The 50071-nt window shown below is 62.3% G+C and carries 46 protein-coding genes and 3 tRNA genes; 20 read left to right on the top strand and 29 right to left on the bottom strand.

The genetic code is table 11. From position 1 onward, the window contains the following. Positions 1-162: 162 nt before the first annotated feature. The 5 genes from prpF to HU720_RS11220 all read right to left on the bottom strand — a co-directional run bounded on the left by prpF (position 163) and on the right by HU720_RS11220 (position 6975). Positions 163-1353: a 2-methylaconitate cis-trans isomerase PrpF gene (gene prpF, locus HU720_RS11200; protein ID WP_186519993.1), complete on the bottom strand. Its 1191-nt coding sequence runs from the start codon at positions 1351-1353 to the stop codon at positions 163-165. A 52-nt stretch (positions 1354-1405) separates the two neighbouring features. Then, complete coding sequence (gene acnD / locus HU720_RS11205) at positions 1406-3994, bottom strand: Fe/S-dependent 2-methylisocitrate dehydratase AcnD (RefSeq protein ID WP_186520036.1); 2589 nt, start codon at positions 3992-3994, stop codon at positions 1406-1408. Positions 3995-4159: 165 nt separating this feature from the next. Continuing rightward, positions 4160-5287 (bottom strand): 2-methylcitrate synthase, encoded by a 1128-nt coding sequence (gene prpC / locus HU720_RS11210; RefSeq protein ID WP_186519994.1) that lies wholly within the window; start codon positions 5285-5287, stop codon positions 4160-4162. An 84-nt stretch (positions 5288-5371) separates the two neighbouring features. Then, positions 5372-6262, bottom strand: a complete 891-nt coding sequence (prpB, locus tag HU720_RS11215; protein WP_186519995.1) for a methylisocitrate lyase — start codon at positions 6260-6262, stop codon at positions 5372-5374. Continuing rightward, the gene (locus tag HU720_RS11220; protein ID WP_186519996.1) at positions 6259-6975 is read right to left on the bottom strand and encodes a GntR family transcriptional regulator; all 717 of its coding nucleotides are present in this window, start codon (positions 6973-6975) and stop codon (positions 6259-6261) included. Before HU720_RS11220 ends, prpB begins: the two co-directional genes overlap by 4 nt. 286 nt (positions 6976-7261) lie before the next feature. On the opposite strand from HU720_RS11220, the gene HU720_RS11225 reads away from it, so the two are divergent. The 5 genes from HU720_RS11225 (at position 7262) to HU720_RS11245 (ending at position 12730) form a co-directional block, all read left to right on the top strand. Then, on the top strand, positions 7262-7798 hold the full coding sequence (locus tag HU720_RS11225) for an ATP-dependent zinc protease (RefSeq protein ID WP_186519997.1): 537 nt from the start codon (positions 7262-7264) through the stop codon (positions 7796-7798). Between the two features lie 5 nt (positions 7799-7803). Then, complete coding sequence (locus tag HU720_RS11230; protein ID WP_186519998.1) at positions 7804-9339, top strand: inactive transglutaminase family protein; 1536 nt, start codon at positions 7804-7806, stop codon at positions 9337-9339. Continuing rightward, complete coding sequence (locus HU720_RS11235; RefSeq protein WP_186519999.1) at positions 9339-10319, top strand: alpha-L-glutamate ligase-like protein; 981 nt, start codon at positions 9339-9341, stop codon at positions 10317-10319. Before HU720_RS11230 ends, HU720_RS11235 begins: the two co-directional genes overlap by 1 nt. 240 nt (positions 10320-10559) lie before the next feature. Continuing rightward, a complete protein-coding gene (gene pabB, locus HU720_RS11240; protein WP_186520000.1) occupies positions 10560-11903 on the top strand; it encodes an aminodeoxychorismate synthase component I in 1344 nt (447 codons plus the stop codon). A gap of 92 nt (positions 11904-11995) precedes the next feature. Further along, positions 11996-12730 (top strand): phosphoadenylyl-sulfate reductase, encoded by a 735-nt coding sequence (locus HU720_RS11245; RefSeq protein WP_186520001.1) that lies wholly within the window; start codon positions 11996-11998, stop codon positions 12728-12730. 64 nt (positions 12731-12794) lie between these two features. Here the strand turns inward: HU720_RS11245 and cysB are convergent, their stop codons facing one another. The 3 genes from cysB to HU720_RS11260 form a co-directional block, all read right to left on the bottom strand. Next, positions 12795-13769, bottom strand: coding sequence for an HTH-type transcriptional regulator CysB (gene cysB, locus HU720_RS11250; RefSeq protein WP_186520002.1), 975 nt, complete (start codon positions 13767-13769; stop codon positions 12795-12797). A 125-nt stretch (positions 13770-13894) separates the two neighbouring features. After that, a complete protein-coding gene (locus HU720_RS11255) occupies positions 13895-14392 on the bottom strand; it encodes a universal stress protein (RefSeq protein WP_186520003.1) in 498 nt (165 codons plus the stop codon). Between the two features lie 87 nt (positions 14393-14479). Next, on the bottom strand, positions 14480-15427 hold the full coding sequence (locus HU720_RS11260; RefSeq protein ID WP_186520004.1) for a putative 2-dehydropantoate 2-reductase: 948 nt from the start codon (positions 15425-15427) through the stop codon (positions 14480-14482). Positions 15428-15537: 110 nt separating this feature from the next. On the opposite strand from HU720_RS11260, the gene HU720_RS11265 reads away from it, so the two are divergent. Both HU720_RS11265 and HU720_RS11270 read left to right on the top strand, forming a co-directional pair. Further along, the gene (locus HU720_RS11265; RefSeq protein ID WP_186520005.1) at positions 15538-15969 is read left to right on the top strand and encodes a PilZ domain-containing protein; all 432 of its coding nucleotides are present in this window, start codon (positions 15538-15540) and stop codon (positions 15967-15969) included. A 159-nt stretch (positions 15970-16128) separates the two neighbouring features. Continuing rightward, positions 16129-17205 (top strand): 3-deoxy-7-phosphoheptulonate synthase, encoded by a 1077-nt coding sequence (locus HU720_RS11270; RefSeq protein WP_186520006.1) that lies wholly within the window; start codon positions 16129-16131, stop codon positions 17203-17205. Between the two features lie 61 nt (positions 17206-17266). Here the strand turns inward: HU720_RS11270 and HU720_RS11275 are convergent, their stop codons facing one another. Beyond that, entirely contained in the window at positions 17267-17548 is a 282-nt protein-coding gene (locus HU720_RS11275) for a GNAT family N-acetyltransferase (protein WP_110994199.1), read from the bottom strand. Positions 17549-18051: 503 nt separating this feature from the next. Here HU720_RS11275 and oprI point away from each other — a divergent pair. Further along, positions 18052-18303, top strand: coding sequence for an outer membrane lipoprotei OprI (gene oprI / locus HU720_RS11280; protein WP_003259780.1), 252 nt, complete (start codon positions 18052-18054; stop codon positions 18301-18303). Positions 18304-18422: 119 nt separating this feature from the next. Here oprI and HU720_RS11285 read toward each other — a convergent pair whose 3' ends face one another. The 3 genes from HU720_RS11285 to HU720_RS11295 form a co-directional block, all read right to left on the bottom strand. Beyond that, positions 18423-19400: a L,D-transpeptidase family protein gene (locus tag HU720_RS11285; protein WP_186520007.1), complete on the bottom strand. Its 978-nt coding sequence runs from the start codon at positions 19398-19400 to the stop codon at positions 18423-18425. An 87-nt stretch (positions 19401-19487) separates the two neighbouring features. Further along, positions 19488-19787: a hypothetical protein gene (locus HU720_RS11290; protein ID WP_186520008.1), complete on the bottom strand. Its 300-nt coding sequence runs from the start codon at positions 19785-19787 to the stop codon at positions 19488-19490. A gap of 58 nt (positions 19788-19845) precedes the next feature. After that, positions 19846-20451 carry an arylesterase gene (locus HU720_RS11295; protein ID WP_186520009.1) on the bottom strand — a complete coding sequence of 202 codons (606 nt, stop codon included), beginning with the start codon at positions 20449-20451 and terminating at the stop codon, positions 19846-19848. A 10-nt stretch (positions 20452-20461) separates the two neighbouring features. On the opposite strand from HU720_RS11295, the gene HU720_RS11300 reads away from it, so the two are divergent. From HU720_RS11300 to greB, 3 genes are all read left to right on the top strand, one after another. Further along, positions 20462-21145 carry an ABC transporter ATP-binding protein gene (locus HU720_RS11300; protein WP_186520010.1) on the top strand — a complete coding sequence of 228 codons (684 nt, stop codon included), beginning with the start codon at positions 20462-20464 and terminating at the stop codon, positions 21143-21145. Then, a complete protein-coding gene (locus tag HU720_RS11305) occupies positions 21145-23652 on the top strand; it encodes an FtsX-like permease family protein (RefSeq protein ID WP_186520011.1) in 2508 nt (835 codons plus the stop codon). Before HU720_RS11300 ends, HU720_RS11305 begins: the two co-directional genes overlap by 1 nt. An 81-nt stretch (positions 23653-23733) precedes the next feature. Then, the gene (gene greB, locus HU720_RS11310) at positions 23734-24231 is read left to right on the top strand and encodes a transcription elongation factor GreB (RefSeq protein ID WP_186520012.1); all 498 of its coding nucleotides are present in this window, start codon (positions 23734-23736) and stop codon (positions 24229-24231) included. Positions 24232-24242: 11 nt separating this feature from the next. On the opposite strand, the gene glcC is transcribed toward greB, so the two are convergent. Continuing rightward, on the bottom strand, positions 24243-25022 hold the full coding sequence (gene glcC / locus HU720_RS11315; RefSeq protein ID WP_186520013.1) for a transcriptional regulator GlcC: 780 nt from the start codon (positions 25020-25022) through the stop codon (positions 24243-24245). Positions 25023-25285: 263 nt separating this feature from the next. On the opposite strand from glcC, the gene glcD reads away from it, so the two are divergent. From glcD to HU720_RS11340, 5 genes are read left to right on the top strand one after another with little or no spacing between them, the layout of a single operon-like run. Continuing rightward, entirely contained in the window at positions 25286-26785 is a 1500-nt protein-coding gene (gene glcD, locus HU720_RS11320; RefSeq protein WP_186520014.1) for a glycolate oxidase subunit GlcD, read from the top strand. Beyond that, a complete protein-coding gene (gene glcE, locus HU720_RS11325) occupies positions 26785-27837 on the top strand; it encodes a glycolate oxidase subunit GlcE (protein ID WP_186520015.1) in 1053 nt (350 codons plus the stop codon). The genes glcD and glcE overlap by 1 nt, the downstream gene beginning before the upstream one ends. A gap of 6 nt (positions 27838-27843) precedes the next feature. Beyond that, a complete protein-coding gene (glcF, locus tag HU720_RS11330; protein ID WP_186520016.1) occupies positions 27844-29061 on the top strand; it encodes a glycolate oxidase subunit GlcF in 1218 nt (405 codons plus the stop codon). 9 nt (positions 29062-29070) lie between these two features. Continuing rightward, a complete protein-coding gene (locus HU720_RS11335) occupies positions 29071-29475 on the top strand; it encodes a heme-binding protein (protein ID WP_186520017.1) in 405 nt (134 codons plus the stop codon). A 34-nt stretch (positions 29476-29509) separates the two neighbouring features. Continuing rightward, on the top strand, positions 29510-31687 hold the full coding sequence (locus HU720_RS11340) for a malate synthase G (RefSeq protein ID WP_186520018.1): 2178 nt from the start codon (positions 29510-29512) through the stop codon (positions 31685-31687). A gap of 73 nt (positions 31688-31760) precedes the next feature. On the opposite strand, the gene HU720_RS11345 is transcribed toward HU720_RS11340, so the two are convergent. The 3 genes from HU720_RS11345 to HU720_RS11355 form a co-directional block, all read right to left on the bottom strand. Continuing rightward, positions 31761-32069: a hypothetical protein gene (locus HU720_RS11345; protein ID WP_186520019.1), complete on the bottom strand. Its 309-nt coding sequence runs from the start codon at positions 32067-32069 to the stop codon at positions 31761-31763. Between the two features lie 233 nt (positions 32070-32302). Further along, positions 32303-32737, bottom strand: coding sequence for a DoxX family protein (locus HU720_RS11350; RefSeq protein WP_186520020.1), 435 nt, complete (start codon positions 32735-32737; stop codon positions 32303-32305). 114 nt (positions 32738-32851) lie between these two features. Then, positions 32852-34291, bottom strand: a complete 1440-nt coding sequence (locus tag HU720_RS11355) for a transglycosylase SLT domain-containing protein (protein WP_186520021.1) — start codon at positions 34289-34291, stop codon at positions 32852-32854. 122 nt (positions 34292-34413) lie between these two features. On the opposite strand from HU720_RS11355, the gene HU720_RS11360 reads away from it, so the two are divergent. The 3 genes from HU720_RS11360 to HU720_RS11370 all read left to right on the top strand — a co-directional run bounded on the left by HU720_RS11360 (position 34414) and on the right by HU720_RS11370 (position 37237). Then, positions 34414-35220, top strand: coding sequence for a TatD family hydrolase (locus HU720_RS11360; RefSeq protein WP_186520022.1), 807 nt, complete (start codon positions 34414-34416; stop codon positions 35218-35220). Between the two features lie 86 nt (positions 35221-35306). After that, positions 35307-36773 carry a methyl-accepting chemotaxis protein gene (locus HU720_RS11365; RefSeq protein ID WP_186520023.1) on the top strand — a complete coding sequence of 489 codons (1467 nt, stop codon included), beginning with the start codon at positions 35307-35309 and terminating at the stop codon, positions 36771-36773. Positions 36774-36868: 95 nt separating this feature from the next. Next, positions 36869-37237, top strand: coding sequence for an Mpo1-like protein (locus tag HU720_RS11370; RefSeq protein WP_186520024.1), 369 nt, complete (start codon positions 36869-36871; stop codon positions 37235-37237). An 11-nt stretch (positions 37238-37248) separates the two neighbouring features. Here HU720_RS11370 and HU720_RS11375 read toward each other — a convergent pair whose 3' ends face one another. The 3 genes from HU720_RS11375 to HU720_RS11385 form a co-directional block, all read right to left on the bottom strand. Beyond that, positions 37249-38046: a thioesterase family protein gene (locus HU720_RS11375; RefSeq protein ID WP_186520025.1), complete on the bottom strand. Its 798-nt coding sequence runs from the start codon at positions 38044-38046 to the stop codon at positions 37249-37251. Positions 38047-38127: 81 nt separating this feature from the next. Continuing rightward, complete coding sequence (locus HU720_RS11380) at positions 38128-38895, bottom strand: CHAD domain-containing protein (RefSeq protein WP_186520026.1); 768 nt, start codon at positions 38893-38895, stop codon at positions 38128-38130. Positions 38896-38909: 14 nt separating this feature from the next. Next, positions 38910-39188: a hypothetical protein gene (locus HU720_RS11385; protein WP_186520027.1), complete on the bottom strand. Its 279-nt coding sequence runs from the start codon at positions 39186-39188 to the stop codon at positions 38910-38912. A gap of 154 nt (positions 39189-39342) precedes the next feature. Between HU720_RS11385 and HU720_RS11390 the strand changes: the two genes are divergently transcribed. Next, positions 39343-40383: a patatin-like phospholipase family protein gene (locus HU720_RS11390; protein WP_186520028.1), complete on the top strand. Its 1041-nt coding sequence runs from the start codon at positions 39343-39345 to the stop codon at positions 40381-40383. 60 nt (positions 40384-40443) lie between these two features. On the opposite strand, the gene HU720_RS11395 is transcribed toward HU720_RS11390, so the two are convergent. From HU720_RS11395 to HU720_RS11440, 10 genes are all read right to left on the bottom strand, one after another. After that, a complete protein-coding gene (locus HU720_RS11395) occupies positions 40444-42303 on the bottom strand; it encodes a SurA N-terminal domain-containing protein (protein ID WP_186520029.1) in 1860 nt (619 codons plus the stop codon). 180 nt (positions 42304-42483) lie between these two features. After that, positions 42484-42756 carry an HU family DNA-binding protein gene (locus HU720_RS11400; protein ID WP_186520030.1) on the bottom strand — a complete coding sequence of 91 codons (273 nt, stop codon included), beginning with the start codon at positions 42754-42756 and terminating at the stop codon, positions 42484-42486. A 153-nt stretch (positions 42757-42909) separates the two neighbouring features. Beyond that, on the bottom strand, positions 42910-45306 hold the full coding sequence (gene lon, locus HU720_RS11405) for an endopeptidase La (RefSeq protein ID WP_186520031.1): 2397 nt from the start codon (positions 45304-45306) through the stop codon (positions 42910-42912). 154 nt (positions 45307-45460) lie between these two features. Continuing rightward, on the bottom strand, positions 45461-46744 hold the full coding sequence (gene clpX / locus HU720_RS11410) for an ATP-dependent Clp protease ATP-binding subunit ClpX (protein WP_186520032.1): 1284 nt from the start codon (positions 46742-46744) through the stop codon (positions 45461-45463). Between the two features lie 109 nt (positions 46745-46853). Further along, a complete protein-coding gene (gene clpP / locus HU720_RS11415) occupies positions 46854-47495 on the bottom strand; it encodes an ATP-dependent Clp endopeptidase proteolytic subunit ClpP (RefSeq protein ID WP_186520033.1) in 642 nt (213 codons plus the stop codon). A gap of 91 nt (positions 47496-47586) precedes the next feature. After that, positions 47587-48897 carry a trigger factor gene (tig, locus tag HU720_RS11420; protein ID WP_186520034.1) on the bottom strand — a complete coding sequence of 437 codons (1311 nt, stop codon included), beginning with the start codon at positions 48895-48897 and terminating at the stop codon, positions 47587-47589. A gap of 332 nt (positions 48898-49229) precedes the next feature. Continuing rightward, positions 49230-49529, bottom strand: coding sequence for a DUF6388 family protein (locus tag HU720_RS11425; RefSeq protein WP_186520035.1), 300 nt, complete (start codon positions 49527-49529; stop codon positions 49230-49232). 212 nt (positions 49530-49741) lie between these two features. Continuing rightward, positions 49742-49817 (bottom strand) — tRNA-His (locus HU720_RS11430). A gap of 37 nt (positions 49818-49854) precedes the next feature. Next, positions 49855-49939: transfer RNA gene (locus HU720_RS11435), tRNA-Leu, on the bottom strand. A 55-nt stretch (positions 49940-49994) separates the two neighbouring features. After that, positions 49995-50070: transfer RNA gene (locus HU720_RS11440), tRNA-His, on the bottom strand. Position 50071 lies beyond the last annotated feature (1 nt).

The following is a 50071-nucleotide window of genomic DNA, read 5'->3' on the forward strand; positions in this document are numbered from 1 at the left end:
GCTGCGCAGCCCAACGCGGGACAAGCCCGCTCGCCACAACTGTCTATCATTTCCCACAGGATTGGGTCCAACCAGCAAGGTTGCGGTTGAACATGGCCTCTGTGGGAGCTGGCGGCAGCCTGCGATGGGCTGCAAAGCAGCCCCGGCGATTTCCTGACCGTGTCAGAAACTATCGCCCGGCACGCGCACCCAGCCTTCCATCAGCACCCGCGCGCTGCGGCTCATGATGGCTTTGGTGACCGTCCACTGTCCGCCCTCCCCACTGGCCTCGGCGCCCACCCGCAAGGTCCCGGAGGGGTGGCCGAAGCGCACTGCACTACGCGCGCCGCCGCCGGCTGCAAGGTTCACCAGCGTGCCCGGAATCGCCGCGGCCGTGCCGATGGCCACTGCCGCAGTGCCCATCATGGCGTGGTGCAACTTACCCATCGACAACGCCCGCACCAGCAGGTCGACATCCTCGGCCTTCACGGGTTTGCCGCTGGAGGCCGTGTACGAGGCTGGCGCTGCGACAAACGCCACTTTTGGCGTGTGCTGCCGCCCAGCAGCCTGGTCGATGTGCTCGATCAGGCCCATGCGCACCGCGCCATAGGCGCGAATCGTCTCAAACCGCGCCAGCGCCGCTGGGTCACTGTTGATGGCGTCCTGCAGTTCGGTGCCGGTGTAGCCGATATCGGCAGCATTGACGAAGATGGTCGGGATGCCGGCATTGATCAGCGTCGCCTTGAAGGTGCCAATACCCGGCACTTCCAGCTCATCCACCAAGTTGCCCGTGGGGAACATCGCGCCTCCGCCGTCACCTTCATCGGCGGCCGGGTCGAGGAACTCCAATTGCACTTCGGCGGCCGGAAACGTCACGCCATCCAGTTCGAAATCACCCGTTTCCTGTACCTCACCATTCGTGATGGGCACATGGGCAATGATGGTCTTGCCGATATTGGCCTGCCAGATGCGTACCGTGGCAATGCCATCACGCGGAATGCGCCCGGCATCGACAAGGCCGTTGCTGATGGCGAACGAACCCACGGCAGCGGACAGGTTGCCGCAGTTGCCACTCCAGTCGACGAAGGCGCTGTCGATGGACACTTGGCCGAACAGGTAATCAATGTCGTGGCCGGGCTTGCTGGCGGGGGCTACGATGACCGTCTTGCTGGTGCTGGAGGTCGCGCCGCCCATGCCGTCGATCTGCTTGGCGTAGGGGTCGGGGCTGCCGATGACACGCAGCAGCAGCGCATCGCGGGCCGGGCCCTTGGTTTGCGCCGCTGGCGGAAGGTCTTGCAGGCGGAAGAATACGCCTTTGCTGGTGCCGCCACGCATATAGGTGGCGGGGATGCGGATTTGCGGCACATGGCTCATGTTGAGTGTTCCTTTGCGCAGGAGCGGGCCTGCCCGCCCCCACAAATGGCTATTAGGCTGTGCCTTCCAGGAAGTCCTGGGCAAAGCGCTGCAGCACCCCGCCCGCCTCGTAGATCGACACCTCTTCGGCGGTATCCAGACGGCAGGTCACCGGCACCTCGACGCGCTCACCGTTGCGCCGGGTGACCAGCAACGTCAGGGTCGCACGCGGTGTGCGCTCACCGACTACGTCGTAGGTTTCGCTGCCATCGAGCTGCAAGGTATTGCGGTCGGTGCCCGGCTTGAACTCCAGCGGCAGCACGCCCATACCCACCAGGTTGGTGCGGTGAATGCGCTCGAAACCTTCGGCGGCAATCGCCTCGACACCCGCCAGGCGCACACCCTTGGCGGCCCAGTCGCGTGAAGACCCCTGCCCGTAGTCGGCGCCGGCAATGATGATCAGCGGCTGCTTGCGCGCCATGTAGGTCTCGATGGCCTCCCACATGCGCGTCACCTGCCCTTCAGGCTCGATACGCGCCAGCGAGCCTTGCTGCACCTTGCCTTGGGCGTCACGCACCATCTCGTTGAACAGCTTGGGGTTGGCGAACGTGGCGCGCTGGGCGGTCAGGTGGTCACCACGGTGGGTGGCGTAGGAGTTGAAGTCCTCTTCCGGCAGGCCCATTTTCGCCAGGTATTCCCCGGCAGCGCTGTCCAGCATGATGGCGTTGGAGGGCGACAGGTGGTCGGTGGTGATGTTGTCCGGCAGCACCGCCAGCGGGCGCATGCCACGCAGCGTGCGCTCGCCGGCAAGGGCGCCTTCCCAGTACGGCGGGCGGCGAATGTAGGTACTCATCGGGCGCCAGTCATACAACGGCGCCACTTTCGGCCCAGTGTCCTCCTCGATGGTGAACATCGGGATGTACACCTGGCGGAACTGCTCGGGCTTGACCGAAGCGCGCACCACGGCGTCGATCTCGGCGTCGCTGGGCCAAATGTCCTTGAGGCGAATTTCCTTGCCATCGACCACACCCAGCACGTCCTTTTCGATATCGAAACGGATGGTGCCGGCAATCGCATAGGCCACTACCAGCGGCGGCGAGGCCAAAAACGCCTGCTTGGCGTAAGGGTGGATGCGCCCGTCGAAGTTGCGGTTGCCCGACAGCACGGCGGTGGCGTACAGGTCGCGGTCGATGATTTCCTGCTGGATCGCCGGGTCCAGCGCCCCGGACATGCCGTTGCAGGTGGTGCAGGCGAAGGCGACGATGCCAAAGCCCAACTGTTCCAGCTCCTGCTCCAGGCCCGCTTCCTTGAGGTACAGCTGCACGGTCTTGGAGCCCGGCGCCAGCGACGACTTGACCCATGGCTTGCGGGTCAGCCCAAGCTGGTTGGCATTGCGCGCAATCAGGCCGGCGGCGATGACGTTGCGCGGGTTGCTGGTGTTGGTGCAACTGGTAATTGCCGCGATGATCACCGCGCCGTCGGGCATCTGCCCCGGCACCTCCTGCCACTGGCCGGCAATGCCCTTGGCAGCAAGGTCGGTCGTGGCAACCCGCGCATGGGGGTTGGAGGGGCCGGCCATGTTGCGCACCACGCTACCCAGGTCGAAGCTCAGAGTACGCTCGTATTCGGCGTTGGCCAGGCTGTCGGCCCACAGGCCAGCCGCCTTGGCATAGGCCTCGACCAGTTGCACCTGGGCATCGTCACGCCCGGTCAGGGTGAGGTAGTCCAGTGTTTGCTGGTCAATGGCGAACATTGCCGCCGTGGCGCCGTATTCCGGGGCCATGTTGGAAATAGTGGCGCGGTCGCCCAGGGTCAGCGCGCTGGCGCCGGCGCCATGGAACTCAAGCCAGGCCCCGACCACCTTCTGCTTGCGCAGGAATTCGGTCAGCGCCAGCACCAGGTCGGTGGCGGTGATGTTCGGCGCCAGGCGGCCGGTCAGCTCGACGCCAATGATTTCTGGCAGGCGCATCCACGAGGCGCGGCCAAGCATGACGTTTTCCGCTTCCAGGCCACCGACACCAATGGCGATCACGCCCAGCGCATCGACATGCGGGGTGTGGCTGTCGGTGCCGACGCAGGTGTCCGGGTAGGCCACGCCCTGGTCGCTGTGGATGACCGGCGACATTTTTTCCAGGTTGATCTGGTGCATGATGCCGTTGCCCGGCTGGATCACATCGACGTTCTTGAACGCCTGCTTGGTCCAGTTGATGAAATGGAAACGGTCTTCGTTGCGCCGGTCTTCGATGGCGCGGTTCTTGGCGAAGGCCTGCGGGTCGTAGCCGCCGCATTCGACGGCCAGGGAGTGATCGACAATCAGTTGCACCGGCACGACCGGGTTGACCTGGGCCGGGTCGCCGCCTTTGTCGGCGATGGCGTCACGCAGGCCGGCAAGGTCTACAAGCGCGGTCTGGCCAAGAATGTCATGGCACACCACACGCGCCGGGAACCATGGGAAATCGAGATCGCGCTTGCGCTCGATCAACTGGCCCAGGGAGGCGTCGAGGGTGGCGGGGTTGCAGCGGCGCACCAGGTTTTCGGCGAGCACGCGCGCGGTATAGGGCAGCCGGTCGTAGGCGCCTGGCTGGATGGCCTCAATGGCGGCGCGGGCATCGAAATAGTCCAGGGCGGTGCCTGGCAGGAGCTTGCGGTAGGCGCTGTTCATATAGTTATCAGACTCGGTCACGGTATTCAGTATGCAGGCCTGGCCACTGGGGGCGCTGCGCGCCCCTTTCGCGACACAAGGCCGCTCCTACAGAAAAGCGCGCCCCCTGTAGGAGCGGCCTTGTGTCGCGAAAGGGCTGCAAAGCAGCCCCCAGCGCCCGGTGACTCAACGCTGCTCGATCGGCACGAACTTGCGCTGCTCGACGCCTGTATATTCGGCACTCGGGCGGATGATGCGGTTGTTGGCGCGCTGCTCGAACACGTGGGCGGCCCAGCCGGTCAGGCGCGAGCAGACGAAGATCGGCGTGAACAGCTCGGTCGGGATGCCCATGAAGTGGTACGCCGAGGCGTGGTAGAAGTCAGCATTGGGGAACAGGCGTTTCTGCTCCCACATGGTCTTGTCGATGGCCTCGGAGACCGGGTACAGCACCGTGTCACCCGCCTCATCGGCAAGCTGCCTGGCCCAGCCCTTGATAACCTCGTTGCGTGGGTCGGACTCTTTGTAGATGGCATGGCCGAAGCCCATGATCTTGTCCTTGCGCTCCAGCATGCGCAGCAGCTCGGCGGTGGCCTCCTGCGGGCTGCTGAAGCGCTCGATCAGCGCCATTGCCGCCTCGTTGGCGCCGCCATGCAACGGGCCGCGCAGCGAGCCGATGGCAGCGGTGATGCACGAATACAGGTCCGACAAGGTCGAGGCACAAACCCGGGCGGTGAAGGTCGAGGCGTTGAATTCGTGCTCGGCATACAGAATCAGCGAGACGTTCATCACCTTGACGTGCAGGCCGCTGGGCTTCTTGCCGTGCAGCAGGTGCAGGAAGTGGCCACCCAAGGTGTCCTCGTCGCTGCTGCAATCGATGCGCACGCCATGGTGGCTGAAGCGGTACCAGTAGCACATCACTGCCGGGAACAGCGCCAGCAGGCGATCGGTCTTGTCGCGCTGGGTGTCGAAGGTGAGCTCGGGCTCCAGGGTGCCCAGCATCGAGCAGCCAGTGCGCATCACATCCATCGGGTGGGCATCGCGCGGGATGCGCTCCAGCACTTCTTTCAGCGCCTGGGGCAATTGGCGCAGGCCTTTGAGCTTGTGCTTGTAGTCGGCCAGTTCCGCAGCGCTTGGCAGCTCGCCATACAGCAATAGATAGGCGACTTCCTCAAACTCGGCAGCGGCGGCCAGATCGCGTACGTCATAGCCACGGTAGGTCAGGCCGGCACCAGCCTGGCCGACGGTCGACAGCGCCGTCTGCCCGGCCACCTGGCCACGCAGGCCTGCGCCACTGAGTACTTTTGCTTCGGCCATGGGGTTTCTCCTTTCTTGAATTTGTTATGAAGTCTTTCTGGCTGATTCGGTGCGGCCCCGCGAAGGGCCCGCACCGGCATTCACTCAACCTTTCTTCTGCGCAAACAACGCATCGAGGCTCTGCTCGAACGCGTGATAACCAATGGCGTCGTACAGCTCCATGCGGGTCTGCATGGTGTCGATCACGTTCTGCTGCGTGCCGTCACGGCGCAGCGCGGTGTAGACGTTCTCGGCTGCCTTGTTCATGGCGCGGAAGGCCGACAGCGGGTACAGCACCAGCGACACGTCAACCGAAGCCAACTGCTCGGTGGTGTACAGCGGCGTTGCACCAAATTCGGTGATATTGGCCAGGATCGGCGCCTTCACCCGCTCGGCGAAGGTCTTGTACATGGCAAGTTCGGTGATCGCTTCGGGGAAGATCATGTCGGCGCCGGCTTCGACGCAGGCCGCCGCACGGTCCAGCGCGGCATTCAGGCCCTCTACCGCCAGGGCGTCGGTGCGCGCCATGATGACGAAGCTGTCGTCGCTACGGGCATCCACCGCCGCCTTGATGCGGTCGACCATCTCCTGCTGCGAGACGATTTCTTTGTTGGGGCGGTGGCCGCAGCGCTTGGCGCCCACCTGGTCCTCGATATGAATGGCTGCCGCGCCGAACTTGCACATCGAACGGACAGTGCGCGCCACGTTGAACGCCGAAGCGCCAAAGCCGGTATCGACATCCACCAGCAATGGCAAGTCGCAGACATCGGTGATGCGCCGCACATCGGTGAGCACGTCGTCGAGGTTGCTGATGCCCAGGTCAGGCAGGCCCAGCGAGCCTGCGGCTACGCCACCACCAGACAGGTAGATGGCCTTGAACCCGGCGCGCTTGGCCAGCAATGCATGGTTGGCGTTGATCGTACCGACCACCTGCAACGGATGTTCGGCGGCGACCGCCTCGCGAAAGCGTTGGCCGGGCGTGCTCTTGACTGTCATGAATCACCTCGTGGGCTATTGTTGTCGGTGCCTTGAAAGTGGCGTTCGATATTGCACCTGGACGCGCCGATATGGCGGCGCATCAGCAGTTCTGCCAGTTCGCCGTCACGCCCCTCGATGGCATCGAGAATGCGGTGGTGCTCGGCGAACGCCTGGCGGGGCCGGTTGGGGGTGCTGGAAAACTGGATGCGGTACATGCGCACCAGTTGGTACAGCTCGCCGCACAGCATTTTGTAGAGGGTCTGGTTGCCGCTGCCCTGGATGATCCGGTAATGGAAGTCGTAGTCGCCTTCCTGCTGGTAATAGCCCTGCCCGGCCTGGAACGCGGCGTCGCGCTCATGGGTATCGAGCACATGGCGCAGCTCGTCGATAGCGGCCTGGCTCATGCGCTCGGCGGCCAGCCGGCAGGCCATGCCTTCAAGCGATTCGCGGATTTCGTACAGTTCGATCAGCTCGGCATGGCTCAGTGAAACCACCCGCGCGCCGACGTGGGGCACGCGCACCAACAGGCGCTGGCCTTCGAGGCGGTGAATGGCCTCGCGCAGCGGGCCGCGGCTGATGCCGTAGGTGCGGGCAAGCTCAGGTTCGGAGATTTTGCTGCCCGGGGCGATCTCGCCTTTGACGATGGCAGCCTGGATGCGCCGGAAGACGTTCTCAGAGAGGGTCTCGGTTTCGTCCTGCATCAGTGCGGTAACGGGGGCTGCTTCGAGCATGATTGTCGACACCTTTTGAATCCTTGCTGGCAAAACTAGCTAACTAGAGGCCGTCAGTCAAAGACAAAAAGCATATTGTCGACAATCGTCTAATAACGAACTTACCCCGCCTACCTGCGGTCAGATCGCGGACGCGCTGGCGCCGGCACATCGGCGTGATAGAATGCCGCGCTCCTTTGCGAGCACGGATAGCGTGACTGTCGTCGTTTCATACTGTCGACAGCCCTAAAAAGGATGCTTGGCCAGTCGCCTTGCCCAGAAACCCGCACAGCAACGCGCCAGGATTATGAGACTGATACCCGCTCCACTGCTGCTCTGCCTTGCTCTGCTGCCGGCCTTTGCCCCGGCTGCGGAAAAAACCGTCTATGGCCTGAACGAGTACGCCCGCCTGGGCGACCTGGACCTTGAAGTGGCGGCCAAGCTCGACACCGGCGCCAAGACCGCCTCGCTCAGTGCCCGCGACATCAAGCGCTTCAAGCGCAACGGCGAAAGCTGGGTGCGCTTCTATCTGGCCATCGACGCCGCACACAAGCACCCCATCGAACGCCCCTTGGCCCGTGTCAGCAAGATCAAACGCCGCGCCGGGGACTACGACGCCGAATCGGGCAAGGCCTACACTGCCCGCCCGGTCATCGAACTCGACATCTGCATGGGCCAGACCCGCCGCACCATCGAGGTCAACCTCACCGACCGCAGCGCGTTCCAGTTCCCGCTGCTGATCGGCTCCGAGGCCCTCAAGCACATGGATGCGCTGGTCGACCCAAGCCTAAAATACGCGGCCGGCAAACCTGCCTGCGCCACCGAAGCTCCCAAAGCAGAGTAATCCCGATGCGCTCTCTTACCCTCCACCTGAAAGTCCTGATCACCGTACTGGTGCTGCTGGGCGTTGCCATTACGGCCTATCAGATCTTTGCTCTGGGCATCCCGGTGACCGAAGACGAAACCGACGACCTGTGGAACATCGACGCCAAGGTCGAGTTCGTCGCCAGTTCCAAGGACCCGGTCAAGGTGCAGATGTTCGTGCCGCCGTTGAACCGCGACTACGTCAGCCTCAACGAGAGCTTCATCTCCAACAACTATGGTGTCAGCATCAACCGCGCCGATGGCAACCGCAAGGTCACCTGGTCGGCACGTCGCGCCAGCGGCAACCAGACGCTGTACTACCGCCTGGTGCTGACCAAACGCTACAGCACCGAAAAAACCAAGATCAAAGGCCCGACCTTCCGCGACAGCCAGGCCGTCGAGGGCCCCGAGAAGATCGCCGCCGAAGCACTGATGGCGCCTATCCGCCAGCATTCGGCCGACGTCGAGACTTTTGTCGGCGAGACCATCAAGCGCGTCAACAACCTCAACGACGACAACGTCAAGCTGCTGCTGGCCGGTGACACTTCGTCGATGAAAAAAGCCCAGGTCATCGACCTGCTGCTGTCGATTGCCCACGTGCCGCTGGAAAAGGTCCACACCATTCGCCTGGTCGCCGACACCCCGCAAACCCCTGAGCTGTGGCTGCGCAGCTTCAATGGCAACGACTGGCTGTACTTCAACCCGGACACCGGCGAGCAGGGCCTGCCAAACGACCGCCTGCTGTGGTGGACCGGCGATGACAACCTGATCAGCGTCGATGGCGGCAAGAAAGCCAGCGTGACCTTCAGCATGAACAACAGCGAGATGAACGCCATCCGCCTGGCCAAACTGACCGACGAGAACACTGACGCCGACTTCCTGGAATACTCGCTGTACGGCCTGCCGCTGCAGACTCAGCAGACCTTCATGATCATGGTGATGATCCCGATCGGCGTGCTAGTGATCCTGGTGCTGCGCAACCTGATCGGCATCCAGACCCTGGGTACCTTCACGCCGGTGCTGATCGCCCTGGCCTTCCGTGAAACCCAGCTGGGCTTCGGCATCGTGCTGTTCACGGTGATTACCGCGCTGGGGCTGTCGCTACGCTCCTACCTTGAACACCTGAAGTTGCAGATGCTGCCGCGCCTGTCGGTGGTGCTGACCTTCGTGGTGGTGCTGATTGCCGCCATCAGCCTGTTCAGCCACAAGCTGGGCCTGGAGCGTGGGCTGTCGGTTGCACTGTTCCCGATGGTGATTCTGACCATGACCATCGAACGCCTGTCGATCACCTGGGAAGAACGTGGTGGCGGCCATGCCATGAAAGTGGCTATCGGCACCCTGTTCGCCGCATCCCTGGCGCACCTGCTGATGACCGTGCCAGAGGCTGTGTACTTCGTGTTCACCTTCCCGGCTGTGCTGCTGATCCTGGTGGGCTTCATGCTGGCGATGGGCCGCTACCGTGGCTACCGCCTGACCGAGCTCGTGCGCTTCAAGGCATTCCTGAAGAAGGCTGACGCCTGATGTTCGGACTGATCAAGACGTGGAAGGCCCTGGAAGCCCGGGGCATCATGGGCATCAACCGGCGCAACGCGGACTACGTCCTCAAGTACAACAAGCGCAACCTGTACCCGATCGTCGACGACAAGATCATCACCAAGGAGCGCGCGCTGGCGGCCGGCATTCATGTGCCGGAAATGTACGGCGTGATCGAGACCGAAAAGCAGATCGACAAGCTCGACGAGATCATTGGTGGGCGCAGCGACTTCGTCATCAAGCCGGCCCAGGGCGCCGGCGGTGACGGCATCCTGGTGATCGCCGACCGTTTCGAGGACCGCTACCGCACGGTGTCGGGCAAGATCATCAGCCACGAGGAAATCGAGCACCAGATTTCCAGCATCCTCACCGGCCTGTATTCACTTGGTGGGCACCGCGACCGCGCGCTGATCGAGTACCGCGTCACGCCCGACCAGATCTTCAAGAGCATCAGCTATGAAGGCGTGCCGGACATCCGCATCATCGTGCTGATGGGTTACCCGGTGATGGCCATGTTGCGCCTGCCGACCCGCCAATCCGGCGGCAAGGCCAACCTGCACCAGGGCGCCATCGGCGTGGGTGTGGACCTTGCCACTGGCGTGACCTTGCGCGGCACCTGGCTGAACAAGATCATCAGCAAGCACCCAGACACCACTAACGCGGTGGACGGCGTGCAGTTGCCGAACTGGGACGGCTTCATGAAGCTTGCCGCCAACTGCTACGAGCTGTGCGGCCTGGGCTACATCGGTGTGGATATGGTGCTGGACCAGGACAAAGGGCCGCTGATCCTTGAACTGAACGCCCGCCCCGGCCTGAACATCCAGATCGCCAACGACTGCGGCCTGACCCAACGCACCCACGCTATCGAGGCGCATATCGAAATGCTGGCCAAGGAAGGGCGCAGCGAAGATGCCGAGCAGCGGGTCAAGGTGGCTCAGGGCCTGTTCGGCCACGTCGTGCCGCACTGATAGCCGGTTACGCTCTCTCTGTAGGAGCGGCCTCGTGTCGCGAAAGGGCCGCTATGCGGCCCCGGCGATACCCGCTAGAGGCAAAAATCCAAGGGGGCGCTTCGCACCCCATTCGCGGCACAAGGCCGCTCCTACACGCTCAGCGTGATCGCTGGCATGCAAATGTCGCCCCAGCGCTAGGCGCATTTCCTACACAGGTCTACAATCGCGCTCCTTGCTTTTTCATCGCCGTCCATTCTGATGCCGACCTGTACGCTCCATCCCCTGCCCTACCAAGCCGACCCCGCCCACTACTTCGCACGCCTGCGCAGTGAACCGGGGGCGATCCTGCTCGACAGCGCCCGCCCCGGCGCCGAGCGCGGTCGTTTCGACCTGCTCAGCGCCTGGCCCCTGCAACAGTTGCAGGCACAAACGGGCGAAGCTGGCCGCGACTACCTGCAGCGCCTGCGCCAGGCGCTGACTGCATTGGGCGAGGCGCAGTTGCCGGATGCAATCGAGCTGCCATTCGCAGGTGGCCTGATCGGGTACTTGAGCTACGACTTCGGCCGCCGCCTGGAGCAATTACCAGCGCTGGCCACGGACGACCTAGGCTTGCCCGATGCGCAGCTTGGCCTGTACGCCTGGGCGCTGGTGTCGGACCACCAGCTACAGACCAGCCAGCTGGTATTCCACCCAGCGCTCAGCGAAGCCGAACGCCTGCGCCTGATCACGCTTTTCAGCGCCGAACACCTGCCCGAACGCACGGCATTCAGCCTGCTGGCGCCGATGGCGGGCGACCTGACTGCCGAGCAGTACCGTACGGCATTCGACCAGGTGCAGCACTACATCCAGGCCGGCGATTGCTACCAGATCAACCTCACACAACGCTTTCGCGCGCCCTGCCAGGGTGACCCCTGGCATGCCTATCAGGCCCTGCGTGCTGCCTGCCCCACACCCTTCTCGGGTTATCAGCAGCTGGGTAATGGCGCTGCGATACTGAGTTTTTCACCCGAGCGTTTCGTGCGCGTCAGCCAGGGCGAGGTAGAAACCCGGCCAATCAAGGGCACCCGCCCACGCGCCCAAGACCCGGACGAGGACGCCCGCAACGCGGCTCAGTTGCTGGCCAGCCCCAAGGACCGCTCGGAAAACCTGATGATCGTCGACTTGTTGCGCAACGACATCGGCCGCACCTGCCAGATCGGTTCGGTCAAGGTGCCGGAGCTGTTCAGCCTGGAAAGCTACCCCAACGTCCACCACCTGGTCAGCAGCATCACCGGCCGCCTGGCGCCAGGCAAGGACGCACTGACACTGATCGGCGACAGCTTCCCCGGTGGCTCGATCACCGGCGCGCCGAAGATCCGCGCCATGCAGATCATCGACGAACTCGAGCCAACCCGCCGCGCCCTGTACTGCGGCTCGTTGCTGTATGTGGATGTGCGCGGCGAAATGGACAGCTCCATTGCCATCCGCAGCCTGCTGATCAAAGAGGGGCACGTCAGTTGCTGGGGCGGCGGCGCTGTGGTGGCTGATTCCAGCTGGCAGGCCGAGTACGAAGAGTCTATTGCCAAGGTGCGGGTACTGATGGAGACGCTGCAGGGCTTGTAAGCGCCTGCGCAGCTGCCCGTGGGCCCGCCATTTTTTGTTACCATCTGCGCACTACGAGCGCACAGCGCCACTCACCCGATGGAAACCGCCTGATGAGCCAACCCTTCGACGTCGCCGCCCTGGCCGCGACCTATGCCAGCAAATCCCCGCAGGAGATCCTCAAGCTCGCCTTCGAGCATTTCGGCGACGACCTGTGGATTTCCTTCAGCGGCGCCGAGGATGTGGTGCTGGTGGACATGGCCTGGAAACTCAACAAACAGGTCAAGGTGTTCAGCCTCGACACCGGGCGCCTGCACCCGAAAACCTACCGTTTCATTGACCAGGTGCGCGAGCAGTACAACCTGCCTATCGAGCTGCTCAGCCCAGACCGCGACAAACTCGACCCGTTCGTCAAGGAAAAGGGCCTGTTCAGCTTCTACAAGGACGGCCACGGCGAGTGCTGCGGCATTCGCAAGATCGAACCGTTGCGCCGCAAGCTTGCGACCGTCAGCGCCTGGGCCACTGGCCAGCGCCGCGACCAGAGCCCCGGCACCCGCAGCCAGGTAGCGGCACTGGAAATCGACACTGCGTTTTCCTCCCCAGAGCACACCCTGTACAAGTTCAACCCGCTGGCGCAGATGAGCAGCGAGGAAGTCTGGGGTTACATCCGCATGCTTGAGCTGCCATTCAATGCACTGCACGAGCGGGGCTTCATCAGCATCGGCTGCGAGCCCTGCACGCGCCCGGTATTACCGCGCCAGCATGAGCGTGAAGGGCGGTGGTGGTGGGAAGAAGCGACGCAGAAAGAATGCGGGCTGCATGCCGGCAATTTGATCAGCAAAGCGTAAAGAAAGCGGGGCCGCTTTGCGGCCCTTGGCGGCACAAGGCCGCTCCTGTACAGCGCGCGCTGGATCAGTGCACGGGCAGTTCGACGCCTTCGAACAGCTCTTCAAGCTCTTGTTTGTTGTGGCACTGGATGGCCTTGGCCATCACTTCACGGGTCAGGTGCGGGGCGAATTTCTCGATGAAATCGCACATGAAACCACGCAGGAAAGTGCCGCGACGGAAGCCGATCTTGGTGATGCTGGCCTCGAACAGCTCGCTGGCATCCAGGCACACCAGGTCGCTGTCCAGCTTGGGATCGACCGCCATCTTGGCCACGATACCAACACCCAGCCCCAGACGCACATAAGTCTTGATCACGTCGGCATCGGCTGCGGTGAACACCACCTTGGGGGTCAGGCCGCGGTGGTTGAAAGCCTCGTCGAGCTTGGAGCGTCCGGTGAAGCCGAATACATAGGTAACAATCGGGTATTCGGCGACCGCTTCCAGGGTGAGCTTGGGCAGCTTGGTCAGCGGGTGGCCTTGCGGCACCACCACGCAACGGTTCCACTTGTAGCACGGCATCATGATCAGGTCGCCGAACAGCTCCAGCGCCTCGGTGGCGATGGCAAAATCGACAGTGCCGTCAGCCGCCATTTCGGCAATCTGCATGGGCGAACCCTGGTGCATGTGCAGGGACACATCCGGGTACTGCTTGATGAAATTGCTGATCACCGGCGGCAGCGCATAGCGCGCCTGAGTGTGAGTGGTGGCAATGGACAGCGTGCCCTTTTTCTCGTTGGAGAATTCCTGGGCGATCTGCTTGATGCTCTCGACCTTGCGCAGGATTTCGCCAGCGGTCGTGATAATGCGCTCACCCGCCGGGGTGACACGGGTCAGGTGCTTGCCGCTACGGGCAAAAACCTCGACGCCCAGCTCGTCTTCGAGCAGGCGGATCTGCTTGCTGATGCCAGGCTGGGAGGTATAAAGGCTTTGCGCCGTCGCCGAAACGTTGAGGTCATGGTGCGCCACTTCCCAGATGTAGCGCAGTTGTTGAAGCTTCATAGATATCCCTCAAAGACGGTGAGTCACCGGCAGCTGGCCGCGACGAGTTATAACTATATTAGTGGCTCCGGCAATAAATCTAGAACTATTTTGTTACGACTGCGCTCGGCGGCCTACCGGCTTTGTCACAGCTTCCTGCGCCCCAGGTGCTGCGCCAGAGGCACCATGTACACCGGCACCGGCGACAGTTGCAGCAACCTCACGGCTGTCCTGCCAATCGGCACATCCACCCCTGCCCCTGCGGCGTGGCTGCCAAAAATCAACAGGTCGACTTGCAGCCGCTGCGCCTGATCAAGGATGACTTGGGCCGGGTCGCCCTGGCGCACGCGCACCGCACGGATCAGGGCAAGGTCGGCCACCTCGCCGAGTTCATCGCGGAAGTTTTCCAGGACACGCTGCTCGATATTGGCCATGACCGTGTTCACCCCCTCACTATGCAGGGCGTCGAGGGTCTGCTCGTCAAGGTAGCTTTGCAGCAGGGACTCGGCGAACTGGCCCATGGGCTCGACAGCGTGGATCACATACAGCTCTGCATTGAAAGTCCGCGCCAGGGCAAGCGCGTGCTGCAAGACAAAAGGCGCGTACACACCGAGGTCGGTTGCGTACAGCATGGAACGGATCATTCGACCTCCTCGACTGCCGTTTCGGCAGAGCAAGGTTCAGCTTAGCAGCGCCTTTGGCCCTCGCCTGGCCGTCCGGCGCGGCCATTCTCAGTTGGGCTGACTGCGCCGGTCCATGAACGCCAGCGACTGATACAACGCCTGCATGCGTGGCAGTTGGCAGCCGGCAGCAGCGGCCCGTTTGAGGGGCTCGGCGTAGATTGCTTGCAACTCCAGTGGGCGCTGCTGGGTGTGGTCGTGGTACATGCTCGGCCAATAATCGGGCATCTGTTCGGTGACACGGAGCAGGTGCGCGGCGTAGCCGTCGGGCAGCACCTGGCCACAGGCCTTGGCGCCCTCGACCACTTCAGCCATCAGCGCCTCAATTAGGGCGCGGCTGTCGGGGTCGGCCATCAACGGCGTCGTACTGGCTTGGAGCAGCACCGAAAGGCCGTTGTAGGGCACATTCCACACAAGCTTCTGCCAACGCGCCTGGTCGAGGTTGGCCATGGCCTGCGAATCAATGCCCGCAGCACGGAACAACCCGGCACCTTCCTCAACCACCTGCTCGGCATCGGCGCCGCCCGGGCCGCTGTGGTAGCCCAGGTTGACCGCCCCGAGTGCCTGGTGACGAATGTCCCCGGGGCCCTGGCGGTTGACGCAAATGAAGCACAAACCGCCGAGCAGATGCAGGTCGGCACGCAATGCCGGGCGCAATTGCTCCTCGACCCCCAGGCCGTTCTGCAGCAGCACTACCTTGGCATCGGGGGCCGCCGCTTGCACGATAAGTGGTGCCAACTGTTCATTGCTGGTGGCTTTGGCGCCCACCAGCAACCAGTTGCAGGGCGGCATGTCGGCGGCGTTGGCATAGGCGTTGACTGGCATGTACACCTGGCCGTGCACGGCGCTGTCGACCCTGATGCCATGCTCGCGCACGGCCTGGTACTCACTGCGTAGCAAGAAGTGCACGTCGAAGCCGGCGCGGGCCAGCATCAGCCCGTAGAAACCACCAATGGCACCTGTGCCAATGATGCCAATGCGAGTGCTGCGAGGGTCCATGTTTTTCTCCTGCGTCATTCGTCCGTTTTTCTACACCTAAATCAGCCGGTTTTCGAGCCCTCACTATACTGGCCATTAACAATGGTCAAATAATCGACACGGAGTCGAGCATGCCCCGATACCTGGCCCATCCTGACGACATTCCGGTCGAACTTACCTTTCGTCATTCCTCCAGCCTGTACCGCCGCCATTTGCATACCCAGGGGCTGGGTGGCATCGCCTGCCTGCAAGCACGCGCCTACCGCCGCGGCACGGCGGTCGAGGTGCTGATTCCGTCGCTAGGGGTGGACGCCCGCTACCCCGGCTACGTTGCCTGGTGCCAGCGCCTGGACGTGGGGTACCGGGTGGGCGTGGCGTTCACTGACAGCGAGACACTGTTTGGTGCACGCATGGGCGAGCAGGTCTGCCAAATTCACCATTACTGCCAGTTGCACGCCAGCGGCCAGCTTGGCGACAGCGCCACGCAACAGCTCGCGGCGCAGTGGGTCACCCTCAATGCCGAGGCATTTTCCGAGGCCAGCCTGCGCGCCGGCCCCGTCTGAAACCCTAATTGTCGGCAAAAACCCCATGCCGACGGGACGCCGCCCATTGTCGCACTCCCGCTAACGCGCTAAGGTTCGGCCTCCCCGCTGCGAACAATCTGCTGCTGGGCCGCACGGGGATCGCTGGCGGCCGGCACCCGTGACCTGACGAGTAACACGATGGCTGATTTACAGATCGATGACCTTAACGTTGCCTCCAACGAGACTTTGATCACCCCCGATCAGCTCAAGAAGGAAATCCCCCTCAGCACCAAGGCCCTGCAAAGCGTGACTGCTGGCCGCGAAGTGGTGCGCAATATCCTCGACGGCAAGGACCATCGCCTGTTCGTGGTGGTAGGCCCCTGCTCCATTCATGACATCAAGGCCGCCCACGAGTACGCCGACCGCCTGAAAGTCCTGGCCGAGGAAGTTTCCGACACCCTGTACCTGGTCATGCGCGTGTACTTCGAAAAGCCGCGCACCACCGTAGGCTGGAAGGGCCTGATCAACGACCCGTACCTGGATGACTCGTTCAAGATCCAGGATGGCCTGCACATCGGTCGCCAACTGCTGCTGGACCTTGCCGAAAAAGGCCTGGCCACCGCCACCGAAGCACTCGACCCGATCTCCCCGCAGTACCTGCAGGACCTGATCAGCTGGTCGGCCATCGGCGCACGCACCACCGAATCGCAAACCCACCGCGAAATGGCATCCGGCCTGTCCTCGGCGGTCGGTTTCAAGAACGGCACCGACGGCGGCCTGACCGTTGCCATCAACGCCTTGCAGTCGGTGTCCAAGCCGCACCGCTTCCTTGGCATCAACCAGGAAGGCGGCGTGTCGATCGTGACCACCAAGGGCAACGCCTACGGGCACGTGGTATTGCGCGGTGGCAACGGCAAACCCAACTATGATTCGGTCAGCGTCGCGCTCTGCGAGCAGGACCTGGCCAAAGCCAAGATCAAGCCGAACATCATGGTCGACTGCAGCCACGCGAACTCCAACAAGGACCCGGCGCTGCAACCGCTGGTGATGGAAAACGTCGCCAACCAGATCCTCGAAGGCAACCAGTCGATCATCGGCCTGATGGTAGAAAGCCACCTGAACTGGGGCTGCCAGGCGATCCCGAAAAACCTCGACGAGCTGCAGTACGGCGTTTCGGTTACCGATGCCTGCATCGATTGGGCTGCCACCGAGAAAGCCCTGCGCAGCATGCGCGCCAAGCTCAAGGACGTACTGCCTAACCGCCAGCGCGGCTGAGGCTATACGCAGACACGAAAACGCCGGGCAAATGCCCGGCGTTTTCGTGTCTGCAATGCCTTCAGGCTTTGCTTGAGTGGCGCTGCTGGCGCTCCATGTAACGCTCGACGTAGGAGCACGATGGGATCACCGTGTAGCCCATCTGCTCGGCGTACTCAAGGGCCTTTTCGGTCAGTGCGGCGGCTATCCCGCGCCCACGCAGGGCGTTCGGCACGAAGGTGCGGTAGATGTCCAGCGTCTGCTTGCCCAGGTCCATGTACGTCAGGTAGGCCCGGTGACCGTCCACATTGGTCTCGAACTGATGACCGGCCTGGTCATGGTGGATGGTCAGCGTTTCGCTCATCACTACTCCTCGCAGGTCTTCGTGGCAGACCCTTGCCTTACCGATGTGGTTTTTATCCGGCGCTAGAGCCTCTACGCCACCCTCTGGCCCTTGGACAACCCTGCCTTGTGCATCGTTCTGCCCAAGAGCACCTACAAATAGTAGGCGGCGCGAGCGGGATTGCTCAAGCAACGTCGATGAAAATGCAATGACAGGGCTTTCACAAAGAGGCTTCAGGTGTACTACAGTAGCCGGATAGTCTAAGGGCTATGACGCACAGAGACAGTTTAAGTCACCTTAAGTTCACGAAAAAAGTTCCATTGCTACAATCGCTTGCAGCGTTCGTACAGGTGGCGGCGAGATTGCCTGCAACACCCGCCGGTGGCAGGCTGCAGCCGCATTTTTTTTGCAGTTCTTGCGCTCTGTCAGTTTACTTACTACAAGTAATGGGTACTATGTACGCCGGCCAGTTTCTCTTTTCCGAGAGATGGCTCTTTAATAGAAAGTCCTTGAAGGGGAACACGATGAACAACGTTCTGAAATTCTCTGCTCTGGCTCTGGCCGCAGTTCTGGCTACCGGTTGCAGCAGCGTCTCCAAAGAAACCGAAGCTCGCCTGACCGCTACCGAAGACGCAGCAGCTCGCGCCCAAGCTCGTGCAGACGAAGCTTACCGCAAAGCTGACGACGCTCTGGCAGCTGCTCAGAAGGCTCAGCAAACTGCTGACGAAGCCAATGAGCGCGCTCTGCGTATGCTGGACAAAGCCAGCCGCAAGTAATAATCCTTACGGATTGTTAAGAAGCCGACCCACTTGTGGGTCGGCTTTTTTATTGCCCGTCGTAACCGCCAACGAAAAGGGCCTGCACTATGGCAGGCCCCGGCGCAGCGTAAAGCGGCTTACTGCAATTCGGCGGGAATGCTCGATACCACCGGCGCAGCACCGTTGCCATTGACCGGCACCGCGATTTCAACTGGCATGCCATCTTCGGCCGCCACCACATCGCGAACCATGTCCCAGTTCATGCGCAAGTTGTTGGCCAGGTCTTCACGTTTGAGCAACGCGTTGATGACCGCAGTGTGCTTGTCAACTACCGACGGATTGCCTTGGTCATCCAGCGGCGTGTGGGCTTCGAGATAGACCTTGCCAGCGCTGACACCAAACTTGTAAGGCTCGCTGATAATGCGAACGGGCGTACCCACTGGCACCATCTTCGACAGCGTCAGCACATTGTTGTTGAGCATGCGGAAACAGCCATGGCTGGTACGCATGCCAATGCCGAACTTCTTGTTCGAACCATGGATCAAGTAACCCGGTACGCCCAGGGTGAACTTGAACGGCCCCAGCGGGTTGTCCGGGCCGGCTGGCACCACAGCAGGCAGGATGTCGCCATCGGCGGCATGCTCGGCGCGAATCGAGGCAGGCGGCGTCCAGGTAGGGTTCGGGGTTTTGGCAGTGATCTTGGTATTGGCAATTGGCGAGCCCCAGCCTTCACGGCCAATACCCAACGGGAAGGTGTGCACCACGTTCTGCCCTTTCGGGTAGTAATAGAGGCGGTACTCGGCCAGGTTGATGACAATGCCTTCACGCGGGCCTGGTGGCAGAATATAACGGGTTGGTAGCACGATTTCAGTGCCAGCGCCCGGCAACCAAGGGTCGACACCGGGGTTGGCGGCGATCATTTCCAGGTAGCCCAAGTCGTTGGCGGTGCCAATGTCGGCGAAGGTGTCTTCGTACTTGGCCTTGATCACCTGCACCTGGCCGACCACGTCTTCACCGGGTGGCGGCAACGGCAGTTCCAGCGCGACAGCAGGGCCGGCCGCCAGCAAGGCGGCCAGGGAGAGGCGACGGGTGACGGCAGGAAAGCGCGGCAACATCCGGTAAATCCTTTGAAAGATCAGTCAAGACAGCGATTGTACACCCGGCCCTGAACAAGCGGGAGGCGTCGTCGGCGTGCATGCGTTTCAGATGATGAAAGGCGCCGAGAGTTCCGGCCACACCGGGCGCATGCCACGGCGCTGGGCGTCGAGAATGGCCTTGCACAGCGGGCACAGGCGCTCGTCTCGGTAGATGGCGCGCTCCACTGCCGACCAGCGCGGTTGCGCTGGCAGCAGCCCTCCGCACAGGGTGCGGTCGACCGGCACACCGAGTTCCAGCTGACGGGCAGCCAAATGCACGCGCACTTCCTGGCAGGCGAACAGGTCAAGTTGTTCGTCAGGCTCGATCAGTTGATAGGCGTACAGGGACCAGGCGGGGCGGGGCATCGGGGGCACTCGAATCGGGGGGCGCAACATTAGCCGAAAGCGGCCCCCGATAAAAGCGTCACAGCAGTGGTTTTATCGTCGGCCAGGCATTTTCCAGCAAGCGCTGCTGGGCAGCCGCTGCCGGATGCAGGCCGTCGGCTTGCATCAGTTCGGGGACACCGCCTACGCCCTCCAGAAAGAACGGCACCAGTGCGACGTTTTTCTGGCGGGCCAACTGCTCATAGACTTGGGCAAACGCCGTGGTGTAACGCTGGCCGTAGTTGGGCGGCAGGCGCATGCCCAGCAACACCACCTTGGCCCCCGCCGCGCGAGAACGGTCGATCATCGAAGCAAGATTTTGTTGCAATTGCTGTGGCGGCTGCCCGCGCAGCCCATCGTTGCCACCCAGCTCGACCACCACCAGCGCCGGCTTGTGTGCTGCAAGCAGCGCCGGCAGGCGCGCCTGGCCTCCTGCGCTGGTGTCGCCGCTGATCGAGGCATTGACCACCTGGTCATCAAAACCCTCGTCCTTCAGCCGCTGTTGCAACAAGGTAACCCACCCCTGGCGGGTATCCAGGCCAAAACCTGCGCTGATACTATCGCCGACAACCAGTACGGTTCCCGCCGTAGCCGCCTGGGCCATGCAACACAAGGCCAGGCCGGCACTCAACCACCACATTCGCATTGGATTCTCCATGGGCCCAAGCATTCTCGTTGCGCAGAACCTTAGCAAAGTGGTCCCCAGCGCGGAAGGTGACCTGACCATCCTCCATGCCCTGAGCCTGGACCTTGCCCAAGGCGACAGCCTGGCCATCGTCGGCGCCTCGGGGTCGGGCAAGTCCACCCTGCTGGGCCTGCTGGCCGGCCTGGACCGCCCAAGTGCCGGCAAGGTGATACTGGCCGGCCAGGACCTCGGCCCCCTCGATGAAGACCAGCGCGCCCGGGTGCGCGCCGAGCACGTGGGCTTTGTATTCCAGTCGTTCCAGTTGCTCGACAGCCTCAACGCCCTTGAAAACGTCATGCTGCCGCTGGAGCTGGACGGCCGCCGCGATGCCCGTGAGCACGCGCGCAGCTTGCTTGAGCGCGTAGGCCTGGGCCAACGCCTGACCCACACCCCGCGCCAGCTATCAGGCGGCGAGCAGCAACGGGTGGCGATTGCCCGCGCCTTTGCCGCGCAACCTGCCGTCTTGTTCGCCGACGAACCTACCGGCAACCTCGACAGCCATACCGGCGAGCGCATCAGCGACCTGTTGTTCGAGCTGAACCAGGAGCGCGGCACCACGCTGGTGCTGGTCACCCACGATGAACGCCTGGCGCGGCGCTGCCACCGCCAGATCCGCCTGGATGCCGGCCGCCTGGTGGCGCCCCTGGAGCCTTGATGACCCGCTTGTCTTTCCTGCGCCTGTGGGGCCTGGCCCTGCGCCAGCTGTTACGCGATATTCGCGCCAGCGAAGTGCGCGTGTTGTTCTTTGCCTTGCTGGTGGCGGTGGCGGCCAGCACGGCCATCGGCTACTTCGGCGCCCGCCTGAACGGCGCCATGCAACTGCGCGCCAGCGAATTTCTAGGCGCCGACCTGGTGCTGCAAGGCAGCGCGCCGGCCAGCGAACAGCAAATCGCCAGCGGGGCCGCGCTGAACCTGCGCCATGCCCAGGTGGTAGAGTTCACCAGCGTGGTTGGCGGCGACAACGGCATCCAACTGTCGAGCATCAAAGCCGCCGGCCAGGCCTACCCGCTGCGCGGCGAGTTGCGCAGCGCCCCTGCCCCGTTTGCCAACGAAACCCCAGGCGGCGGGCCGGCACCTGGCGAGGTGTGGGTTGAACCGCGCCTGCTGGTGGCGCTGGGCCTGTCGATTGGCGACAGCATCGATGTCGGCATGAAAAGCCTGCGCATGAGCCGCGTGCTCACCTACGAGCCGGACCGTGCCAACAACTTCTATAGCCTGACCCCGCGGGTGCTGATGAACCTGGCCGACCTTGAAGCCACCGGGGTGATTCAACCCGGCAGCCGGGTCAGCTACCGCGACCTGTGGCGCGGCGAGCCGCAGGCACTGGCTGAGTACCGCCTCAAGGCAGAACCTTCGCTGGCCGCCAACCAACGCCTGCTCGACACCCGTGATGGCAACCGCCAGATCGGCGGCGCCCTGGGCAAGGCCGAACGCTACCTGAACATGGCGAGCCTGGTGGCCGTGCTGCTGGCTGGGGTCGCCGTGGCGCTTTCGGCCAGCCGTTATGCCGCCCGGCGCCTGGATGCCAGTGCGCTGCTGCGCTGCCTTGGGTTGTCGCGGCACCAGGCGCTGGGCCTGTACTGCCTGCAACTGGCGATGCTGGGTGCGGTCGCAGCCCTGGGCGGTGCGATGCTTGGCTGGCTGGCGCAACTGGGCCTGTTCCGCCTGCTCGAAGGCCTGCTGCCGAGCCAGGTGCCGCCAGGCGGCATTACCCCGGCGCTGGCCGGCATCGGCACCGGTTTGGTGGCCCTGGCCGGCTTCGCCTTGCCGCCGCTGGCAGCCCTTGGCCGCGTACCACCGCTGCGTGTGCTGCGCCGCGACTTGCTGCCCATCCCCCCTAGCAGTTGGTTGGTGTATGGCGCCGCACTGTTTGCCCTGGGCCTGATCATGTGGCGCCTGAGCCTGGACCTTTTGCTCACCTTCGCCCTGCTGGGTGGCGGCCTGATTGCTGCGCTCGTGCTCGGCGGCCTGCTGCTGCTCGGCTTGCGTAGCCTGCGCCAATTGCTGGCCGGCGCCCCCCTGGCGTGGCGCCTGGGGCTCGGCCAGCTGCTGCGCCATCCGCTGGCCGCGGCCGGCCAGGCGCTGGCCTTTGGCCTGATTCTGCTGGCCATGGGCCTGGTTGCCCTGCTGCGTGCGGAACTGCTGGACAACTGGCAGGCGCAGTTGCCGAAGGACGCACCCAACCACTTCGCCCTGAACATCCTGCCCGACGATCGCCAGCCGTTCGCCGAGCACCTGGCCCGGATCAACGCCACGTCGGCGCCGCTGTACCCGGTGATACCGGGGCGGCTCACGCATATCAACGACGAGCCAGTGCGGCAGCTTGTAAGCAAGGAGTCCACCGGCGAGCGCGCCGTGCAGCGTGACCTCAGCCTGACCTGGGCCGCTGACTTGCCACCGGGCAACGCGCTCACCGCAGGCACTTGGTGGCAACAAGCGCCAGCCAATGACACCATCCCCGGCGTTTCGGTGGAGGCAGAACTGGCCCTGAGCCTGAAACTGCAGCTGGGCGATCTGCTGACCTTCGATATCGCGGGCCAGCAGCGCCAGGCCCGGGTCAGCAGCCTGCGCACGGTGCACTGGGACAGCTTCCAGCCAAACTTCTACATGATCTTCCAGCCGGGCACGCTGCAAGGCCTGCCCACCACCTACCTCACCAGCTTCTACCTGGCACCGGGCCATGACGCCGAAGTGGTGGCACTGTCACGGACCTTCCCGGCAGTGACCATCTTGCAGGTCGATGCCCTGCTCGCGCAGCTGCGCAGCATCCTTGCCCAGGTGACGTTGGCGGTGGAATACGTGTTGCTGTTCGTGCTGGCCGCAGGCCTTGCGGTGCTGTTCGCAGGCCTGCAGGCAACCTTGGACGAGCGCATCCGCCAAGGTGCGCTGCTGCGCGCCCTCGGCGCGGCGCGGCCGCTGTTGGTCAAAGCCAGGCGCATCGAGTTCGGGCTGCTGGGGGCGGTGAGCGGTGTACTGGCGGCGCTTGGCTGCGAGCTGATCACCTGGGCGTTGTACCGCTATGCCTTCGCCTTGCAGTGGGCACCGCACCCATGGCTGTTGCTGCTGCCGCTGGCCGGTGCCGTGCTGGTCGGTGGCGCCGGGGTAATTGGTACGCGCCGGGCGCTCAATGCCAGCCCACTGACGGTGCTGCGCGAAGGTTGAAACGCGCCAACGGCGATATATGAGCAAAGCGGCATGCTAGTCTGCCGCACTTGCCATCATCTGAAACTGTAGGAGTAAAGGTTGGCCACCAACATCATCACCCGAGAGGGCCACACTGCGCTCAAAGCAGAGCTCGACCATCTCTGGCACACCTACCGGCCCGAAATCACGCAGAAGGTCACCTGGGCTGCATCCCTTGGGGACCGCAGTGAGAATGCTGACTACCAGTACAACAAGAAGCTTTTGCGTGAGATCGATCGGCGGATCCGCTACCTGCGCAAACGCCTGGAAGACATCCGTGTCGTCGATTACTCCCCAGAACAGGAAGGACGGGTATTTTTTGGGGCTTGGGTCGAAATCGAGAATGAGGACGAAGAGCGCAAGCGGTTTCGGGTTGTGGGTTATGACGAGATCTACGGGCGCAACGACTACATTTCAATCGACTCGCCCATGGCCCGCGCCTTGCTGAAAAAAACCGAGGGTGACGAGGTTGTTGTGCAAACGCCTACGGGCGAAGCGGTTTGGTTTGTGGTGAGCATTGAGTACCCCTCATCGCCCGTCGGCGACACGCAAGCCTAAGCACCCACCTTTCAGCTAAAGCCCTCCAGCCTCATCGTGGCGCGCACCAGCCGCTGTTCTTCCTGCTCGATCTCGCGCAGGTTGTCGCGGATGCTGTTGATATGGTCTTTGGCCGCCCGCTGGGCCTGCTCTGGCAACTGCTCCATGACGGCGTGGTACAGCTTGGCGTGCTGCCGATCAATCTGGCGCTTTTGCGCCGGCCGGCAATACAGGTTGTTGACCGAGGCGAACACTGTACTGAGCGTCAGGTCGCTCAGCGTCTGCAGGGTGTGGACCAGCACCGGGTTGTGTGACGCCTCACTGATGGCCCGGTGGAAGGCATGGTCCAGCCGCGCCTGCTCCCGTGGGTCGTGCTGCTTGCTCAGCTCATGGGCTGCAACCATTTCCTCGAAGCGGCGCTTGATCAGCAGCCGGTCGATGTCTGTGGCACGCAATGCGGCCAGCCTTGCCGCCTCCCCTTCCAACAAGGCGCGCACCTCCAGCAGGTCGAACAGGGTGCGGGGTTGCGAACTGAACAGGTGCATCAAAGGCGTATTGCTGTCCCTGCCGCTGAGGTCAGCGACGTAGGAGCCACGGCCGTGCTCCGTTTGCACAATGCCCCTGCCCCGCAAGATCCTCAGCCCTTCGCGCAAGGCAGACCTGGAACAACCAAGCTTGTCGACCAGGCGCCGCTCGGAAGGCAATGCCTGGCCCACCTTGATGACGCCGTCGACGATGAGCTTCTCGATACGCTCTGCCACATGGTCTGCAACCTGTAGCCTGGCCTGCTTGACCTGCTGGACGTCATCCACGAACCACCTCCGAACTGGTAGGACCAGCTATTGGCTGGCGAGTGAGAGCCTGCCGATGCTAGCCCACGAGCCTCAGTGTTATCCACCTCGCAAAGCCTTCCTGCAAAGAAAGTGGTAGGACCAGTTTCACAGCCAGTCGACGCAGCGGCCACAAACGCAGCAGGCTCCACTGTGTTCGGTTTAATGAGCCCTGCTAAACCCCCGCTTTAGGCGTCGGGCCTGCGCAGCGCCGTGAAATAACAATAAGAACAGACGGGAGCACCATGAACATTCTCTACGACGAGCGCGTTGACGGCGTGCTACCCAAGGTCGACAGAGGCGAGTTGCTCAAGCAGCTCAGAACCGCTCTGCCCGACCTGGAAATACTGCACACCACCGAGCAACTCAAACCTTACGAATGCGACGGGCTGTCCGCCTACCGCGTGGTGCCGATGCTGGTGCTGCTGCCGGAACATCTGGAGCAGGTGCAGACCATCCTCAAGCTCTGCCACGCGCTGCAAGTGCCTGTTGTCGCCCGTGGCGCAGGCACCGGCCTCTCTGGCGGGGCGCTGCCGCTGGAGCAAGGCATCCTGTTGGTGATGGCGCGCTTCAACCGGATCATCGAGATCAACCCAGAAGGCCGGTTTGCCAGGGTTCAACCCGGGGTCCGCAACCTGGCGATATCCCAGGCGGCCGCCCCCTACCAGCTGTATTACGCCCCCGACCCCTCCTCGCAGATTGCCTGCTCGATCGGCGGCAACGTCGCCGAAAACGCCGGCGGCGTGCACTGCCTGAAATACGGCCTGACCGTGCACAACCTGCTCAAAGTCGAAATTCTGACCGCCGACGGTGAGCACCTGACCCTGGGCAGCGATGCGCTGGACGCCCCAGGCTTTGACCTGCTTGCGCTGTTCACAGGGTCCGAAGGCATGCTTGGGATAGTCACCGAGGTCACCGTGAAACTGCTGCCCAAACCCCAGGCGGCCCGGGTGCTGCTGGCCAGCTTCGATTCCGTCGAGCTGGCTGGCCGCGCGGTCGCGGACATCATTGCCGCAGGCATCATCCCAGGCGGCCTGGAGATGATGGACAACCTGTCGCTTCGAGCCGCCGAAGACTTCATCCACGCGGGCTACCCAACCGATGCTGCGGCCATGCTGCTGTGCGAGCTGGACGGTGTAGAAGCCGACGTTCACGAAGACTGCGAACGGGTCGAGCAGGTGCTCAAGCGTGCCGGCGCCACTCGGGTGCGCCTGGCCCGCGATGAAGCCGAGCGGGTGCGCTTCTGGGCGGGCCGCAAGAATGCGTTCCCTGCGGTCGGCCGTATTTCGCCTGACTACTACTGCATGGACGGCACCATCCCAAGGCGCGAGCTGCCCGCAGTGCTGCGCGGCATCGACGAGCTTTCGACACAGTTCGGGCTGCGCGTGGCCAACGTGTTCCACGCAGGCGACGGCAACATGCACCCGCTGATCCTCTTCGATGCCAACCAGCCCGGTGAGCTGGAGCGCGCCGAGGCACTGGGCGCGCGGATCCTCGAACTGTGCGTCGCGGTGGGCGGCAGCATCACCGGGGAGCATGGCGTAGGCCGTGAAAAGATCAACCAGATGTGCGCCCAGTTCAGCAGCGATGAAATCACCCTGTTTCATGCAGTGAAGGCGGCCTTTGACCCCGCCGGCCTGCTCAACCCCGGCAAGAACATCCCGACGCTTCACCGTTGCGCCGAGTTTGGTTCGATGCATATCCATCAAGGAAAGCTGCCTTTCCCCGAAATGGAGCGTTTCTGATGACACCTGATCATGACCACACCGCACACCTGCTGGAGCAGGTCAACCAAGCGCTCAACGAGCGGGGCGCGTTGCGCATCCAGGGCGGCAACAGCAAGGCCGCACTAGGCCGCCAGGTGACCGGCGAGATACTGGATACCCGCCCACACCGCGGCATCGTCAGCTATGACCCGACGGAGCTGGTGCTGACCGCCCGCGCGGGCACACCGCTGGACGAAGTAGAAGCCGCACTTGCAACCCACGGCCAGATGCTGCCCTTCGAGCCGCCCCACTTTGGCCCGTCGGCAACCATTGGCGGGGCGATTGCCTGCGGGCTATCGGGGCCGCGCCGCCCGTGGGCCGGCTCGGCTCGCGACTATGTGCTGGGAACGCGCGTGATCACCGGCCACGGGAAGCTGTTGCGCTTCGGTGGCGAGGTCATGAAGAACGTTGCCGGCTACGATGTTTCCCGCCTGCTGGCAGGTAGCTTCGGCTGCCTGGGCCTGCTCACTGAAGTGTCACTGAAAGTGCTGCCCAAACCGCGCGAATGCGCCAGCCTCAAGCTGCAGATGGACGTCGATCAGGCACTGACACAGCTAATGGCGTGGGGCCAACAACCTATGCCCATCACTGCCGCGTGCCACGACGGCGGCTTCCTCTACTTGCGCCTGGAAGGCGGCAAAGGTTCGGTGCAATCGGCCTGCGACCGCCTGGGCGGTGAAGCGCTGTGCAGCAGTTACTGGGCGCAACTGCGGGAGCATCAGTTGCCCTTCTTCCATTCGGCCACACCACTCTGGCGGCTGTCGGTTCCCAACCACTGCCCAGCGCTGAATATTCCGGGCAAACAGCTGATCGACTGGGGTGGCGCCCAGCGCTGGTTGCTGTCGAGCGCCGCCAACGACGAGGTGCGCGGCATCGTGGCCGCTGCCGGAGGCCACGCGACCCGCTATGGCGAGACCGATACGCCGTTCCACCCACTGCCTGCGGCCCTGCTGCACTACCACCAGCGCTTGAAACAACAGCTCGACCCGCAGCGCATTTTCAACCCTGGCCGAATGTACGCGGAGGTATGAAGCGCCATGCAAACCAACCTGAGCGAACGTGCCAAGCAACTACCACGCGCAGACGAAGCCGAACGTATTCTCAGAAGCTGCGTGCACTGCGGGTTCTGCACGGCAACCTGCCCCACCTATCAATTGCTGGGCGACGAACTCGATGGCCCGCGTGGTCGGATCTACCTCATCAAGCAGGTGCTTGAGGGGCAAGAAGTCACCGCAAAGACCCAGCAACACCTTGATCGCTGCCTTAGTTGCCGCAATTGCGAAACCACCTGCCCCTCCGGCGTGCAGTACCACAACCTGCTGGACATAGGCCGGGCAGTGGTCGAACAGCAGGTGCCGCGCCCGCTTGGCGAGCGTGCATTGCGGCGCAGCTTGCGCATGGTCGTGCCGCGCCCTGTGCTGTTCAAGGCACTGATGACTGCGGGCATGGCACTGCGCCCACTGTTGCCGGAGTCATTGCAGGCAAAACTTCCCCGGCATGCCGTGGCCGCCAAGCCGCGCCCTGCCCGCCAGCACCAACGCCAGGTGCTCATGCTCGAAGGCTGCGTTCAGCCGGCCCTTGCGCCCAACACAAATGCGGCTACGGCTCGTGTGCTGGACAAGCTCGGCATCGGCGTGGTGCCCGCCCCTCAGGCCGGGTGTTGCGGGGCCGTTGACTATCACCTCAACGCTCAGGACAAAGGCCTTGAGCGGGCCCGGCGCAATATCGACGCCTGGTGGCCGGCGATCGAGGCCGGCGCAGAAGCAATCGTGCAGACCGCCAGCGGTTGCGGCGCGTTTGTCCGTGACTATGGCGATCTACTCAAAGACGACCCTGCCTACTGCGAAAAGGCGCAGCGGGTAACCGCACTGTCCAAAGACATTGTCGAGGTGCTGAGTGCAGAGCCCATCGAGCAACTGGGCGTTCAGGCAGATCGGCGGCTGGCCTTCCACTGCCCCTGCACGCTGCAGCACGCACTGAAGCTCAATGGTGCCGTGGAGGGCCTGCTCACCCGGTTCGGCTTCAGCCTCACCGCAGTGCCAGACAGCCACCTGTGCTGCGGCTCTGCGGGCACCTATTCCATTACTCAACCAGCACTCTCCCAACGCTTGCGCGACAACAAGCTCAACGCTCTGGAGAGCGGCAACCCCGACGTCATCGTAACCGCCAACATCGGCTGCCAGACCCATCTGGATGGCGCCGGCCGTACGCCGGTCCGGCACTGGATCGAACTGGTTGAAGAGGCACTTTCCTAGGAGATACCCATGCAACAGAAAGCCGTTCTGGAACACACCGATGTCGCGCGCGTACTCGCCGCCGCACGCGAAGAAGCCCACCGCAATGAGTGGAAAGTGACCGTGGCCATCGTCGATGACGGCGGGCACTTGCTGGCACTCGAACGACTGGATGGCTGCGCGCCCGTCGCAGCCTACATCGCCACCGAAAAAGCCCGCTCTTCCGCACTGGGCCGGCGCGACACCAAGGGCTACGAAGAAATGGTCAACGGTGGGCGTTTCGCGTTTGTCAGCGCCCCGCTGCTCACCTCTCTGGAAGGAGGGTTGCCGGTGCTGGTACAGGGGCAAGTGGTCGGCGCTGTTGGCGTATCAGGGGTCAAGGCTGAACAGGACGCGCAGGTTGCCGCCGCAGGCATCGCCGCACTTAACGCCTGACGCCGGGCAAGCCCAAAGTATCTGGAGAACTGACGTGACAAACCGTATCCCATGCCATCGGCTCCACGTAGCCGAAAACCTGAAACACTTCATCGAGCACGAGGTGTTGCCCGGTACTTCTATTTCGGCCGAGCAGTTCTGGGAAGGCCTGGACGCCCTGGTCCATGACCTGGCGCCGAAGAACCAGGCACTGCTTGCCGAACGCGAGCGCATTCAGACGCAGCTCGACGCCTGGCATCGCGCCAACCCCGGCCCGATCAACGACATGCAGGCCTACATCGAGTTCTTGAACGGCATCGGCTACCTCGTGCAACAACCTGCGCAGCTGCGAGTCGCCACGGCCAATGTCGACCACGAAATCACCTCCCAGGCAGGCCCGCAACTGGTCGTGCCGGTGAGCAATGCCCGCTACGCACTCAATGCCGCCAATGCGCGCTGGGGCTCGTTGTACGACGCGCTTTATGGCACCGATGCCATCAGTGAAGACGACGGCGCACAACGGCAAGGGAGCTACAACCCAGCCCGCGGCAACAAAGTCGTCGCCTATGCCCGCGCGTTTCTCGACCAGAGCTTCCCTCTCGAAGGGGCTTCCCACAGCGATGCGGTGGCCTATCAGGTGGCTGAAGGGGCGCTGAAAATCAGCCTGGCGAACGGCTCAAGCACCGGCCTGGTCAACCCCGAGAAGTTCGTGGGCCATCAAGGCGAGGCTGCAAGCCCGACAGCCATTGTGTTGAAGAACCATGGCCTGCATGTGGAAATGCAAATCGACCCGCAAAGCCAGATCGGCAAGACCGACAAGGCAGGTGTGAAAGACCTGATCATGGAGTCGGCGATCACTACCATCATGGATTGCGAGGACTCGGTGGCCGCCGTCGATGCTGACGACAAGGTGCTGGTGTACCGCAACTGGCTGGGCCTGATGAAGGGCGATCTGTCGGAAACGGTCAGCAAGCAAGGCACCTCGTTTACCCGCACGCTGAATGCCGACCGCACCTACCAAGGCCCGGCGGGCGCGCAAGTCACCCTGCCCGGCCGGTCGCTGTTGTTTGTACGTAACGTGGGCCACCTCATGACCAACCCGGCCATTCACTATGGGGCTGGCGAGGAGATCCCTGAGGGTATTCTGGACGCTGTGGTGACCTGCCTGGCAGCCCTGCATGACCTGCAGCGCAAGCGCAACTCGCGCACCGGCAGCATCTATATCGTCAAACCGAAGATGCATGGCCCACAGGAAGTCGCCTTCGCCAATGAACTGTTCGGCCGCGTCGAAGACCTGCTGGGGCTGGTGCGCTACACGGTCAAGATGGGCATCATGGATGAGGAGCGGCGCACCAGCGTCAACCTCAAAGCCTGCATCGAGCAAGCCGCCCATCGCGTGGTGTTCATCAACACCGGGTTCCTCGACCGCACCGGCGACGAGATGCACAGCACCCTGGAAGCGGGCGCCATGCTGCGCAAGGGCGATATGAAAAGCACCGCGTGGATTCAAGCGTATGAGCGCAACAATGTGCTGGTGGGGCTTGCCAGCGGGCTGCGCGGGCGGGCGCAGATTGGCAAAGGCATGTGGGCCATGCCGGACCTGATGGCCGCCATGCTGGAGCAGAAAATCGCCCACCCCAAAGCAGGGGCCAATACCGCGTGGGTGCCCTCACCCACCGCCGCCAGCCTGCATGCGCTGCACTACCATCAGGTGGATGTTCAACAGGTGCAAACCGCGTTGGAGGGTGTCGACCTGCAAAGCGAACGCGCAGGGCTATTACGCGACTTGCTGAGCGTGCCGGTGAGCCCGGACAGACAGTGGTCGGCGGCTGAGATTCAGTCTGAGCTCGATAACAACTGCCAGAGCATCCTGGGCTACGTTGTGCGCTGGGTCGAGCACGGGGTCGGCTGCTCCAAAGTGCCCGACATCCACAATGTGGGGTTGATGGAAGACCGTGCAACGCTGCGCATCTCCGCCCAGCACATTGCCAACTGGCTCCACCACGGCGTCGTCAGCAGTACTCAAGTGCAACACACCCTGGAGCGCATGGCGCAGGTCGTGGACCAGCAGAATCAACATGACCCCGCCTACCGGCCCATGGCAAAAGCCTTTGGCAGTTCCCAGGCATTCAGGGCCGCATGTGAGCTGATCTTCAAGGGCCGCGAGCAACCCAGTGGTTACACCGAGCCGCTGCTGCATGCCTGGCGCCTGCGATATAAAGCGGCCAGGTGATCGGCTGCCCGATAGAGCCCGCTTGAGCGGGCTCTATCGGGCGAACTCGGAACGACGCACTCTGAAACCCCTTTCAACGCCGGGTGATCAGCCCCTGGCGGGCGATACGGGTGAGCTGGCCGATCACTTCGGCAGCATCAGCCGCCGCTGGCGCCTGGATAACGGCCAGGTCAAAACGGTCGTTAGCGTACTGCGACAGCTGCGCGCAGGTTTCGAAGAACTGGATGAGGAATGCACGCGCCTGGCCCTTGCGACGGGAGAAACCATCGAGGTTGCGCAATAACGTGGGTTGATGCTGGCCGCCGAGCAAGACGCGCGGGGTACGGGAAGCCTGGTCTGCAGGCAATGGGGTCAAATAGACACTGGTACGTGGGCAACTCATGGAGTCTCTCCGCCTCGCTGATCCCGCCGGGCAGGTGAGAGGCGTCACCAAACCAGCGCTTTAGCGGTATTTCGGACGGCCCACCGGGGGGCCTGCCCTGCGCCCCGCAAGTAGCTGTTTAAATCGGCGCAAGGGTTATGCTAGAGGGCGACGCCAGAAGATACAAGCCTCAAGCCGCACGTTTATCGAAATCGACAAGGTGCAGCTTGAGGCCCAGGCGTTACAACGGTGTTTCAGCGGGCGAGCACACGGTCCAGCGACAACCGGCCAGCACCTTCGATCAGTACTGCCACGCTGCCGGCCAGCAACGCCAGGGCAAATTCATAGCCGTTGTTGGACATGAACAAGCCGTTACCGATGTGCACCGAGAAGATCGCCACCACCAAGGTCACCGACAGTGCCAGGGCTGCCGGGCGGACCAGCAAGCCCACCACCAGCGCCAGACCGCCGAAGAACTCGGCGCTGCCAGACAGCAGCGCCATCAGGTAGCCCGGCGCCAGGCCAATGCTTTCCATCCACTGCCCGGTGCCCTCAAGGCCGTAGCCGCCGAAAAGGCCGAACAGCTTTTGCGCGCCGTGGGCCATGAAGATGATGCCGACCAGAATGCGGACGACGCTAAGGCCATAGCCGGCGCGGGTGTTCAGCAGCGATTTGAGGGTGTTGTTCATGGTGATGCTTCCTTGTCAAAGCGGGGTGTTGGTTTGGATGAGCGCCATAATAATCAAACCAACGGATAAGAAAATCGCAAAAACCCTGTAGTAACTATCGATATAATCGATACTTCAGCGCTTGGCGACTCGCTCTAACGCAACACGCTCCCGGTTGAACGCAAGGAAATACTTGTTCACGCTGTTGACGAAACTCACCGGCCCCATGCCCACCTGCTCCATGGCTATACGCTCGGTCTGGAAAAACCACTGGTTACCGTTGAGCCCGCGCCGACGCGCCTCTGCGCGCATCGCCTGGACGCGCTCTGGCCCCAGGTTGTAGGCGGCCAGGGTGAAGGCCATGCGCTCGCGCTCGTTGATCTGTGGGCTGGCGAAGAACTTGCGCCTGATCAGCGCCAGGTAGCGCGCGCTGGCCTGTACGTTGCCGTCAACCGTACTGATATTGCTCACACCGACCCGCTGCGCGGCAGACGGGGTGATCTGCATCAGCCCATGGGCGCCGCCTGCGCCACGGGCTTTCGGGTCGAGGGTCGACTCCTTGAACGCAAGGGCTGCAAGGTTGAGCCAGTCGATCTGCTGCTCGCCGCCGTGTTTCTGCAGCACCGCGCGTACCGCCGCGAGGCGCTGGCGGTCCTGGCGGGCCAAGGGGTTGTGCACCCGGTACTGGCGGCGGTAGATGCGCTCGAAGGCCGCGTCCTGGTTGTCCGGCGCCCGGTAGGTCGCGAGGAAGCGGTCCACGGCCGCCTGCAATAACGGCGCGTCATTGCGCACGTACCAGCGCAGCGCCTGCGGCTGCGCCAACTGCACTTTGCTGTCCAGGCGCAGGCGCGGCATAACCCGCGCCCAGCGCTGGGCGATAGGCCGCTCGACCACCGTCAATGGGTAGATCCCCGCCTGGACCATCTCCAGCACATCTTCCACGGCAAGCGTCGGGTCGACCCACTCGACTTTGATCGGTGCACGCTTGCGCAATGCCAACTGCTGATTGATCACCTGGATTGCCGCACCCGCAGCACTGGCGCTGGTCAGCGCAATGGTGCGGCCAGACAACTGGTCGGCGCGGCTGTAGCTGCGTTCACCCTTGCGCCCCACCAGCAGCAGTGGCACCTGGTCCAGCACAGGCGCGCTGGCGTGGGCGCCCTGCACCAACGAAGGGTCGAGCAACTCGCCGGGCGCGGCCAGGTCGCCTTCGCCACGCAGCAGCGCCCCCAGCAACTGCTCCTTGGCACGCGGGATGATTTTCAGCGTGAGCTGCTGGCCGTCTGCAACCCGCGCATTAAGAGAATGCTCAAGGGCCCGCAGCCGGTAATACTCCACGCCCACCGGCTCCCCTTTGACCTCACCGGAGCTATTGCGGCTTTGATTGACCAGTACCCGCAGCACCTTGCGGGCGCGGATCTGCTGCAGGTCGCGGGCCTGGCTGGCAGCGACATGCTGTTGCGGACCGGGCTCGCGGGCATGCGCCGAGCCTGAAAACAGCCCGCCGACAACAGCGAGGCAGGCCAGTGTAAACAGCAGGGGTATAGCGAGGCGTGGGCGGTGGGAGTGCAGCATGCGCGGTGATCGTTCCGTGATGAATGACGGCAAATGGCTGCGGCAAACCGTTGAAGTTGCTCAATTTTCCGCGTTTTCGCGGTTTTTGCTATGCTGACCGCCCCGCGGCACGAGGTAGCACCATGCAACTGATCGATATCGGCGTCAACCTGACCAACAGCAGTTTCCACGACCAACAGGCAGCGGTGGTCGAACGCGCCGTGCAGGCGGGCGTGGTGCAGATGGTACTCACCGGCACCAGCCTGGATGTCAGCGAGCAGGCCCTGGAGCTTTGCCAGCAGCTCGATGCCGACGGCCAACGGCTGTTCAGCACCGCCGGGGTACACCCCCACGACGCCAGCCATTGGAACGGCGACAGCGAACGGCAACTGCGCCAACTGCTGGCACAGCCCAGGGTCAAGGCTGTGGGCGAATGCGGGCTGGACTTCAACCGCGACTTCTCCCCTCGCCCGCTTCAGGAAAAAGCACTTGAAGCGCAGTTGACGCTCGCCGCAGAACTGGGCCTGCCCGTGTTTCTGCATGAGCGCGACGCTAACGAACGCTTGCTGGCGATTGTAAAAGCCTTCCGCGACCATCTGCCGGCGGCCGTGGTGCATTGCTTCACCGGCGAGCGCGACGCGCTGTTTGCCTACCTCGACATGGACCTGCACATCGGCATCACCGGCTGGATCTGCGATGAGCGCCGCGGCACTCATCTGCACCCACTTGTGGGCAATATCCCACAAGGGCGGCTGATGCTCGAAAGCGACGCGCCGTATCTGCTGCCGCGCAGCCTGCGCCCCAAGCCTAAAAACGGGCGCAACGAGCCTGCCTACCTGCCCGAGGTGCTGCACGAAGTAGCCCGCCACCGCGGCGAAACCGCCGAACATCTGGCAGCCCATACCAGCGCCTGCGCCCGCGCGTTCTTTGGCCTGCCTGTGGTTTCTTGACGCATATCAACAAGGTGTTTATCGCAGGCAGGCACAATGATGGCACCTTGCCAATAATACGTTCGCCAACTCAGAGAAGACCTGCCATGGGTGCCTGGCTTAGCAATATCTCCCTCAAGTACAAATTCTGGGCCGTCAACGCAGTGGCCTTCGTTACCACCTTGCTGCTGGTGCTCTACGCCGTAAGCCTGGAGCAGCAGGCGCGTGCTACCGGCGCCCAGGCGCAGGCCCAGGCCCAGGCGCAACTGTTGGCTGCCTGGCCTGCCGGGCAACCGCTACCCGCCCAGCCCAACCTGATCACCTGGAACGCCGGGCAGAAGCCACCACTCGCAGGCCTGCCCGGCGACGCCCAAGGCTGGGTCGAGTTGCCGGCAGATTCCGTGCTGGGCGACAACCCGCTGATCGGCGCGCAGGTGCTGCGCGCGGGCGACCAACGCATTGCGCTGCTGGCCCACACGCCCAGCCTGAGCCAGGTCTTCGTTGACCGCTTCAGCAACTACGCGGTGTGCGTACTGATCCTGATGCTGGCCATGCTCGGCGCCTCGCAACTGTTGATCCGCTTCCTGCTCAGCCAGCTCAACACCCTCAAGGATGTGATGCTGCATGTGGAACGCACCGGCGACCTGTCGGCGCGAGTGCCGCTGGCCTGTGGCGATGAGGTGGGCCAGATGGCCGGCGCCTTCAACGCCATGCAGTCCACCTACCACCGCGTGGTCAGCACCGTCGCCCGCACCGCCGCGCAGCTCGACTCAGGTGCCGCGCGCCTGGCAGGCAGCATGGATGAAGTGCGCCACGGCATGATTGGCCAGCAGAGCGAAACCGACCAGGCTGCCACGGCGATCAACGAGATGACGGCCACCGTGCACCACATCGCCCAGCATGCCGGTGCCACCCGCGACCTCTCGCAGAGCGCCGACAACCTTGCCGGTAGTGGCCAGGCAGTGGTCAGCCGGGTGCAGGATTCGATTTCGGGGCTGTCCAGCGGCGTGCAACAAACCGCCGAAATGATTCGCCAACTGGCCGAAGACAGCCAGAAGATCAACAGCGTGGTCGGGGTCATCCACAGTATTGCCGAACAGACCAACCTGCTTGCCCTCAACGCTGCGATCGAAGCCGCCCGTGCGGGTGATCTGGGCCGTGGCTTTGCCGTGGTGGCCGATGAAGTGCGCAACCTGGCCAAGCGCGTGCAAACCTCCACCGACGAGATCACCACCATGGTCTCCGACCTGCAGGCCGGTACCCGCGATGCGGTGGACTTCATGCAGGAGAGCTCGTACAAGGCCGATGACTGCGTGCGCCAGGCCAAGGAAGCCGGTGAAGCGCTGCTCGAAATCACCAGTGCCGTTGCGCAGATGCGTGAAAGCAACACGCAGATCGCCGTGGCTGCCGAACAGCAAAGCCAGGTAGCGGAAGAGATGAACCGCGCGGTGGTGAGCATCCGCGACGTCACCGAGCAGACGGTGCAACAGACCGTCGGCTCGGCCACCACCAGCAGCGAACTGGCGACCTTGGCCGGCGAGCTGAACAAAGCGATCGGTCAGCTCAAGCTCTGAGCCGCAGCGGGCCCCTATGGTCACCATAGCCAGCATCGATTGGCCCTCCACGGGGGGCCGCACTAAGCTTTGGGCATGTCTGTGAGGAACTGTCCATGAGCAAACGACTGCCTAACTTGCCCGCCTGGCAATGGCGCGGCTACCACCACAACCACCGGCACCCGGCCAATCTGGTGCTGCACCTGATCGCCGTGCCGCTGTTCATCCTTGGCGCCCTGCTGGTGCTGTCGGGGCTGTTCGGCCTTGACCTTGTGCAGTTCGCCGTCGGCATCATCGCGCTGATTGCAGGCCTTGGTCTGCAACGCCAGGGGCACCGACTGGAAGCTGAGCAACCCGAGCCCTTCGCCAACCGAAAAGACGCCGTGCAGCGGCTGCTGACCGAGCAGTTCATTACCTTCCCCAGGTTTCTACTGAGCGGCAGCTGGTGGCGGGCTTGGCGCGAGCGCCACAAGCACCGGCACTGAAGGGCGGAGCTTCAGGCAAATACGGTAACGGTCTGGCGGCTCAGCGCTACCAACTCGCCGTCAGCGCTCCACAACGCCGCTGCGGCATGGCCGTAGCCGTCGCGCGCATGCTCGGTATCCACCACGTAACGGCACCAGTCCAGCGTCGACAACGGCGGCGCAGGCTGGATGAATTCGATGGTCCAGGTCAGCGTGCTGCCCGCTGCGGGCTGTTGCAGATGCGGCAACAGGCTCGGCGGCCAGGCGTCCACCAACGCCAGCACGTGGGCTGCCTGGAGTGGCTGTGCCGCGACATCGCGCAGCCTGACCCAACCGCCCATCTGCCGGGACGTGTTACCACTGAACGGCAAGCCGCCCAGCGCCCAGCGCAGCGCCACATGGCGCATGAACTCGGGCGTGACGCCCTTGATGTAGGGAAGCTCTGGCGCAGCCTGCTCCAGCGGCTTGAGGGGCGCGGCAGGCAGCGCATCGACGGCCACCAGCGACGGCCGGCCAACACCGAAACTGCCCTGCACCAAGGTGACTACCTGGCCGTTCTGCACCGCCCGGCCAAGCAACGTACTGACCGCCTTGCCCTCGCGCAACACCTCAACCTCAAGGCTGATCGGCACCTCGGGGGCAGCCGGGCCGACGAACGTGATGGCCAATGAGCGCACCGGGCGCTCGTCAGCAAGTTTCAGGCGCATGGCCTCGTGCAGCATTGCCGCCATCAGCCCACCGAACACCGCACGGCCTTGAGCCCAGTCGGCAGGTACGCTGATGGCGTGGGGCAGAGTGCGTGCTGCGCCAAGCAGTTCAGTGAAATTCATGGGGCTGGCTCCAACGGAGAAAGCCCCGATCTTACCCATCCACCTGCAAGCCCACACCCCGCATATCAGCCAATTGCAGGCCTATCGGCGCTCCAGCGCCTCGTGCAGCGCCTCAAGGGTGATATCAGACTTTCCCTCGGCCGCCGCCAGTTCCTGCTCCCACCCCAGCTTGCATTGCGCCAGGTCGCTGTGTTCGCGCACCTGTAGCAGCCATTGCCAGCGATCATGCCAGTCGCCCAGGTCGCTCTGCGCCTTCTTCAGCAGCCGCTGCAGCTTGTTGCCAGCGTGATCAAGTTGCGGGTACGCCTCATCGCCGTAGCGCACCCGCTTGATCAGCAGGCGCAGGCGATGCCGGTCATGGTCAGGGTCTTGCAGCGCGTCAGCGAGCTTCTTCCACTGTTTTTGCAGACGCTTGTCGATGCGCGCGCGCAGGTTCTCGACCAGGCCCTCACGCTCTGCTGCACGCAAAAACAGCGGGAAGGCATCGAGGATCAGCAGCACGCGCTTGAGTTGCTCACTGGAGGCCACGCCGACGAAGGTCGCCGCCCTGCCCTGTAGCCGCAGTTGGCCCGCTTGCAGGTGCCCGCGCCCGACCAGTTCGGCAGCGAGCACCTCACGGTCACGCAGTGGGGTGGTCAACGTACCCAAGGCCTTCGCTGCCTCCTCAAGCTGCTCTACACCGGGCAACCCGCGCAGTGGCCGCAGCAGGCTGCGCAAACGCCGCAGCGCAATGCGCAGGTCGTGCAATGCCTCGCTGTCGGTATTAGCCGCCAGCCGCTCGCGGCAAGCCAACAGGCGGACATGCAAGGTGAGCACCTGCGATACAACGTGATCGAGCATGGCAGCCATGCATCACTCCTCGGTCAACGCCCGGCGCGGGACTCACGGATATAGAAGCGCGCTTTCTCGGCCTTGGCGGTACAGCTTTCATAGCCCTCGAACTGCTGCTGGGTCTTGGCACCGGTGAGCAGCGACAAGGCCTTGGAGTAACTCACAGCGCCCGCAAAGCCTTCGGCCTTGGCAAGGTCCAGTTCCTTCCAGGCAGCATCAAGCTGGGTCGCGCAACTTTCGCGGTAGGCAGTCTTGCCAGCGCAGCCAGCCAAGGCCAGGGCAATCAGAGGAACGGCGATCCAGGCTTTCATTGGGGTAACCTCGAAGAAGGAAAACGGTATGGCCGTTCGACGATCAAACAGGCCAAAAGTGCCCTGCTCAGCGTAGCCCAGCGCGGGCGACATTGAAGCACAGGCGTCAATGGGTGCATTGTGGGCCATGGTTGCATAACCCTGGGGGAATCGTATGAGTAAACGTGTAGCACTGGTACTGGGGTCGGGCGGTGCCCGAGGGTATGCGCACATCGGTGTCATAGAAGAACTCGAACGACGCGGCTACGAAATTGCCTGTATCGCCGGCTGCTCCATGGGCGCCGTGGTGGGTGGCATCTATGCCGCCGGCAAACTGGACGAATACCGCAGCTGGATCGAAAGCCTGGACTACCTCGACGTATTGCGCCTGGTCGACGTCAGCTTCCGCCTGGGGGCGATCCGTGGCGACAAGGTTTTTGGACAAATCCGCAAGATTGTCGGCGAAATCAACATTGAGGAACTGCGCATTCCCTACACGGCGGTGGCAACCGACCTGACCAACCAACAGGAAATCTGGTTCCAGGAAGGCTGCCTGCACCAAGCCATGCGCGCCTCGGCGGCAATCCCCAGCCTGTTCACCCCGGTGGTTCAAGGTAACCGAATGCTGGTGGACGGCGGCATCCTCAACCCTTTGCCCATCGTGCCGGTGGTCTCCAGCCACTGCGACCTGATCATTGCGGTCAACCTCAACGCCACTAACCAGAAACAATACCAACTGCCGGTGATCGAGCGACCAGCGGCGTTCAAGATGCGCTTCGATTCGCTGATCAACTCCCTTGGCTCGCACCTGCCGTTTCGCCGCAAACCGGCGGAGCAACTGATGCGCCTGGACCAGGAAATCAGTGCGGAGGGCCTTATACCACCGAATCCATGGCTGGCCGAGGGCGCAGAACCCGAAAGCCAACAGCCTGCCGCAGCCCCCGAAAGCGGCGGCGCGCCAAAGTCGGCCACCGGCTCGTTCATCATCGACAACGTAGGCCCGGCATCACTGCTCGACCTGATCAACCAGAGCTTCGAGGTCATGCAGACCTCCCTCGCCCAGTACAAGATCGCCGGCTACCCACCCGATGTGCTGATCAACGTGCCCAAGCGAGTGTGCCGGTTCTTTGAGTTCTACAAAGCCCCGGAGCTGATCGCCTTGGGCCGGGAGATTGCCCGCGACACCCTCGATGCCCATGAGGGCGTGCGCCGCTAACGCGAGCGCAGAAAACCAGACAGGCCGCATAAGCGGCCTGTCTGGTTAGTGCTGTACCACTTAGTAGCGAGTGATATCGGCACTGCTTTCAAGTAGCTTGCGGTAGGCCGCGAAGTCCTGCGAGCCAGCACGCGATGCGAGGTAGCGGCGGATCTGCTGCTTCTCTTCATCGGTAGCGGCTGCGCCTTCGTTGACGCCCTTGAGCTGCACCACAACCAGGCTGCCATCGCCCAGAACCACGCTGCCATACACAGGCTTGTCCTTGGACTCAGGCTTGCCGAGGCGGAACACCGCTTGCAACTCGGCAGGGTCGATACCGTCCTGGCCGCGGGTGACCGCTTCCTGGACTTTCCAGTTTTGGCTGGAAGGCTTGACCGAGCCATCGCGCAGGCCGGCGATTAGCTTGTCGGCCTTGGCCTTGAGCTCGGTAGTCGCCTTCTCTTTGGCCAGGTGCTCGCTGATGTTCTTGGCCACTGCCTCCAGCGGCATCTGCTCAGGCTTGCGGTGTTCCTTGACGCGCAGCACGACCACGGTTTCCGGGTCCAGCTCGATGCCGTTGCTGTTGGCGCCCTCGTCCATCACTTCTTCGCTGAATGCCGCCTGCAGCACCGCACGGTTGGCGGTGATGCCTTCACCACCTTCACGGCCGAATGGCGCCGAGGTATGCACTTTCAAACCCAGGTCCTGAGCCGGCTGAGCCAGGTCAGACGCTTCGAACGCCGCATCTTCGAGCTGCTTGGTAGCCTCGACGAAACGCTGCTCGACCTGCTGGGTTTTCAGCTCATGGGTGAGTTTGTCCTTGAGGCTGGCGAAGCTTGGAACGTCAGGTGCTTCCACGCCCAGCAGTTTGATCAAGTGGTAGCCGTATTCGGTACGCACCGGGGCCGATACCTGGTCCTTGTTCAGCTTGTACAGCGCGTCTTCGAAGGCTGGGTCGTAGACACCTGGGCCGGCGAAGCCGAGGTCGCCGCCGGTGTTGGCAGAACCTGGGTCCTGGGAAAATTCCTTGGCCAGCTTGGCGAAGTCTTCACCCTTTTCAAGGCGCTGCTGCAACTCTTCGACACGGGCCTTGGCCTGAGCGTCGGTGGTTTTGTCGTTGACCTCGATCAGGATGTGCGCAGCACGGCGCTGCTCGCCGAGGTTGGCGATTTCCTTCTCGTACAGCGCCTTGAGTTCGTCGTCGTTGACCTTGACCTGGTCAAAGAAGGCCGCCTTCTTCAGCTCGATGTAGTCGATGACAACCTGGTCTGGGGTCATGAACTCTTTGGCGTGCTGGTCGTAGTGGGCCTTGACCTCCTCGTCCGTGACTTTCACCGCAGCCGGGTCGGCCTTGAAGGTCACGCTTGCGAAGTCGCGGGTCTGCTTCTCAAGGCGAGCGAATGCCTCGATCTGCTTGTCGGTCACGAAGCTGCTGCCAGCCAGGCCGGTGCGCAACTGGCCGATGAGCATTTCCTGGGCGAGCATCTCGCGGAACTGCATGCGGCCGTAGCCCATCTGGCGAATCACGGCATCGAAGCGCTCAGCGCTGAACTTGCCGTTGTCCTGGAACTCAGGCGTTTGCAGGATCAGTTGGTCCAGTGCGGCTTCGGAGAAGGCGAATTTGGCATCTTCAGCGCCCTGCAGCAGCAGTTTGCGATCGATCAGGCCTTTGAGCGCTGCTTCACGCAGGCGCTTTTCGTCCAGCAGAGCCGGGTCGAAGTCTTTGCCCAGCTGTTGCATCAGCTGGCGGCGCTGCATGTCGACAGCCTGGCTCAGCTCGTTCTGGCTGATGGTCTGGCCGTTGACCTTGGCGGCGTCCTGGCTATGGCTTGCGGCCTGGAAAATGGCTTCGAAGCCAGTCAGTGCCATCAGCACGACAATCAGGCCAATAATGGTCTTGGCAATCCAACCTTGTGAATTGTCCCGAATATTCTGCAGCATGCGTCCCCCAGAAACGGTTGTACCACTGCGTCGACAACCGCGGAGCGTGGGTAGAGTCCTGATAGAAAAAAGGCGCATCCAGTGGATGCGCCTTTTCGAAGCGAGCGTGCCAGCGGGGACGGTTGCGACCCGCAGTCACGCGGTCGGCCCAGGCAGCGCCCGGGCCGGCTGAAAGACGACTTAGTTGACGGCGTCTTTCAGGCCTTTACCAGCCTTGAAGCCCGGAACCTTGGCGGCAGCGATCTTGATCGCCTTGCCGGTTTGCGGGTTACGGCCGGTACGCTCAGCGCGTTCCTTGACCGAGAAAGTACCGAAGCCAACCAGGACTACATCGTCGCCTTTTTGCAGGGCGCCCTGAACGGATTCGATAACTGCGTCCAGCGCACGGCCGGCTACAGCTTTCGGGATGTCAGCGGATGCGGCGATAGCGTCAATCAGTTCCGACTTGTTCACTCTAAGTCCCCTTATATCTCTATTGAGTTTGTTTCTAAGTATGTAATGAAAAGCTTATGAAACGAGCGTCCGGTGGCCTGGTGACAATGGCGTGCCGCTTTATAGCAAGGCCCCGAAAAATCTGTCAACCAAAGCCCCCAAACGAAAACCTTACTAGTGCGTGCTAATTCTTTCCTTAGCATCGCCGTCGCGCTTCTCATCTTTGGCGACAATCTCAGGAGCCACATCTGGCAAGGGCTCCGGGGCGTATTGCAGCGCAATTTGGAGGACTTCGTCAATCCATTTGACCGGTTTGATCTGAAGATCCTGTTTGATGTTTTCCGGAATTTCCTTCAGATCGCGAACGTTCTCTTCAGGAATGATGACCGTCTTGATACCACCCCGGTGTGCTGCCAGGAGTTTTTCCTTGAGCCCGCCGATGGCCAATACCTGACCACGCAGGGTGATTTCACCGGTCATGGCAACGTCGGCACGGACTGGAATCTGGGTCAGGGCCGAGACCAGCGCGGTGCACATGCCGATACCTGCACTCGGGCCATCCTTGGGCGTCGCGCCTTCCGGCATATGGATGTGAACGTCGCGCTTTTCGTGCGAATCTGCTGGGATCCCCAGGCTTTTCGCACGGCTACGCACCACGGTCTGAGCGGCAGTAATCGACTCGACCATGACGTCACCAAGCGAGCCGGTCTTGATCAACTGGCCTTTGCCAGGGATCACCACCGCCTCGATAGTGAGCAGTTCGCCACCGACTTGAGTCCAGGCAAGCCCAGTAACCTGGCCAATCTGATCCTGCTGCTCGGCAAGGCCGTAACGGAACTTGCGCACGCCCAGCAGGTGCTCGAGCTGCTCGCCAGCAACCTTGACTTTCACCTGCTTCTGGCCGGTGTGTTCCTTGACCACCTTGCGGCAAACCTTGGCGATCTGGCGCTCAAGGCCACGCACGCCGGCTTCGCGGGTGTAGTAGCGAATGATGTCGCGAATCGCGGTGACATCGACCTCAAGCTCGTCCTTCTTCAGGCCGTTGGCCTTGATCTGCTTGGGCACCAGGTACTTGACCGCGATGTTGATCTTCTCGTCTTCGGTGTAGCCCGGCAGACGGATGATTTCCATGCGGTCGAGCAGCGCCGGCGGAATGTTCATCGAGTTGGAGGTGCACAGGAACATCACGTCCGAGAGGTCGTAGTCGACTTCCAGGTAGTGGTCGTTGAAGTTGTGGTTCTGCTCGGGGTCGAGCACTTCGAGCAACGCCGACGCCGGGTCGCCACGCATGTCGCTGCCCATCTTGTCGATTTCATCGAGCAGGAACAGCGGGTTGCGCACGCCCACCTTGGTCATTTTCTGGATCAAGCGGCCCGGCATGGAGCCGATGTAGGTGCGGCGGTGGCCACGAATCTCGGCCTCGTCGCGCACACCGCCCAGCGCCATACGCACGAACTTGCGGTTGGTGGCCGTGGCGATCGACTCGGCCAGCGAGGTTTTGCCCACGCCAGGCGGGCCAACCAGGCACAGCACCGGGCCACGGATCTTCTTCACGCGCTTCTGCACAGCGAGGTACTCAAGGATACGATCCTTGACCTCTTCAAGCCCATAGTGGTCGGCGTCGAGGATTTCTTCGGCCTTGGCCAGGTCCAGGCGTACCTTGCTCTGGGCTTTCCATGGCACCTGCACCAGCCAGTCGAGGTACGAACGCACGACGGTGGCTTCGGCTGACATCGGCGACATCTGCTTGAGCTTGTTCAGTTCGGCCTGGGCCTTGGTCAGCGCATCTTTAGGCAGGCCAGCAGCCTCGATGCGCTTTTTCAGCTCATCGATTTCGTTGTGGCCTTCGTCGCCATCGCCGAGCTCTTTCTGAATGGCCTTCATCTGCTCATTCAGGTAGTACTCGCGCTGGCTGCGCTCCATCTGCTTTTTAACGCGGCCACGGATGCGTTTTTCTACCTGCAGCAGGTCGATTTCGGCATCCAGCAGGGCCAGCACGTGCTCGACGCGAGCCTGCAGGTCGACGATCTCGAGGATTTCCTGCTTCTGCTCGATCTTCAGCGCCATGTGCGCGGCCATGGTATCGACCAGGCGGCCTGGCTCTTCGATGCTGTTCAGCGAAGACAGCACTTCGGCAGGGACTTTTTTGCCCAGCTGGACGTACTGCTCGAACTGCGACAGCAGCGTGCGTACGAACACCTCGGACTCGCGCTCAGCGACATCGACTTCATCGATCAGGCTGACTTGGGCGCGAATGTGGCCTTCGATTTCGGTAAAGCGCTCGACCGCACCGCGCTGCTCGCCTTCGACCAGCACCTTGACGGTGCCATCGGGCAATTTGAGCAGCTGCAGCACAGTGGCGATGGTGCCGACACGGTACAGGGCATCTTCGCCTGGATCGTCGTCAGCGGGGTTCTTCTGGGCCAGCAGGAGGATCTGCTTCTCGCCCGTCATCGCGGCTTCTAGGGCTTCGATAGACTTCTCACGCCCCACGAACAGTGGGATGACCATGTGCGGATAGACGACAACGTCGCGCAATGGCAAAAGAGGCAAGTCGAGGGTGGTCTTCATGATTTCGCCTCTACAACGGCCTGGCGGCCGGAATCCTGTGGAAATGGTGCTTGAGGGCTAATGTGGGGGCAGCCCTTTGAAATTACAAGCGCCGTGGCCATGAAATGCAAAAAGGGACCCGAAGGCCCCTTTCTGACTGGCTACCCCTGCCCGATCAGGCGTCGGGGGCGGCCTTGGCTTGCGGCTCGCTGTTCTCGTAGATCAACAGCGGCTGCGAGGTGCCCTCAATGACGCTCTCGTCAATGACCACCTTGCTGACTTCCTTCTGCGAAGGAATTTCGTACATGGTGTCGAGCAATACACCCTCGAGGATGGAACGCAGGCCACGGGCGCCGGTTTTGCGCTCCAGGGCTTTGCGAGCAACGGCCTTGAGCGCATCAGTGCGGAACTCAAGGTCGACGCTTTCCATCTCGAACAGTTTGGCATACTGCTTGGTCAGGGCGTTTTTCGGCTCGGTGAGGATCTGCATCAGCGCAGCCTCATCGAGCTCATCGAGGGTTGCCAGCACCGGCAGACGACCGACGAACTCGGGGATCAGGCCAAACTTGACCAGATCGTCCGGCTCGACTTCGCGCAGCGATTCGCCAACCTTCTTGCCTTCTTCCTTGCTGCGCACTTCGGCACCGAAACCGATACCACCACGGGTGGAGCGGTTCTGGATGACCTTTTCGAGGCCGGAGAAAGCGCCACCGCAGATGAACAGAATATTGCGGGTATCAACCTGCAGGAATTCCTGTTGCGGGTGCTTGCGACCGCCCTGGGGCGGCACGGAAGCCACGGTGCCTTCGATCAGCTTCAACAGCGCCTGCTGCACGCCTTCACCCGAAACATCACGGGTAATCGACGGGTTGTCCGACTTGCGCGAAATCTTGTCGATTTCATCGATGTAGACAATGCCCATCTGGGCCTTCTCCACGTCGTAGTCGCACTTCTGCAGCAGCTTCTGAATGATGTTCTCGACGTCCTCACCCACGTAACCGGCTTCGGTCAGGGTGGTGGCGTCGGCGATGGTGAACGGAACGTTCAACAGGCGTGCAAGGGTTTCGGCGAGCAGGGTCTTACCCGAGCCAGTAGGCCCGATCAGCAGGATGTTGCTCTTGCCGAGTTCGACCTCATCGCCCTTCTTGTCACGCTGATTGAGGCGCTTGTAGTGGTTGTACACCGCTACGGCAAGCACCTTTTTCGCGCGTTCCTGACCAATGACGTACTGGTCCAGGATTGTGCTGATTTCTTTCGGCGAAGGTAGCTTATGCGCGCTGCTCTCGGCCTGGGCTTCCTGCACCTCCTCACGGATGATGTCGTTGCACAGGTCGACGCACTCGTCGCAGATAAATACCGAGGGGCCGGCAATCAACTTGCGCACTTCGTGCTGGCTTTTGCCGCAGAAGGAGCAATAGAGCAATTTGCCGCTGTCCTCGCCGTTACGGGTGTCAGTCATTCGATCGATCCAATCCGGTAGGCTTGAAACACAAGATGAAGGCAATCGCGGGCTTTTTCAAGGCCCGCGGGCAGGCGCGTCATGCACCCGCCCGCTCTGGCGTATTGCTTCAGGATGCCAGTTGCCGCTTGTCGTAAACCGAGTCGATCAGGCCGTACTCGGCCGCGCGCTTGGCGCTCATGAAATTGTCACGCTCGGTGTCGCGCTTGATGGTTTCCAGATCCTGGCCGGTATGGTGGGCCAGCAGCTCGTTCAGGCGCGCCTTGATGTTGAGGATTTCCTGGGCGTGGATCTCGATATCGGTCGCCTGGCCCTGGAAGCCGCCCAACGGCTGGTGAATCATCACCCGCGAGTTCGGCAGGCAGTGACGCTTGCCGGCAGCACCGGCCGCCAACAGGAAGGCGCCCATGCTGCACGCCTGACCAATACAGATGGTCGAGACGTCCGGTTTGATGAACTGCATGGTGTCGTAGATCGACATACCAGCGGTCACCGAGCCACCCGGGGAGTTGATGTAAAGATGGATATCCTTATCCGGGTTTTCCGCCTCGAGGAACAGCATCTGCGCCACCACCAGGTTGGCCATGTAGTCTTCTACCGGGCCAACCAGGAAAATCACGCGCTCCTTGAGGAGGCGAGAATAGATGTCGTAGGCACGTTCGCCACGGGCGGACTGCTCGATAACCATCGGGACCAGGCCGCCTGCGGCCTGGATGTCAGAGCTCTGCTGAATATAAGAATTGCGGGACATGTCCTGCGCTCACTCCCAAATAGTCATGGCTTGAATACGCACAAGCCAGCGCGAAGGCTGGCTTGTGGAGGTTTCTTACGAGAGAAGCCAGTTACTCAGCGGCAGGAGCCTGTGCTGGTTTGACTGCTTCTTCGTACGAAACCGACTTGTCTGTCACAGTCGCTTTCTGCAGAACAGTATCTACAACTTGTTCTTCCAGTACAACCGAACGGACTTCGTTCATTTGCTGGTCGTTCTTGTAGTACCAGGCGATGACCTGCTCTGGCTCTTGGTAAGCCGAAGCCATTTCTTCGATCACCTTGCGAACTTCAGCCTCGTCAGGCTTCAGGTCGAACTGCTTGACCACTTCAGCGACGACCAGGCCCAGCACGACGCGGCGCTTGGCTTGCTCTTCGAACAGCTCGACCGGCAGTTGATCAGGCTTGATGTTGCCACCGAACTGCTGAACCGCCTGAACGCGCAGACGGTTGACTTCGTTTTCCAGCAGCGCTTTCGGCACTTCGATCGGGTTGGCGGCCAGCAGACCGTCCATTACCTGGTTCTTGACCTTGGCCTTGATGGCCTGGCGCAGCTCGCGCTCCATGTTCTTGCGAACTTCGGCGCGGAAGCCTTCCAGCGTGGTTTCCTTGATGCCGAACTGAGCGAAGAACTCTTCGTTCAGCTCAGGCAGCACAGGGGCCGAAACGCTGTTGACGGTGATGGTGAACTCGGCGGCTTTGCCAGCCAGGTCGAGGTTCTGGTAGTCCTCAGGGAAGGCCACGTTGACAACGCGCTCTTCACCGGCTTTGGCGCCAACCAGGCCATCTTCGAAGCCAGGGATCATGCGGCCGGAACCCAGAACCAGCTGGGTGCCCTTGGCCGAACCGCCAGCGAAGGCTTCACCGTCGACCTTGCCGACGAAATCGATGTTGACCTGGTCGTCGTTCTGCGCGGCGCGCTCGACGGCTTCGAAACGGGTGTTCTGCTTGCGCAGCACTTCGAGCATGTTGTCAAGGTCAGCATCAGCCACTTCGGCGCTCAGGCGCTCGACGGCGATCGACTCGAAACCAGCAACGGTGAACTCCGGGAACACTTCGAAGATGGCAACGAACTCAAGGTCGCCGCCTTTTTCGAACGATTTTGGCTCAACGGCAGGAGCGCCAGCCGGGTTCAGCTTCTGCTCGACGATGGCTTCGTAGAAGGACGATTGAACCAGGTCACCGAACACTTCCTGACGGGCATCAGCTTCGAAGCGCTGACGGATAACGCTCATTGGCACCTTGCCCGGACGGAAACCGGCAACCTTGGCGCGCTTGGCAGTCTGCTGCAGACGCTTGTTGACTTCGTTCTCGACGCGCTCGGCCGGAACGGCGATGGTCATGCGGCGCTCAAGAGCGGAAGTGTTTTCAACAGAAACTTGCATGGATATTCCTCGTTGCACAGACGTTAGCCGGCGATAGCCCGACTCCAGAATCAAGGGCGAGCATTCTAGTGACTCACGCACCAGAAGTCACCCCACCCGGATGGTCATCGAACTACGCCGGTCGTTTTCCCTGAAAGGCCCGCGCCCTGCGGCGTCGAGCCTGCTCGAACAGTGGCCGCGCGGCCGCGTGAATGCCCCACGGTTGTAAAACCTTGTCAAACAAACGACAGCTAGCGGGGATATGGGATTATTTTCAGCGATTTCAAGGGGAATCGCCGAGGGAATCGCATAAATGGCTGCGCAGGTGCAGCGACAACCCTGCGCCACACCCCTTACTCCGGTTCAATCTCATTGAACTGGCAGTATTCTTCCCACGCCAGCCCCAACGCTTCAGCCACTTCGCGATGGGTTTCCAGGCGCATGGCCTGCAACTGCTCCGGCGACTCGGCAATCAACTGCAGCGCATATTCCCAAGGCTGCAGGCCCTGCCCCTCGGCAGCATCCTGGAACGCCCACTCGATCTGCTGGGCTTGCTCGCGGGCGTCCAGCTCGCGGATCTCCTCGAGCATCTGCGGGTTCTGCTCAGCGAAACGCTGCAGCGCCAGTGCCTGGCGCGCTTCTTTTGCAATCATCAACAGTTATCCTCTGCCAACCTGAACAGCCAGACATTCAACCGCCTGAAATCTATCAGCTTTCATCGAGCCGCAACCAGAGGGCGACGACAGCCGGGACGCCCAGCACATTAATAACGGACAAAAACAAAAAATGCCGCTAGCAGCGGCATTTTCGCAACACAGAAAAAACAAAGGCGCCCGACCATACGGTCAAGGCGCCTTCGAAAATATGGGGTGGACGATGGGAATCGAACCCACGACAACTGGAATCACAATCCAGCGCTCTACCAACTGAGCTACGCCCACCAGAGTGCGGTGCTACGTTTACAACCTTACAGAAACATGGTGCGGACGAAGAGACTCGAACTCTTACAGCTTGCGCCGCTGGAACCTAAATCCAGTGTGTCTACCAATTTCACCACGTCCGCATAACACTTAAAATAAAGGCGCCAGATCGTTCAATCGAGGCGCCTCTGCAAAATCTGGGGTGGACGATGGGAATCGAACCCACGACAACTGGAATCACAATCCAGCGCTCTACCAACTGAGCTACGCCCACC

This window comes from Pseudomonas sp. SWRI51, assembly GCF_014268825.1.
In the GTDB taxonomy this organism is placed as follows: domain Bacteria; phylum Pseudomonadota; class Gammaproteobacteria; order Pseudomonadales; family Pseudomonadaceae; genus Aquipseudomonas; species Aquipseudomonas farsensis.

What these genes read in the sequence shown, in the direction of transcription:
- pabB (WP_186520000.1), top strand. Translation starts at nt 10,560, where the DNA reads ATGCCGACCTGTACGCTCCATCCCCTGCCCTACCAAGCCGACCCCGCC.
- HU720_RS11290 (WP_186520008.1), bottom strand. Translation starts at nt 19,787, where the DNA reads ATGCCCCGCCCCGCCTGGTCCCTGTACGCCTATCAACTGATCGAGCCT.
- HU720_RS11425 (WP_186520035.1), bottom strand. Translation starts at nt 49,529, where the DNA reads ATGATTGCAAAAGAAGCGCGCCAGGCACTGGCGCTGCAGCGTTTCGCT.
- HU720_RS11300 (WP_186520010.1), top strand. Translation starts at nt 20,462, where the DNA reads ATGGGCCCAAGCATTCTCGTTGCGCAGAACCTTAGCAAAGTGGTCCCC.
- prpC (WP_186519994.1), bottom strand. Translation starts at nt 5,287, where the DNA reads ATGGCCGAAGCAAAAGTACTCAGTGGCGCAGGCCTGCGTGGCCAGGTG.
- tig (WP_186520034.1), bottom strand. Translation starts at nt 48,897, where the DNA reads ATGCAAGTTTCTGTTGAAAACACTTCCGCTCTTGAGCGCCGCATGACC.
- HU720_RS11385 (WP_186520027.1), bottom strand. Translation starts at nt 39,188, where the DNA reads ATGAAAGCCTGGATCGCCGTTCCTCTGATTGCCCTGGCCTTGGCTGGC.
- HU720_RS11350 (WP_186520020.1), bottom strand. Translation starts at nt 32,737, where the DNA reads ATGAACAACACCCTCAAATCGCTGCTGAACACCCGCGCCGGCTATGGC.
- HU720_RS11220 (WP_186519996.1), bottom strand. Translation starts at nt 6,975, where the DNA reads ATGCTCGAAGCAGCCCCCGTTACCGCACTGATGCAGGACGAAACCGAG.
- HU720_RS11395 (WP_186520029.1), bottom strand. Translation starts at nt 42,303, where the DNA reads ATGCTGCAGAATATTCGGGACAATTCACAAGGTTGGATTGCCAAGACC.
- HU720_RS11360 (WP_186520022.1), top strand. Translation starts at nt 34,414, where the DNA reads ATGCAACTGATCGATATCGGCGTCAACCTGACCAACAGCAGTTTCCAC.
- HU720_RS11390 (WP_186520028.1), top strand. Translation starts at nt 39,343, where the DNA reads ATGAGTAAACGTGTAGCACTGGTACTGGGGTCGGGCGGTGCCCGAGGG.
- glcF (WP_186520016.1), top strand. Translation starts at nt 27,844, where the DNA reads ATGCAAACCAACCTGAGCGAACGTGCCAAGCAACTACCACGCGCAGAC.
- HU720_RS11305 (WP_186520011.1), top strand. Translation starts at nt 21,145, where the DNA reads ATGACCCGCTTGTCTTTCCTGCGCCTGTGGGGCCTGGCCCTGCGCCAG.
- acnD (WP_186520036.1), bottom strand. Translation starts at nt 3,994, where the DNA reads ATGAACAGCGCCTACCGCAAGCTCCTGCCAGGCACCGCCCTGGACTAT.
- clpX (WP_186520032.1), bottom strand. Translation starts at nt 46,744, where the DNA reads ATGACTGACACCCGTAACGGCGAGGACAGCGGCAAATTGCTCTATTGC.
- prpB (WP_186519995.1), bottom strand. Translation starts at nt 6,262, where the DNA reads ATGACAGTCAAGAGCACGCCCGGCCAACGCTTTCGCGAGGCGGTCGCC.
- HU720_RS11260 (WP_186520004.1), bottom strand. Translation starts at nt 15,427, where the DNA reads ATGGACCCTCGCAGCACTCGCATTGGCATCATTGGCACAGGTGCCATT.
- HU720_RS11355 (WP_186520021.1), bottom strand. Translation starts at nt 34,291, where the DNA reads ATGCTGCACTCCCACCGCCCACGCCTCGCTATACCCCTGCTGTTTACA.
- glcE (WP_186520015.1), top strand. Translation starts at nt 26,785, where the DNA reads ATGACACCTGATCATGACCACACCGCACACCTGCTGGAGCAGGTCAAC.
- HU720_RS11230 (WP_186519998.1), top strand. Translation starts at nt 7,804, where the DNA reads ATGCGCTCTCTTACCCTCCACCTGAAAGTCCTGATCACCGTACTGGTG.
- glcD (WP_186520014.1), top strand. Translation starts at nt 25,286, where the DNA reads ATGAACATTCTCTACGACGAGCGCGTTGACGGCGTGCTACCCAAGGTC.
- HU720_RS11270 (WP_186520006.1), top strand. Translation starts at nt 16,129, where the DNA reads ATGGCTGATTTACAGATCGATGACCTTAACGTTGCCTCCAACGAGACT.
- HU720_RS11275 (WP_110994199.1), bottom strand. Translation starts at nt 17,548, where the DNA reads ATGAGCGAAACGCTGACCATCCACCATGACCAGGCCGGTCATCAGTTC.
- HU720_RS11335 (WP_186520017.1), top strand. Translation starts at nt 29,071, where the DNA reads ATGCAACAGAAAGCCGTTCTGGAACACACCGATGTCGCGCGCGTACTC.
- HU720_RS11345 (WP_186520019.1), bottom strand. Translation starts at nt 32,069, where the DNA reads ATGAGTTGCCCACGTACCAGTGTCTATTTGACCCCATTGCCTGCAGAC.
- HU720_RS11375 (WP_186520025.1), bottom strand. Translation starts at nt 38,046, where the DNA reads ATGAATTTCACTGAACTGCTTGGCGCAGCACGCACTCTGCCCCACGCC.
- oprI (WP_003259780.1), top strand. Translation starts at nt 18,052, where the DNA reads ATGAACAACGTTCTGAAATTCTCTGCTCTGGCTCTGGCCGCAGTTCTG.
- HU720_RS11370 (WP_186520024.1), top strand. Translation starts at nt 36,869, where the DNA reads ATGAGCAAACGACTGCCTAACTTGCCCGCCTGGCAATGGCGCGGCTAC.
- HU720_RS11285 (WP_186520007.1), bottom strand. Translation starts at nt 19,400, where the DNA reads ATGTTGCCGCGCTTTCCTGCCGTCACCCGTCGCCTCTCCCTGGCCGCC.
- clpP (WP_186520033.1), bottom strand. Translation starts at nt 47,495, where the DNA reads ATGTCCCGCAATTCTTATATTCAGCAGAGCTCTGACATCCAGGCCGCA.
- HU720_RS11255 (WP_186520003.1), bottom strand. Translation starts at nt 14,392, where the DNA reads ATGATCCGTTCCATGCTGTACGCAACCGACCTCGGTGTGTACGCGCCT.
- HU720_RS11245 (WP_186520001.1), top strand. Translation starts at nt 11,996, where the DNA reads ATGAGCCAACCCTTCGACGTCGCCGCCCTGGCCGCGACCTATGCCAGC.
- cysB (WP_186520002.1), bottom strand. Translation starts at nt 13,769, where the DNA reads ATGAAGCTTCAACAACTGCGCTACATCTGGGAAGTGGCGCACCATGAC.
- prpF (WP_186519993.1), bottom strand. Translation starts at nt 1,353, where the DNA reads ATGAGCCATGTGCCGCAAATCCGCATCCCCGCCACCTATATGCGTGGC.
- HU720_RS11365 (WP_186520023.1), top strand. Translation starts at nt 35,307, where the DNA reads ATGGGTGCCTGGCTTAGCAATATCTCCCTCAAGTACAAATTCTGGGCC.
- HU720_RS11265 (WP_186520005.1), top strand. Translation starts at nt 15,538, where the DNA reads ATGCCCCGATACCTGGCCCATCCTGACGACATTCCGGTCGAACTTACC.
- lon (WP_186520031.1), bottom strand. Translation starts at nt 45,306, where the DNA reads ATGAAGACCACCCTCGACTTGCCTCTTTTGCCATTGCGCGACGTTGTC.
- HU720_RS11295 (WP_186520009.1), bottom strand. Translation starts at nt 20,451, where the DNA reads ATGCGAATGTGGTGGTTGAGTGCCGGCCTGGCCTTGTGTTGCATGGCC.
- HU720_RS11225 (WP_186519997.1), top strand. Translation starts at nt 7,262, where the DNA reads ATGAGACTGATACCCGCTCCACTGCTGCTCTGCCTTGCTCTGCTGCCG.
- HU720_RS11235 (WP_186519999.1), top strand. Translation starts at nt 9,339, where the DNA reads ATGTTCGGACTGATCAAGACGTGGAAGGCCCTGGAAGCCCGGGGCATC.
- HU720_RS11380 (WP_186520026.1), bottom strand. Translation starts at nt 38,895, where the DNA reads ATGGCTGCCATGCTCGATCACGTTGTATCGCAGGTGCTCACCTTGCAT.